General features: G+C 48.7%; 57 protein-coding genes (2 of these 57 only partly in view). 46 read left to right on the top strand and 11 right to left on the bottom strand.

The features are described 5' to 3' along the window. Positions 1–538: the 3' end of an N-acetylglucosamine-specific PTS transporter subunit IIBC gene (nagE, locus tag A3848_RS03400; protein WP_074083540.1), read on the top strand. Its footprint begins 917 nt before the window's first position; only the last 538 of its 1,455 coding nucleotides appear in the window; its start codon lies off the left edge, out of view; its stop codon occupies positions 536–538. A gap of 241 nt (positions 539–779) precedes the next feature. Here nagE and A3848_RS03390 read toward each other — a convergent pair whose 3' ends face one another. Further along, a complete protein-coding gene (locus tag A3848_RS03390) occupies positions 780–1,331 on the bottom strand; it encodes a TetR/AcrR family transcriptional regulator (RefSeq protein ID WP_074083538.1) in 552 nt (183 codons plus the stop codon). A 149-nt stretch (positions 1,332–1,480) separates the two neighbouring features. On the opposite strand from A3848_RS03390, the gene A3848_RS03385 reads away from it, so the two are divergent. The 3 genes from A3848_RS03385 to A3848_RS03375 all read left to right on the top strand — a co-directional run bounded on the left by A3848_RS03385 (position 1,481) and on the right by A3848_RS03375 (position 4,422). Continuing rightward, a complete protein-coding gene (locus A3848_RS03385; protein ID WP_074083537.1) occupies positions 1,481–2,371 on the top strand; it encodes an NAD(P)H-binding protein in 891 nt (296 codons plus the stop codon). Continuing rightward, positions 2,368–3,222, top strand: coding sequence for an SDR family NAD(P)-dependent oxidoreductase (locus tag A3848_RS03380; RefSeq protein ID WP_074083536.1), 855 nt, complete (start codon positions 2,368–2,370; stop codon positions 3,220–3,222). The genes A3848_RS03385 and A3848_RS03380 overlap by 4 nt, the downstream gene beginning before the upstream one ends. A gap of 402 nt (positions 3,223–3,624) precedes the next feature. After that, on the top strand, positions 3,625–4,422 hold the full coding sequence (locus tag A3848_RS03375; RefSeq protein ID WP_074083535.1) for a class I SAM-dependent methyltransferase: 798 nt from the start codon (positions 3,625–3,627) through the stop codon (positions 4,420–4,422). Between the two features lie 80 nt (positions 4,423–4,502). Here A3848_RS03375 and pdxR read toward each other — a convergent pair whose 3' ends face one another. After that, positions 4,503–5,933, bottom strand: a complete 1,431-nt coding sequence (pdxR, locus tag A3848_RS03370; protein ID WP_074083534.1) for a MocR-like pyridoxine biosynthesis transcription factor PdxR — start codon at positions 5,931–5,933, stop codon at positions 4,503–4,505. Positions 5,934–6,110: 177 nt separating this feature from the next. Here pdxR and A3848_RS03365 point away from each other — a divergent pair, with 177 nt between their 5' ends. The 5 genes from A3848_RS03365 to A3848_RS03345 all read left to right on the top strand — a co-directional run bounded on the left by A3848_RS03365 (position 6,111) and on the right by A3848_RS03345 (position 10,473). Continuing rightward, positions 6,111–6,662: a pyridoxamine 5'-phosphate oxidase family protein gene (locus A3848_RS03365; RefSeq protein WP_074083533.1), complete on the top strand. Its 552-nt coding sequence runs from the start codon at positions 6,111–6,113 to the stop codon at positions 6,660–6,662. A gap of 239 nt (positions 6,663–6,901) precedes the next feature. Beyond that, entirely contained in the window at positions 6,902–7,420 is a 519-nt protein-coding gene (locus A3848_RS03360) for a sigma-70 family RNA polymerase sigma factor (RefSeq protein ID WP_074083532.1), read from the top strand. A gap of 61 nt (positions 7,421–7,481) precedes the next feature. Next, positions 7,482–8,603, top strand: coding sequence for a hypothetical protein (locus tag A3848_RS03355; protein ID WP_074083531.1), 1,122 nt, complete (start codon positions 7,482–7,484; stop codon positions 8,601–8,603). Beyond that, the gene (locus A3848_RS03350) at positions 8,600–9,592 is read left to right on the top strand and encodes an ABC transporter ATP-binding protein (RefSeq protein ID WP_074083530.1); all 993 of its coding nucleotides are present in this window, start codon (positions 8,600–8,602) and stop codon (positions 9,590–9,592) included. The genes A3848_RS03355 and A3848_RS03350 overlap by 4 nt, the downstream gene beginning before the upstream one ends. Continuing rightward, a complete protein-coding gene (locus tag A3848_RS03345; RefSeq protein WP_074083529.1) occupies positions 9,589–10,473 on the top strand; it encodes an ABC transporter permease in 885 nt (294 codons plus the stop codon). Before A3848_RS03350 ends, A3848_RS03345 begins: the two co-directional genes overlap by 4 nt. Before the next feature lie 92 nt (positions 10,474–10,565). Here A3848_RS03345 and catR read toward each other — a convergent pair whose 3' ends face one another. After that, positions 10,566–10,892: a catDE operon transcriptional regulator CatR gene (catR, locus tag A3848_RS03340; protein ID WP_074083528.1), complete on the bottom strand. Its 327-nt coding sequence runs from the start codon at positions 10,890–10,892 to the stop codon at positions 10,566–10,568. Between the two features lie 188 nt (positions 10,893–11,080). On the opposite strand from catR, the gene A3848_RS03335 reads away from it, so the two are divergent. The 13 genes from A3848_RS03335 to A3848_RS03275 all read left to right on the top strand — a co-directional run bounded on the left by A3848_RS03335 (position 11,081) and on the right by A3848_RS03275 (position 23,418). Next, positions 11,081–11,863, top strand: a complete 783-nt coding sequence (locus A3848_RS03335; RefSeq protein WP_074083527.1) for a GTP cyclohydrolase II — start codon at positions 11,081–11,083, stop codon at positions 11,861–11,863. A 56-nt stretch (positions 11,864–11,919) separates the two neighbouring features. Further along, on the top strand, positions 11,920–12,975 hold the full coding sequence (locus A3848_RS03330) for an ABC transporter ATP-binding protein (protein ID WP_074083526.1): 1,056 nt from the start codon (positions 11,920–11,922) through the stop codon (positions 12,973–12,975). Between the two features lie 79 nt (positions 12,976–13,054). Beyond that, positions 13,055–13,849: an ABC transporter permease gene (locus A3848_RS03325; RefSeq protein WP_074083672.1), complete on the top strand. Its 795-nt coding sequence runs from the start codon at positions 13,055–13,057 to the stop codon at positions 13,847–13,849. Between the two features lie 48 nt (positions 13,850–13,897). Continuing rightward, positions 13,898–14,641, top strand: coding sequence for an ABC transporter permease (locus A3848_RS03320; RefSeq protein WP_178381901.1), 744 nt, complete (start codon positions 13,898–13,900; stop codon positions 14,639–14,641). A 186-nt stretch (positions 14,642–14,827) separates the two neighbouring features. Then, positions 14,828–15,811, top strand: coding sequence for an ROK family protein (locus A3848_RS03315; protein WP_074083525.1), 984 nt, complete (start codon positions 14,828–14,830; stop codon positions 15,809–15,811). 73 nt (positions 15,812–15,884) lie between these two features. Next, positions 15,885–16,421 carry a hypothetical protein gene (locus tag A3848_RS03310; protein WP_074083524.1) on the top strand — a complete coding sequence of 179 codons (537 nt, stop codon included), beginning with the start codon at positions 15,885–15,887 and terminating at the stop codon, positions 16,419–16,421. A gap of 44 nt (positions 16,422–16,465) precedes the next feature. Continuing rightward, entirely contained in the window at positions 16,466–16,804 is a 339-nt protein-coding gene (locus A3848_RS03305) for a DUF6054 family protein (protein WP_083606623.1), read from the top strand. A gap of 288 nt (positions 16,805–17,092) precedes the next feature. Continuing rightward, the gene (locus tag A3848_RS03300) at positions 17,093–17,662 is read left to right on the top strand and encodes a TetR/AcrR family transcriptional regulator (protein WP_074083523.1); all 570 of its coding nucleotides are present in this window, start codon (positions 17,093–17,095) and stop codon (positions 17,660–17,662) included. Between the two features lie 69 nt (positions 17,663–17,731). Continuing rightward, positions 17,732–19,186 (top strand): DHA2 family efflux MFS transporter permease subunit, encoded by a 1,455-nt coding sequence (locus A3848_RS03295; protein WP_074083669.1) that lies wholly within the window; start codon positions 17,732–17,734, stop codon positions 19,184–19,186. 191 nt (positions 19,187–19,377) lie between these two features. Continuing rightward, complete coding sequence (locus tag A3848_RS03290) at positions 19,378–20,175, top strand: M15 family metallopeptidase (protein WP_218618990.1); 798 nt, start codon at positions 19,378–19,380, stop codon at positions 20,173–20,175. Positions 20,176–20,322: 147 nt separating this feature from the next. Continuing rightward, on the top strand, positions 20,323–21,096 hold the full coding sequence (locus A3848_RS03285; RefSeq protein WP_074083522.1) for a stalk domain-containing protein: 774 nt from the start codon (positions 20,323–20,325) through the stop codon (positions 21,094–21,096). Between the two features lie 173 nt (positions 21,097–21,269). Further along, positions 21,270–21,884 (top strand): TetR/AcrR family transcriptional regulator, encoded by a 615-nt coding sequence (locus A3848_RS03280; RefSeq protein WP_074083521.1) that lies wholly within the window; start codon positions 21,270–21,272, stop codon positions 21,882–21,884. 34 nt (positions 21,885–21,918) lie between these two features. Then, a complete protein-coding gene (locus A3848_RS03275; RefSeq protein ID WP_074083520.1) occupies positions 21,919–23,418 on the top strand; it encodes a DHA2 family efflux MFS transporter permease subunit in 1,500 nt (499 codons plus the stop codon). An 89-nt stretch (positions 23,419–23,507) separates the two neighbouring features. Here the strand turns inward: A3848_RS03275 and A3848_RS03270 are convergent, their stop codons facing one another. Then, positions 23,508–24,410, bottom strand: coding sequence for a DMT family transporter (locus A3848_RS03270; RefSeq protein ID WP_074083667.1), 903 nt, complete (start codon positions 24,408–24,410; stop codon positions 23,508–23,510). Between the two features lie 129 nt (positions 24,411–24,539). Between A3848_RS03270 and A3848_RS03265 the strand changes: the two genes are divergently transcribed. The 5 genes from A3848_RS03265 to A3848_RS03245 all read left to right on the top strand — a co-directional run bounded on the left by A3848_RS03265 (position 24,540) and on the right by A3848_RS03245 (position 29,628). Next, positions 24,540–25,406 carry a LysR family transcriptional regulator gene (locus tag A3848_RS03265; RefSeq protein ID WP_074083519.1) on the top strand — a complete coding sequence of 289 codons (867 nt, stop codon included), beginning with the start codon at positions 24,540–24,542 and terminating at the stop codon, positions 25,404–25,406. A gap of 122 nt (positions 25,407–25,528) precedes the next feature. Then, positions 25,529–26,581 (top strand): LacI family DNA-binding transcriptional regulator, encoded by a 1,053-nt coding sequence (locus tag A3848_RS03260; RefSeq protein WP_074083518.1) that lies wholly within the window; start codon positions 25,529–25,531, stop codon positions 26,579–26,581. After that, a complete protein-coding gene (locus A3848_RS03255) occupies positions 26,578–27,738 on the top strand; it encodes a Gfo/Idh/MocA family protein (protein WP_074083517.1) in 1,161 nt (386 codons plus the stop codon). The genes A3848_RS03260 and A3848_RS03255 overlap by 4 nt, the downstream gene beginning before the upstream one ends. A gap of 39 nt (positions 27,739–27,777) precedes the next feature. Next, positions 27,778–28,506, top strand: coding sequence for a ThuA domain-containing protein (locus A3848_RS03250; protein ID WP_074083666.1), 729 nt, complete (start codon positions 27,778–27,780; stop codon positions 28,504–28,506). A gap of 18 nt (positions 28,507–28,524) precedes the next feature. Continuing rightward, a complete protein-coding gene (locus A3848_RS03245; protein WP_074083516.1) occupies positions 28,525–29,628 on the top strand; it encodes a Gfo/Idh/MocA family protein in 1,104 nt (367 codons plus the stop codon). A 99-nt stretch (positions 29,629–29,727) separates the two neighbouring features. On the opposite strand, the gene A3848_RS03240 is transcribed toward A3848_RS03245, so the two are convergent. Continuing rightward, positions 29,728–30,615 (bottom strand): helix-turn-helix domain-containing protein, encoded by an 888-nt coding sequence (locus A3848_RS03240; RefSeq protein WP_074083515.1) that lies wholly within the window; start codon positions 30,613–30,615, stop codon positions 29,728–29,730. Between the two features lie 124 nt (positions 30,616–30,739). Between A3848_RS03240 and A3848_RS03235 the strand changes: the two genes are divergently transcribed. Further along, the gene (locus A3848_RS03235; protein ID WP_074083514.1) at positions 30,740–31,627 is read left to right on the top strand and encodes a sugar phosphate isomerase/epimerase family protein; all 888 of its coding nucleotides are present in this window, start codon (positions 30,740–30,742) and stop codon (positions 31,625–31,627) included. A gap of 22 nt (positions 31,628–31,649) precedes the next feature. After that, positions 31,650–32,714: a Gfo/Idh/MocA family protein gene (locus tag A3848_RS03230; RefSeq protein WP_074083513.1), complete on the top strand. Its 1,065-nt coding sequence runs from the start codon at positions 31,650–31,652 to the stop codon at positions 32,712–32,714. 278 nt (positions 32,715–32,992) lie between these two features. On the opposite strand, the gene A3848_RS03225 is transcribed toward A3848_RS03230, so the two are convergent. Continuing rightward, positions 32,993–33,199, bottom strand: coding sequence for a DUF1657 domain-containing protein (locus tag A3848_RS03225; protein WP_074083512.1), 207 nt, complete (start codon positions 33,197–33,199; stop codon positions 32,993–32,995). 173 nt (positions 33,200–33,372) lie between these two features. Here A3848_RS03225 and A3848_RS03220 point away from each other — a divergent pair, with 173 nt between their 5' ends. The 12 genes from A3848_RS03220 to A3848_RS03165 all read left to right on the top strand — a co-directional run bounded on the left by A3848_RS03220 (position 33,373) and on the right by A3848_RS03165 (position 46,957). Continuing rightward, entirely contained in the window at positions 33,373–34,233 is an 861-nt protein-coding gene (locus tag A3848_RS03220) for a DUF421 domain-containing protein (RefSeq protein ID WP_074083511.1), read from the top strand. Between the two features lie 975 nt (positions 34,234–35,208). Next, on the top strand, positions 35,209–36,552 hold the full coding sequence (locus A3848_RS31570; RefSeq protein WP_371916080.1) for a right-handed parallel beta-helix repeat-containing protein: 1,344 nt from the start codon (positions 35,209–35,211) through the stop codon (positions 36,550–36,552). 65 nt (positions 36,553–36,617) lie between these two features. Next, positions 36,618–37,598 carry an aldo/keto reductase gene (locus tag A3848_RS03210; RefSeq protein ID WP_074083510.1) on the top strand — a complete coding sequence of 327 codons (981 nt, stop codon included), beginning with the start codon at positions 36,618–36,620 and terminating at the stop codon, positions 37,596–37,598. Positions 37,599–37,760: 162 nt separating this feature from the next. Beyond that, a complete protein-coding gene (locus A3848_RS03205; RefSeq protein WP_371916079.1) occupies positions 37,761–39,221 on the top strand; it encodes a spore germination protein in 1,461 nt (486 codons plus the stop codon). Further along, a complete protein-coding gene (locus tag A3848_RS03200; RefSeq protein WP_074083508.1) occupies positions 39,218–40,375 on the top strand; it encodes a Ger(x)C family spore germination protein in 1,158 nt (385 codons plus the stop codon). Before A3848_RS03205 ends, A3848_RS03200 begins: the two co-directional genes overlap by 4 nt. A gap of 22 nt (positions 40,376–40,397) precedes the next feature. After that, positions 40,398–41,489 carry a GerAB/ArcD/ProY family transporter gene (locus A3848_RS03195; protein ID WP_074083507.1) on the top strand — a complete coding sequence of 364 codons (1,092 nt, stop codon included), beginning with the start codon at positions 40,398–40,400 and terminating at the stop codon, positions 41,487–41,489. A 94-nt stretch (positions 41,490–41,583) separates the two neighbouring features. Beyond that, positions 41,584–42,561, top strand: coding sequence for an AAA family ATPase (locus A3848_RS03190; protein WP_074083506.1), 978 nt, complete (start codon positions 41,584–41,586; stop codon positions 42,559–42,561). A gap of 3 nt (positions 42,562–42,564) precedes the next feature. Then, positions 42,565–43,653 carry a DUF58 domain-containing protein gene (locus tag A3848_RS03185; RefSeq protein WP_074083505.1) on the top strand — a complete coding sequence of 363 codons (1,089 nt, stop codon included), beginning with the start codon at positions 42,565–42,567 and terminating at the stop codon, positions 43,651–43,653. After that, a complete protein-coding gene (locus A3848_RS03180) occupies positions 43,650–44,981 on the top strand; it encodes a DUF4129 domain-containing protein (RefSeq protein WP_074083504.1) in 1,332 nt (443 codons plus the stop codon). The genes A3848_RS03185 and A3848_RS03180 overlap by 4 nt, the downstream gene beginning before the upstream one ends. A 33-nt stretch (positions 44,982–45,014) precedes the next feature. After that, positions 45,015–45,422, top strand: a complete 408-nt coding sequence (locus A3848_RS03175) for a MerR family transcriptional regulator (RefSeq protein ID WP_074083503.1) — start codon at positions 45,015–45,017, stop codon at positions 45,420–45,422. A gap of 107 nt (positions 45,423–45,529) precedes the next feature. Then, positions 45,530–46,447 (top strand): alpha/beta hydrolase, encoded by a 918-nt coding sequence (locus tag A3848_RS03170; RefSeq protein WP_074083502.1) that lies wholly within the window; start codon positions 45,530–45,532, stop codon positions 46,445–46,447. 162 nt (positions 46,448–46,609) lie between these two features. Further along, on the top strand, positions 46,610–46,957 hold the full coding sequence (locus A3848_RS03165; RefSeq protein WP_143186410.1) for a hypothetical protein: 348 nt from the start codon (positions 46,610–46,612) through the stop codon (positions 46,955–46,957). A gap of 60 nt (positions 46,958–47,017) precedes the next feature. On the opposite strand, the gene A3848_RS33285 is transcribed toward A3848_RS03165, so the two are convergent. From A3848_RS33285 to A3848_RS03150, 4 genes are all read right to left on the bottom strand, one after another. Continuing rightward, positions 47,018–47,197 carry an AzlD domain-containing protein gene (locus tag A3848_RS33285; RefSeq protein WP_305953417.1) on the bottom strand — a complete coding sequence of 60 codons (180 nt, stop codon included), beginning with the start codon at positions 47,195–47,197 and terminating at the stop codon, positions 47,018–47,020. Positions 47,198–47,281: 84 nt separating this feature from the next. Continuing rightward, entirely contained in the window at positions 47,282–47,728 is a 447-nt protein-coding gene (locus tag A3848_RS03155) for an AzlC family ABC transporter permease (RefSeq protein ID WP_256702127.1), read from the bottom strand. 22 nt (positions 47,729–47,750) lie between these two features. After that, positions 47,751–47,897, bottom strand: a complete 147-nt coding sequence (locus tag A3848_RS32095) for a hypothetical protein (RefSeq protein ID WP_178381894.1) — start codon at positions 47,895–47,897, stop codon at positions 47,751–47,753. A 126-nt stretch (positions 47,898–48,023) separates the two neighbouring features. Then, positions 48,024–50,078, bottom strand: coding sequence for a beta-galactosidase (locus tag A3848_RS03150; RefSeq protein WP_074083499.1), 2,055 nt, complete (start codon positions 50,076–50,078; stop codon positions 48,024–48,026). A gap of 139 nt (positions 50,079–50,217) precedes the next feature. Between A3848_RS03150 and A3848_RS03145 the strand changes: the two genes are divergently transcribed. The 5 genes from A3848_RS03145 (at position 50,218) to A3848_RS03125 (ending at position 57,067) form a co-directional block, all read left to right on the top strand. After that, positions 50,218–51,051, top strand: coding sequence for a helix-turn-helix transcriptional regulator (locus tag A3848_RS03145; protein ID WP_074083498.1), 834 nt, complete (start codon positions 50,218–50,220; stop codon positions 51,049–51,051). A gap of 115 nt (positions 51,052–51,166) precedes the next feature. Continuing rightward, complete coding sequence (locus A3848_RS03140; protein ID WP_074083497.1) at positions 51,167–53,764, top strand: hypothetical protein; 2,598 nt, start codon at positions 51,167–51,169, stop codon at positions 53,762–53,764. A 37-nt stretch (positions 53,765–53,801) separates the two neighbouring features. Continuing rightward, positions 53,802–54,515 carry an ABC transporter ATP-binding protein gene (locus tag A3848_RS03135; protein WP_074083496.1) on the top strand — a complete coding sequence of 238 codons (714 nt, stop codon included), beginning with the start codon at positions 53,802–53,804 and terminating at the stop codon, positions 54,513–54,515. Then, entirely contained in the window at positions 54,512–55,912 is a 1,401-nt protein-coding gene (locus A3848_RS03130) for an ABC transporter permease (RefSeq protein WP_178381893.1), read from the top strand. Before A3848_RS03135 ends, A3848_RS03130 begins: the two co-directional genes overlap by 4 nt. Positions 55,913–55,963: 51 nt before the next feature. Then, complete coding sequence (locus A3848_RS03125; protein WP_074083495.1) at positions 55,964–57,067, top strand: efflux RND transporter periplasmic adaptor subunit; 1,104 nt, start codon at positions 55,964–55,966, stop codon at positions 57,065–57,067. 104 nt (positions 57,068–57,171) lie between these two features. Here the strand turns inward: A3848_RS03125 and nagZ are convergent, their stop codons facing one another. Continuing rightward, positions 57,172–57,671: the final stretch of a beta-N-acetylhexosaminidase gene (gene nagZ / locus A3848_RS03120; RefSeq protein ID WP_074083663.1), read on the bottom strand. 769 nt of this gene lie beyond the right edge of the window; only the last 500 of its 1,269 coding nucleotides appear in the window; the start codon falls outside the window, past its right edge; the stop codon is at positions 57,172–57,174.

Here is a 57,671-nt window from a genome sequence, read left to right as displayed (position 1 = left end):
GTTCGTCGCACCGCTTTTGTACTTGGTGCATGCGCTTTTAACTGGTCTTTCCATGGCCTTAATGTATTTGCTGGATGTAAGACTTGGATTTAGTTTCTCTGCGGGTTTGATTGATTACCTGACGAATCTAAAGCTTTCCACCAATGCCTGGGTCCTGCTTCCGGTCGGACTTGCGTTCTTCGTACTATATTATGTTTTGTTCCGCTTTGTTATTGTGAAGTTCAATTTGAAAACACCAGGGCGTGAGGATGATGCTGATGACGAAATCCTGGAGGCTGATGTGAGTGGAGCAAAAATCTCCGCATCCTCCAGAGCAGTCAAAATCCTGGAGAATATCGGCGGACCGTCCAACATCCGCAACATTGATGCCTGTATTACACGGCTGCGGCTGATTGTGAATGATGAGAAAGCAGTCAAGGACGCCGCGCTGAAGCAACTGGGTGCATCGGGTGTAATGAGATTGGGTCAAGGTGCGGTGCAAATCGTATTTGGTCCGCAATCGGAGCAAATCAAGGATGACATCAAGAAACTCCTGTGAAAAAACGATAGATCAAGACCAGATTGACCAAGCCGTTAATGTAGTCCCAAAATAACATTTGCATTCCTTCAAGCATCATCGTCATCATGGTGTCTTCCATGATCGCATATAAATTCTGAACCCGCATAACACCAATGGTTATGCGGGTTCTTAATGTTCCGTCACATGAGCAGGTGTATCGGGCGGTTAAGATAAATCGTGGAGAACCGTATCATCAATAACGTCAAGTTTTTTTAAACTTTCAATCCACGCAGCAAAACGAGTTCTCATACAACTCATAAACGGTGAGTAAATGCTCCGCAAGGCCTTTCTCAGTGCTATTAATCCATTTAATAAATGCCATGTGAAAAATTTCAACCGCAAATCGCGCGGCAAGCTCCGACACATCGCTATCATATTTGGCAGATAATGAGTTTGTGACAGACGCAATGAGCACCTGCCCCTTCAACAGCTCCCGTTCTTGCAGATCAGAATTGCTTTGAATAATTTGATTCCGCGCAAGCACCCTCTCCCGCGAGCCCTCGAAAAACTCGGAAATCGACACAAAGCCTTCAACCGCAAGCTTCAGCGGTTTTTGCTCGACTTCAAATTTATCCGTGATAAAAGCCGAAACTCCCTGCCCCAGCTCATTGTTCGTGTCAAAAAGTACGTCCGACTTGTCCTTGAACTGCCGGAAAAAGGTTCGCTCCGTCACACCCGCAAGACTTGCAATCTCCTGCACAGTCGTGTGTTCATAGCCTTTTTCCATAAATAATTTGGTGGCCGCCGCCTGTAATTTTTCTTTGCTTTTCATTTTTATCATTCCTATTCATGTGATTAATGGAAGAAAACAGAATGGTCAGTTTCTGACATTTTTTCTTGACAATAAAAAACCCGCAGGTATACAATGATTGAAAATGTCAGTTTGTGACACTATTTTATCAAAAAGAAGGAGAATGCACAATGAAAATCACAGTACTCGGCTCACTTGGCAATATTAATCGTTACTACCTTCCACGCCTCATCGCTGATGGACACGACGTCACAGTCATCACAAGCTCTAGTGATCGTATCGCCGACATCGAAGCGCTCGGTGCCAAACCAGCAGTAGGCTCAAACCGGGACGTAGACTTCCTTACCCGGGCTTTTACAGGTAGCGACGTTGTTTATCTCATGATCTCAGGCATCAATCCAACCTCCGGCATCGACATGTGGCAGAGCGCAATCGAGCTCTCTGAGAATTATAAGACCGCCGTGCAAAATTCGGGTGTGAAAAACGTCGTCAACCTCAGCTCAGTAGGCGCCGACAACCCTAACGCTGGCATCCTTTACAGCTATCATTTTGCAGAAGACGCACTTAACTCGCTTGAAGGCGTGAACGTTGCTCATATACGTCCTGTCGGCTTTTATAGCAATCTTTTTGCCGACATGCAAAGCCTTAAAACGATGCAAACCCTTTTTAGTCCAGTTTCGGCTATTATCGCGCACGGTTGGGTCAGCCCCATTGATATTGCGGACGTCGCTTACGCCCTGATTGATCACACCCCAGCAGGCAAAAGTGCGAAATTCGTCGTTAGCGATTGGGCTACAGGCAACGACTGGCTCAAGGCTCTTGCCGAGAATGGTATCGAAGCCAAATACCAACAAATCCCTGCCTTGGCCCTCATTGAGAATATGATAAAACTAGGCTTCCACGAAGACACCGCTAACCGCTTCGCCCAAATGAGCCGCGCTGGTGAGAGCCCCGATGAATTTTACGCCAGTCTCCGCGCCACCGACTACCATCTAGGCAAAGTCAAGCTCGTAGACTTCGCGAAAGTTTTTGCTGCTGCATACAAGGGGGAGAGACGATGAACGAAACACGTACGGATATTGATAACAGAGTGTTTTTAATTTCAGGGGGAACATCCGGAGTAGGAAAAGCAATCGCAACGGGATTAGCCAGACTTGGCGCCAAGGTCGTGATCATCAGCAGAAGTGCGGAGCGTGGACAAGCTGCATTAAAGGATATTTTGGAAGCCACAGGCAACAGCCGGGGAGATTGGTTGGCGGCGGACCTTTCCCTACAGTCATCGATCCGGGAAGTCAGCGACGTCTTCAAGCGGAAGTACGATCAATTGCATGTGCTTATTAATGCTTGTGGTGCAGTCTATTTTAAGAAGGAATTGACGACTGATGGGATTGATCGTATGTTCGCGGTCAATGTGCATAGTCATTATCTGCTGACTAACCGGCTGCTCGACATCCTCCAAGAAAGCGGACCTGCACGCGTAATCACAGTGTCGGGTAACCCTAGATTTTTGAAGAATCCCGTCATTAACTTCGATGATATTCAAATGGAGCGCCAGTATAGCACGATGCGTGCAAGCAGCCAGTCGCTGTTCGCCAGGACGTTATTTGCTTTCGAATTGGCAAAGCGTTTGGAAGGAACGGGAGTGACCTCCAACGCTTTTTATCCGGGGTTTGTGAAATCCAATCTCGCGAGGAACGCGCCTTGGTATTTGAGGGCGGCTGCACCTCTCTTAAACGCACGTGTCAAAGCAGAATGCGGGATCGGGGTTTATCTGGCGTCTGCGAAAGAAATAGAGCGCGCAAATGGCGTATTCTTCGATGATAAGAAGCAAATTGTACCGATTCACACTAAGTTTGATGCTAGAGCGGGCAAGAAACTGTGGACCTTGTGCGAAGGTCTGAAAAGGTACTAATCGAGCCGCTTGTCTAGCGATTGAGAATGCTTTGTCAAGAACGGAGTGATATCATGCGGAGGCCATCCCGCATAAGGATGGTCTTAAAACTTGCGTTACAAACAGCGCGGAGAACCGTATCATAAATGAGGGGAAAGCAAGTTGAAAAAATGTTTTTGTGACGGTCTTTCATGAACTCGTTCAGTCTCTCCACTGATGGGAATAGTTATAAAGAATCTTTACATTGTTTGTTAAATATTTCCTGGTTATAATCAAAGAGAAATACATTCTTTATTTATCCGCTTTCCATTAAACGATGAAAGGATGATATTAGATGATTAAATATGACAGATTTGTTCACCTGCTTTGTTTCTTGGAGGGTGACTATAATTTAACCCTCCTATAAAAAATGGAGGTAAACCTGTGAATAGAGAGTTTATTGCAAAACATTGGTATGCTAGTGTGTATGAACAGTTTGAAAACCAAACTCACGACGTGGATTTTCTGTTGAAAGTACTTACAGAGCAAACAGATAATCAACCACTGAATATACTTGAAATTGCCTGTGGTGATGGTAGGATCTGTGTTCCTCTAGCAAAGGCGAATCATTTCGTTACAGGCCTTGATTCCGATGAACATATGCTCCTGCGATGTTATCGCCAGATGTTGGGTTTAACGAATATTCGCTGTTATCAAGCTGATGCAGTAATTTCCGGATGGGGTGTCGGTTATGATGTCGTAGTCATGGCAGGTAATATACTGATTAACATTGAATGCGAGATCGATTACAAAGATGCACAAAAGACCCTTATTAAAAATGCTGCGGCCGCGCTTCGCACAGGTGGACATCTTTATATTGATTTTGACCTGCAATATGATCCAGCAGCCCGGTTCAATAGGCTGAAAGAGAGTAGCTCTTTCATAGGGACAGATGAATTGGGCACGACTGGCCAATGTGTTAGCTATGGGAGCGTGTATGACCCTATAACCCAGATTTGTACCGGAACTGGTCACTGGGAGCTCACCACAAATAGCGGTGAGCAGATCATCTTACCCAAGCGTTGGTATAAGCACATTCCCACGCAAACGCAAGTTTATGATTGGCTATCAGATGCCGGGTTTACCATTGAGTGTACCTATCACAATTATACTGCTGAACCGATTCCGGAGCCGATTGTTGAAGCTACAAATCGCGCTATTCTATGGGCAAGAAAGTTATAAATTTTACATGCAGGTACGACAATCCTTTTCACTGTTGAATAAAACAAGATCAAAGAAAGGGTCATCCCTAACGGATGGCCCTATAAGATCAACCTCGCAAGACAATGAATCCCCTTCTCAATTGATGCTTCATCTACTTGTGCAAACCCTAATACCCATCCCCTTCGTTTGCTCTCCATACAATAGGGTCCTAGCGGGTATATACGTATCCCCTGTTGAAGGGCTACCGTTGTGACGGTTTCTTCGTCGTATGATTCTTCAGCTTCTAGTAACATATGCAATCCTGTTTCTACTCCACTTAGTGTGAAACGCTCTCCTAAACCACTAGCCATAATAACCTTGGTCATCGCTTCGTGTCTTCGCCGGTACACATTTCGGACTCTTCTCATATGGCGCATAAAATGCCCATTCTTGATGAAGTGGGTTAGCGTTAGCTGATCCATAATCGGCAGATGACGGTAAGTCAGCTCTTGTACCTTAGCTAGCTGGGCAATTGCCTTGGCAGATCCAACAATAGCCGAAATACGAATGCCTGGAGCAATCATTTTAGAAAAGCTCATCAGGTACAAGGTATTCTGAGATGCTTGGCTAAACAGTGTTGGAAGCGGCTCTCCACGATATCGAAATTCACTATCATAATCGTCTTCAATGATCCACAATTGATCTCTAGTGGCCTTTTGTAGCAATTGTTGCCTGCGTGGCTCCGACATAACGACTCCGACGGCGCATTGGTGTGAAGGTGTCACAAAGATTAGTTTGGATTGTGGATGAATACGCTCCACCACAAGACCATATTCATCGACGGGTACAGGGACTACATTCATACGCCGATATTTCATCGCCATCCAGGCAGCCGGAAAACCAGGATCTTCTACTGAGACAGTATCCCCGTTGGCTAAAAGCGATTGTGCGATTAAGTCAATACTATGCTGAGCTCCAGAGGTTAACAGAATCTGATTGGTTTGGATATGAATGCCTCGTTCAAGTGATAAATACCGCTGGATTTGCTCACGTAATGGTGTGAAACCATAGGGATCACCGTAAGCCCAGTTTGATAAATCCATTTCAGCAGATACATGAATGAGCGATTGTCGCCAATTTTTTTGAAATTGCCCATCCAAATAGGGTTCGTGTGGACTAAAGTCAATATCCACCTTGAACTGTTCTTTGCCTCTGAACCAGCCATGTAGCTGATCAACCGCTGTGTTCAACAAGGGAAGCGAGGGGGGAATGGGGCCATCTGTTATTATTTCCTTCCTTGACTCGGTGAAAAGATTCCATTTACTAACTCGCGTTCCTCCTCTGCGAGATGTAACCGTATAGCCTCGACTTAGCAACTCTTCATAGACGATCTGTATCGTTGAGCGAGAGACACCTATCATGTGAGCGAGTTCGCGGGAGGGAATTAGCAATTCTCCCGGGGCCCAGATTCCGTTTGTGATATTATGAATAGCTTGATCAAGCAATTGTTGCCAAATGGGTCTTTTATCATTACGTATTACTTTCATCATCGAACATCCCCCCCAAAAAAGAAGATTCTCTCCTAAAACATTAATTATGGATTGTTTATAACCGTAAAGTTTGGATGTTTTAAAGCAATCCATTCATTGATATACTACCGTAATAACACAGGTATTCACAATTTTGTCGTTGCGCACTCTTTAAGAATGGAAGGGAGAATTATAAAAATGGATATGGTTCGGTACAAAATCAGAGAATGTGTGGATCTAGAGAAAATTGACAGTTTCCTACAGCAAGCGAAAACGGGGTATCTGGGATTGGTTGATGGGAGCCTTCCCTATGTCGTACCGCTAAATTATGTATGGACGAAGGGGAATCTCTATTTTCATGGGGCCGGGGATGGAAGACGCAATCAGGTCATGAAGGAAAATCCAGAGGTTTGTTTTACCGTATGTGAGTCATACGGAACCATCACGGATCCGGTACCTGCCAAAACAGATACGGCTTATATGAGTGTAATGATCTTTGGACAAGCAGAACCGATTACGGATTTGGACGAAGCCACTCATGTGCTTCAGGAAATGATAAATAAATATGTGCCCGGCTATTATAACCGCCCGTTGCCCAAGCAGCATGTGGATAAATATAGGTCGGCTGTATTCGGCGGACCGGTTCAAGTTTGCAGGGTAATTCCACACCATGTAACAGCAAAAGAAAGTCCCATAGAAGCAGAAAAAATGTATAGAACAGACATGAAGGCAGGACGGGGGGATAAATAATATAAGGGTGCTGTTAGATCAAGATAGATAACGTCATAAATGTGATTACATAAACATTACCTCGCTGGAACTATTCTGGCGGGGTTTATTCGTCTTGTATCTACTTATTGAGATACTGCTTTTCTGCGTTTTCAACTGCAAATAATTAGAAATGTTATGATAATTGTATTTACTTTGATACAAAATCGTTTTGGCGTTCGTCTTACTTATAGCTGCAGCTGATAAGGAGGATTTACACAATGGAATTTCCGGAAACTGAAATGTTTCGAACTATATTTTATGAACACTATCCGGTGGTGCGGCGGAAGTTGGCGGCGCTTGTACGGGATGAGTCGGCAGCAGACGATTTAGCCCAGGATGTGTTTCTCAGACTATACCGCAACCCGCCGGATGATCCGAATGCGCTGGGTGCTTGGCTCCATAGAGTGCTCACCCGGATCGGATATGACTATTTGAACAAAAAGGCCAGGGATCGTCGGCTCCAGGATAAGCATGAGCTGTTGTTCAGCGCCGAGGCAGCTCCGCCTTCCGGTGAAGAGGCTGTACTCAGCAAGCTGGACCAGGAGGATGTCCGGACTTGGCTGGATGGTCTACCCGAGAGAGACAGACAGGCGCTGCTATTGCGCTACTCGGGCTACAGCTATTCGGAGATTGCCGGGCAGCTTGGCGTTAATCCTCCGGTTGTCGGAACACTGCTTAACCGGGCAACCCATAAGCTGAAACAGCAGGCGGTTAATTCATACCCTCAGACCGATTGATTCGTGCACGAAGCGAATCCAGGCAGTTAATGAACATCAAACTTTTAGGAGGAACCATCCAATGACCAATCCTTTGAAATATGATTCCGATAAACAACTTACGAATGAAGCCTGGGCGAAGCTGCAAAATAAGCTTGCTGCTGAGCCGGTGAATCCGGTATGGGCATCATGGGGGCAGGATGTCAAAAAGATTGGCATAGAAGAAGACCATGCGGCATCCATAGCGGAATCAAGTGATAGGAAGAATGAGGTGCAGCCTTTAGTGAGTCCAGCGGACACCGCCGGAGCACAGGCGAAAACCAATAGCCGGAAGCCACGGCGGTTTGCCATGAACCGCCGCCGGAAATGGGCAACTGCTGCAGCGGGCGTAGCCATATTTGCAGCCGTACTAGCCACACCTGTAGGCAATACGGCCATGGCCGCCATATTGGGTCAATTCAGAATGCAGGAAGTAACGGCTGTCAATGAAGATGATCTGCGGAATTTGTTCTATCAGGTCAGCGGGGAAGACAATATTAATGAAGCTGTTAACAAATTTGGCTCATTCAGCTATTCATCCGGTACGTTAAGCGGAATGGTGCCAGTGAATGCATTGCAGGATAAATTGGGCTACCCTGCGCTGACCGGTGGAGCTTTTGATAAGGTTAAAAGCGTATATATAAACTCCTCACAGCAAATTACACTGACTCTCAAGGTGGATGAGGTAAATAAGGCGCTGACACGTCTGGGGGCGAAAGAGCTGTTGCCTGAATCCATTGACGGCAAGCCGCTCACGCTATCGGTTCCAGAATCCGTAAGCTATGATTTTTCTATGGATGATCACTGGGCGAATCTGATGCAGATGAATACGCCTGTGGTGAATGTAGATCCTTCAATTAACGTGGAAGAGGCTGTGCGGGCTGTCATTGATTTCCCGCTTCTCCCGGATGAACTGAAGTCCAGTCTGCAGCAGAGCAGTATTCTGGCCGGAGACCTGCCTATGCCTGTGATCAAAGGGAATCATACCGAGCAGATTGAAGTGAACGGTATAAAGATTATCATGGAAACTATGGAGTATGGCGATGGGCCTACTTATAGTGCAACATGGGTGAATAATGGGCAGCTGTTCGACTTTTCCGGCGGTTCACTCTATCAAGACAAAGAGAAATTCATGAAGCAGCTCCAGGAGTTGATCACGCAATGAATGTACCCGCAATCCAAGCGCAATTACTGACTAAAGAATACAGTAACGGACGCGGCTGCAGAGATGTAACTATTACTGTTGAGAAAGGGGAAGCCTTCGGCTTCCTCGGTCCCAACGGTGCCGGTAAAAGCACCTTTGTTAAAATGCTGGCAGGCTTAATTCGTCCGACCAGTGGAAGTGCCGCTCTTTTTGGACATCCGATTGGAACTCTTGCAGCCAAGTCGAAGATAGGTTATCTGCCGGAACTTTACCGGTACCAGGAATGGCTGAGTGGAGAGGAGGTCGTTAGACTCCATGCCCGATTATGCAATATCGAGAAGTCTGTAGCAGACCGCAGAATACCAGAGCTGCTGAAAGAGGTAGGATTAGGACTGCGGGGCCGTGACCGTGTGAAGCATTACTCCAAGGGAATGCAACAGAGGTTGGGTCTAGCCTGCGCACTTGTGAATGATCCGGAGCTTGTTTTTTTGGATGAGCCGTCATCGGCACTTGATCCAATCGGCCGTATGGAAGTGAGGACTATACTGGAAAGGCTAAAGCAGCGGGGCATCACCATTTTTCTCAACTCTCACCTGCTTGAGGATGTTGAGGTGCTGTGCGACCGGATGGCGCTGCTGAATAACGGCGAGATCCTGCGGCACGGCAGAGTCTCAGAAATATTAAATAAGCGAACAAGCTGGCAATTTAAAGTGGGCGGCTTTTCGCCTTTTTTGCTGTCTTGGTTGAAGAATCATACGGGATTGCAGATCAGTCAGGCAGCGGTAGACAGGAATCAGGATGAAGAGGGCATCCTTGTGTCTTATGCCATCGAAGGAAGCACGGTGTGGCTGGAGGCGGAAGTCGAGAGTGATGAACAAGTGGGCTGGTTAAATTCACTGATGATTGAACAGGGTCTGACCTTATATGAGGTTTCGCGTAAAAAAGAACGACTGGAAGAATGGTTCCTGGATGCGGTATCCGGGCTCAGCCATAGGGGGGAGCAGGAATGAGAACCATACTGGGAATGACCTGGAAAGAACTGCTGCGGAAGAAAGTGATGCTCATGACTCTGGTTATGACTGCTGTCTTTCTGATCGCGTTCTGGTTCGTTGCAGCTATTGTCGGGAGCAGCGAATCTGGAAGGGCAACCAGCATTATGAATGGGAGTAACCTGATTGAAAGCTTTACGACAGGCACTTTTATTTTGACCATGGGGTTTTTCTTCGGGGCTTTTGTTATTGCCTTTTTGGCTATTTTTAGTTCTTTCTCCTCCATTGCGGGAGAAGCGGAACAGGGGATCATGCAAGCATTACTGCCTCGCCCATTGCCGCGGTGGAAATGGTATCTGGGGCGCTGGCTTGGGTATGTCACCTTAGGAATTCTCTATGCTTTTCTTTTGTTTGCAGCGATTCTGCTGATAGCAGATGCACATGCTTCTATCCCAAGAGACAGCGCTGCGCTTATAAAAGCTTTTCTGCTCTTTGCTTCTCTAGTTCCGCTGCTCATCAGCTTATCCATGCTTGGGTCGGGTTTATTCTCGGCACTTGGGAACGGGGTTTTCATGACCATGCTCTATGGAGCGGGCTGGCTTGGAGGGATGATCGATAAAATGAGCAGTTCGCTAGGCTTGAAGGATGAAGCAATCCATACACTGCATAATCTCACGGGGATCATGTCTCTTTTCATACCGGCAGACGGACTGCAGCAAAAAATGACAGCGGAGCTTTTCAGTCTGAAAGATTTGGGAGGGATGGTTAATATGAGTACAAGCTCCTTTCCACTCTTAGACTTTAATTCCGTTCCTTCGGATTCATTTGTGGTGTATGCCGTTCTGTATACGGTTGTGGTGTTTGCGATAGGACTGCTGCGGTTTCAGCGCAAGGATTTGTAACATGTATTTTCACTAATTGATACAACAAATAGCGCCCTGCTGGATTCCGTAGATGGAACCGGCAAGGCGCTATTTTGGATGCAGACCGGACGTCATTTGTTTGCACCGATCTCGATCCAATCGGTGGACCAGTTGCCAATTTCACCAAGGATGGGTGCCAGTGCAATTCCTTTGCTGGTCAGAGAGTATTCAATCCGTACAGGCATTTCAGGATATACTGTGCGCTGGATGATGCCCTCGTTCTCCATTTCCTTTAAACGGTCGGATAATACCTTGCCGCTAAGATTGGACAGACAGCTCTCAATTTCACCAAAACGGCGGGGACCTTTCATAAGTACGAATACTATAAGCGCAACCCAGCGTTTGCTAAGCATATCTACCGCTTTTTCAAAGCGCGGACACATTTCGAAATCGTTCATATCGATCACCTCCGCATTCATTATATCATAAACTTACAATAAGTAATCATTAATATTTATATATATATTATAACTTGACGAAGTTATATTACAATGATAAACTAACTTACAAATAGTTACTCGACTTAAATGGTTGGAATAAAGTTGGAATATTAAAATTCACACTATATGTTTAGGATGGTGCAATGATGATCAAACCAGATATCGTATCTATATTACAAAATAAAATAAAGCGGATTACCATGGATGATTCCACTAATATACTCGTTGGTCCTATTACTCTGCCAGTGAATCTGGACGGGGAAACTGTCACATTCAAATGGTACAGCTGGTTGAAAGCCACGGACGAGGAATTGCAGGGTGGTGACAGCAAAGAAGCAACGGAACTGCTGATCTCCCGGCTGTCCTCCATGAATCTGGCTGAAGGGCAGCAGTCGAGCGTGCTGGTGTACGGAGATTTTGAGGATTCAGATGAAGCGCTGATCCGGATGCACAGCATTTGCCATACGGGTGACATCTTTGGCAGCAAACGCTGCGATTGCGGTTTCCAGCTCCGCCAGTCGATGAAGATGATTGCACAGCACGGATCAGGGGCCTTGTTCTACCTGGCTAATCATGAAGGAAGAGGGATCGGGCTGTTCAGCAAGGCTATGGCATATATTCTCCAGGAAGAAGGATATGATACTGTAGAAGCCAATCTGGAGCTGGGCTTTGCCGATGATTCCAGAGACTACAGAGATGCGATCAGCGTCTTGCAGCATTTGCGCAGCAAACCGGTTACTCTGATTACGAACAATCCCAAGAAGATGGAAGCCCTCAAGGCAGCCGGGATGAACACCGGGAAGCGAATCCCATTATGGGGCGACGTATCCGTATTCAATGAGAAATACTTGCGCACGAAAGTGGCCCGTTCCGGCCATCTGGAGGCGGTACCGAACGCTGATTTTTTTGATGGACGAGTAGCCAAATAATTCAGAGATGTTATAATGGGGTACTGAACCTAATACTTAGATTAGTGAGGTACAATATGAATGCCATTCAAGTGCAGGACTTGCGCAAAACCTTCAAAGTCCAAAAAAACCGCGAGGGCCTCAAAGGGGCCTTCGCTGATTTGTTTAAACGGGAATATTCCGAGGTTACAGCTGTAAAGGATATCTCCTTCTCCATTCCCCAAGGCGAGATTTGCGGCTATATTGGCGAGAATGGTGCGGGTAAATCCACGACGATCAAGATGCTCACCGGCATTCTGGTTCCAACCTCGGGCAGTCTTTCTGTGGGAGGCTATATACCCTATGAGGAACGTGAGAAATTTGTGCGGAATATCGGTGTTGTGTTCGGACAGCGCAGCCAATTGTGGTGGGATATCGGTGTGATTGAATCCTTCCAGCTGCTCCGCAAGGTATATCGTGTACCCGAACTGGATTTTAAGAAACGGCTGGATGAGCTGGTTGAACGGCTGGAGCTGCAGGATTTGCTGAACCGTCCGGTCCGCAAACTCAGTTTGGGGCAGCGGATGCGTTGTGAGCTGGTTGCGGCACTCCTGCATAATCCGTCCATATTGTTCCTGGATGAACCTACAATTGGACTGGATATTGTGGTCAAGTCGGAAATCCGCCAGTTCTTGAAGGATATGAACCGCGAGCATGGAACAACTATCCTGCTGACCACTCATGATCTTCAGGATATTGAAGCGCTCTGTTCTCGGGTGATTATGCTGGACGATGGACGCATCATTTATGATGGGGGCCTGGAGGATCTGAAGCAACGCTGGGGTACAGGGCGTGAGGTGCAGTTCCAATTCGGGGCTCCAACTAAACTTGAGCAGCTTATGCAGTGGACAGAAGAAATGCCGGTTACCTGGACATCTGAGAATGATCTGGGTGCCAAGGTTTGGATTCCGCTGGAGCTGAACGTTTCGGATGTGCTAGGACGAGTTGTGGGTCAAGCAGACATTACCGACATCAAAATCATTGAGACCAATACGGATGATATCGTCCGCAGCATTTATCAATCAGGTTCGGCCGAGAAACCGGAAGAGAAGATTCTTGCGCTTAAGGATGAGAAAGAGGTCATCCATGTCTGATCAGCTTAAAGCCGCTGCAGCCAATTCATCATCTGGAGGTTCTTCCGCAGACGGACCTAAGGAAACAGGATGGAGGCTGCTGCTGGGTGCTTATTTCGATTTCATCCGCATCCGGTTTCTGACTATGCTCGCTTACCGTATTAATTATTATTCCGGTATTCTGATCTATACGCTGAATATAGGTGTGAACTATTTTACCTGGAAGGCAATTTATGGGGACGGGGAATCCTTGGGCGGGTTTACAGGTGCCCAGATGACGACGTATGTTGCGGTTTCCTGGATGGCTAGGGCGTTTTATTTTAACAACCTGGACCGGGAGATTTCCACAGATATCAGGGACGGAAGCATCGCAATCCAGTTCATCAGGCCGTATAACTACGTGCTGGTCAAGATGATGCAGGGGCTTGGCGAAGGCATGTTCCGCTTTATGATGTTGATGATCCCGGGTATGGTGATTGCTATTCTGCTGTTTCCGGTGCATTTACCGACAGAACCTTCAGCTTGGGCCGGATTTCTGGTCATGCTCTTTTTCAGCTTCCTGATCAGTTCACAGATCAATATTATAACGGGCTTATCGGCGTTCTTCGTCGAGAATAATGAGGGTATGATGCGGATGAAGCGTGTCGTGGTCGACCTTTTTTCCGGCTTGATCGTTCCGATCACCCTGTTTCCGGACTGGTTATCTTCCATCCTTAAAGTTCTGCCCTTTCAAGCCATCACTTACCTGCCGGGTTCCGTATTTACCGGACGGGTGCACGGGGTGGGCATTTGGAATGTGCTGGGTATCCAGGTCATCTGGTTCGTAGTACTGCTGATTCCAATTGTCTGGCTATATCACGCGTCGCGTCAGCGGCTGTTCGTGCAGGGGGGGTGAGTGAAGTTGTATTACTTGGACTTATTAGTGGAATATATCAAAAACTATATGAAGACACGTCTGACTTACCGCGCCGATTTCTGGGTGGAAGTGGTGTCTGATCTGCTGTTTCAAGCGACCAACTTTATTTTCATTCTGGTCATCTTCATGCATACCAATAGTCTGGGTGGTTGGAGCCAGAATGAAGTGGTGTTCGTATACGGTTTCTTTATGGTGCCTTTTGGCGTCTTCAGCTGCTTTGTGAATATGTGGGGGTTTAGCGAGCGCTATATCGTCAAAGGTGAAATGGACCGTATCCTGACCCGTCCGGCGCATAACTTGTTCCAGATTTTCCTGGAGAATGTGGACCCTCCGGCATTGGTGGGGTCTTTTATCGGATTGATCATTATGGGGATCAGCGGCAGTAATCTCGGTCTGCCCTTTGAATGGTGGACCCTACCCATGATTATTGTGCTTACGCTTAGTGCGGTTGCCATCTATACCGGGATATATACGACCTTAACCTCATTGTCGTTTTATTCCGATGCTCCAACCGGCATTCTGCCGCTGATGTACAATATCCAGACCTATGGCCGTTATCCGGTTACGATCTACAATCGCGCAATTCAGGTACTGCTTACTTGGATTATTCCGTTTGCTTTTGTCGGAGTGTACCCGGCGGCACTGTTTCTGCACCGTGAGGAGATGCAGGGTATGGCACTGCTTACTCCGGTGGTGGGTGCGGTATTCCTGGGGATTGGGCTTTTGTCCTGGAATTATGGTGTCAAAAAGTATAAGGGAGCCGGGTCATAGGTCAAGCTTCCTTCCAATAGAGTTTAGGACAGACTGGTGTTCATTGCCGGTCTGTTTTTTCTTTGTCCTCTAAAGCTTCCGCCAGAAGTTCAAAAATTAATATAAGATGTTATATAAATCTCTTTTCACTTGTACTGCGTATCCTCATAATGAACACAGAGATATGGATTCTTGAGGAGTGGAAAAATGAAAACGTATGCTATTGGTGTAGATTTAGGCGGAACCAATATGAAAGCAGCGCTATATGATGCCGGATTCGCGGCAATTAGAGAAATATCCATCCCCACAGAAGCTGCTGAAGGACCAGCACATGTGCTCAAACGTATCCGGCTGGCTGTACAGCAGTTGAACGAAGACACCGGGATTGGTCTTCAGAGTATTGCCTGCATGGGAATGGGGATTCCCGGACTGCTAGATCCTGAAGTGGGTTTGTCCCTATTTTCTCCCAACTTTCCGGGCTGGGAACACGTACATATTGTGAATGAAATGAAGCCGTTTTACGATTTCCCAGTGTTTATTGATAATGATGTCAGGATGAATCTGTATGGGGAATGGCAGTATGGAGCAGCAAGGGGATACAGGAACATCATCCTGCTGACTCTGGGAACGGGACTCGGTTCAGGAATTGTTAGCGACGGTAAGGTTGTGTACGGCACGACATTCAGTGCAGGGGAAATCGGCCATATGAACATGTTCAGGCAAGGCCGTCCCTGCCGTTGCGGGAGCTCTGGTTGCCTCGGCAGATACGTATCGGCAGTCGGTATGGTGAATACGTTCAAAGAGAAGCTGGCGGAAGGAAGAACAAGTTTCATCCAAACCTGGACAGGTGGAGACAATGAACGGATAACCGCGCTTATGATTTCAGATGCCTATGATCTGGAGGATGCTTTGGCGGTGGAGGTCATGCATGAGACCGGGGTTTTACTTGGTTTTGGACTATCTAACGTAATAAATCTGCTGAATCCGGAAGCGGTCATTATTGGAGGCGGGATGTCTGCGGCCGGGGAACGCCTGCTGCGCAGTGTCCGTGAGACGGTAAAGGAGCACGCCCTGAAGCTGTCCGGCAGCAAGTGCAGCATTGTTCAGGCTGAGCTGGGAAGCCGTGCGGGCACGCTTGGCGCTGCGGCATATGCTTACCGCAGGCTGAAGGGAATAGAAGCTGTTATATGAAGCCCTTGAATGATGTATCTGCTGCTGTAGCATGCTATGCTATAGATAGAATACGATAAGCAGGAGGCCAAAGATGAAAAGAGAGATACAGAACGTGCCTTTTGGCTATGAGCCACCGGCTGCGGAACGCAAGGGAACCCTGGTGTTTTATGATTCGTTTGAGCATATTTCGGATCAGGAGCTGGAGCAGGCTGCCCATACCGCAACCGAACGCAAGTTTACCAAGCTGGTGCTGTACCCGCTACACGAAGAAACGGTAAGACGGATGAGCAAGGAGCCCGTGAAGGCTTTTTACAAACGGGAAGACCGTCTGCATGAATGGAAAAGAGAGCAAGGCCGCTCACTTGTTACCGTTGAGAGTCTTGAAGGCAAGCGGAAGAAGTATACGCCGCTCGACTCAGCGCTGCGGCACATCAGCGAAGTGTATCCTTCGCCTTATTTTCTCTATATGACTCCTGAAACGGCTAATCAATTTGCTTCGTATTCCTCTTTTGAGGAGTGGATTGTGAAGCTGAGGCTGATTCTGTCAGCGGCTCCCGATTATGTTCATCCGCGTCTGGAAAAGTTCCGGCATCGCTGGGACATTGCCGGAGAAGAAAAGAAGGAGTAGGAGCGTGGAACTAATTCATCGGATCACTAAAGGAGGCGGTTTTCTTGTCGGACGTTTACAGCTTTAATGTAAGTCTGCAGCCTGTGGAAGCACTGATTATGGTGAAGGAGGGCATGCCCGCAGGTTCAGAGCTGCTACATGAAGAGTATAACGAGGTGGGGAATGGTTATTCGATTGGAACGCTGGTATATGAGCGTTATTTCTTCCGTTCAGGCAATCAGGCCGCGCTGATCGTTATATCCGATAATCTCCATGGAGTGACGAATATACGGCTCATCGCGGCAGGAGCTTCGAAAGGCATAATCATGAAGATGGATTGGGGGGCAGGCAAAAGCTTTGCCTCCTCCGTAGAGAAGGTATTATCTGCTTATATTCTGGAATGAATCTGGGTTAATCCCGTTTATTGAACGTTTCCTTGTTCACGTCTGTAGGTGTACATTCTCTATTGATAGTGGATGAAGCAATGCGTAGAATGCCCTCCAATACAGTACTCTCACTCACTCAAATCACACCTATCGCATTGGAATAATTATATTATAACTGAACTACTTTTGTGCACAGCAATGAAAAGAAGGAAAAATAAAATTTTAATAATTAATGTTGACACATCACTTGAATTTATGGTTTTATTATGTAGACCGATTGTTATAAAAACAAAGGAAGTGTCCCGCTTGTCAAACAAGCCTAATGCGCGTGAAGCGATTGTGGATACCGCTTCAAGACTATTTTTCACACAAGGCTATCATGCTACGGGGTTAAGTCAGATTATCAAGGACAGCGACTCGCCCAAGGGATCTCTTTACTATTATTTCCCCCACGGTAAAGAGGAACTGGCCTTAACCTGTATCAACAAAACGAGTGAGATCGTTGTAAGACAGCTGAGACAGTATGTGGAGAAGGAAATAACTGTTATTGAGGCGGTTCAGGAATTCCTTCATCAGATGGTCAGTGACGCTGAAGAGTCTGATTTTAAAGGAATGGTACCCTTCAGTTTCTGGGTAGCTGTAGAAACCTCCTGTATTAGCGAGGAGCTTAGAACAGCATGTCAGACTGTATTCATGGATTGGCAGGATGTCATTCTGCAGCGTTTACTTGAAGAGGGAACTGATACTCAGCTTGCAGCCGATAAGGCTTCAGTGGTGGTCTCGTTGTTTGAGGGAGCGCTGCTGCAGACTTTGACCTGCCGGAGTACAGGGCCGCTTCTCGCCGCCTCCAGGTTGGTTCCCGTATTGCTGGGTTAGGCAAGTAGAAATAGAACAAATAGAGAGAAAATTATGTATGATCAGGAGGATCACAGAGTGGAAGCTACCATGACTGGAAAGAAACAAACCGAAGAAACAAAATTCAGGGTTTTACCGATTCTGATCTCCTTGCTGCTTGCCGGATTTATCGGCATGTTCAGCGAGACTGCGCTCAATGTGGCGTTAAGTGATCTCATGAAAGTACTTGAGATTACACCGACGACGGCACAGTGGCTGACTACAGCGTATCTGCTGACATTGGGTATTCTTGTACCGATATCCGGGTTGCTGCTGCAATGGTTCTCAACAAGACAATTATTCGTTGCTGCATTATGCTTTTCGATTCTGGGGACCTTTCTGGCTGCGATGTCACCGAATTTCGAGTTTCTGCTTACGGCCCGTGTAGTTCAGGCGATGGGGACCGCATTGCTCCTGCCATTGATGTTCAACACCATCCTGGTCATTATCCCCGCTGAAAAAAGAGGGGCTGCAATGGGACTCATAGGGCTTGTTATCATGGTCGCTCCAGCGATCGGGCCTACGATTGCCGGGCTGTTGATTGAGAGCCTGAGCTGGCACTGGATCTTCTGGCTGTCACTGCCGTTCCTTGTGATTGCACTGATCTGCGGAATACTGTTTATGCAGAACGTTACCAAGGTTACCAAGCCAAAGATTGATGTGCTGTCCATTGTGCTTTCTTCTCTGGGGTTTGGCGGAATCGTATTTGGATTCAGCAGCGCCGGTGAAGCCGAAGGCTGGGGAAGTCCAAAAGTAATTATTGCTATAGCAGTTGGTGTCGCGGCACTTGTTCTGTTTGTGATCCGCCAAATCACGATGAAGCAGCCTATGATCAATCTTCGGGCGTTCAAGTTCCCGATGTTTGTGGTTGGCGTACTGATGGTCTTCATCTGCATGATGGTCATCCTGTCCTCCATGCTGATTCTTCCGATGTACCTCCAGCAGGGACAAGGATACTCGGCCTTCAAAGCTGGCTTACTGCTTCTTCCCGGTGGAATTATCAACGGTCTGATGTCCCCGATTATGGGAAGGTTGTTCGACAAATATGGACCGAAATGGCTGGTTATTCCTGGCCTGGTTATTGTAGCGGTATCGCTGTGGTTCTTCTCCAGTATCACAGCTACTTCGACCGTGGTGTTCGTCATCGTACTGCATAGCGCACTAATGGTAGGCGTATCAATGATCTTCATGCCTGCACAGACCAATGGCATCAATCAGTTGCCTATGGAACTGTACCCAGATGGTACTGCCATCATGAATACTTTGCAGCAGGTAGCCGGAGCCATTGGTACTGCACTGGCGGTCAGTATCATGACAGCAGGGACGAAGAGCTATATGGAATCTGCAAGCAATCCTGCCGATCCGGCCAATGTGCTGCCGGCCTTTACCCAAGGCGTACAGAATGCCTTTGTGTTTGGAATGGCTATGGCCATTATCGGTCTGGTGATTGCATTCTTCCTCAAACGTGTCATTGTACAGCATAAAGCACAGGTTTCAATGCATTAATACTCTAAGTGTATAGGAATCATTGTTAAAAGACACATCCGTCAAACGGGTGTGTCTTTTTTGCATTCATAGAAAATACTGGACACAGTAAAGCGGGATAAATATAATTTTTAGTAATAAGATGGATATTTAGTCGGCTATTGAAACCGGAACTGATTTAGGCAAAGCAATCGAAGAAAGGGGTGTGGGATATGAGAGCCACCCAGGAAATGCTCAAACGCAGTACGAAGGCCCTTATTCTTCCCCTTATACTCACAGCCATCTTGAGTGCTGTGCTCATACTTCAAAAAAATCCTGTTGCCGCTACGGTTACGGAGGAACCGGAACAGAAGGTAGGCGCTTCTGCATCCCAACAGATTAAAGTTCTGAAAAAAAACAGTCTGCCTGAAGGATTTGTATACCTGGATGAGATGATCCCTGCTGCGCAATATGAAATACGCTATTTCAGTGAGAACAATTTTACGGGATCACGTGTTGACGGATACAAGGCGCCGCTGGCGATCTTTTCACAAGTGGGGTCCAAAGCATTAAAGGCTGTCAGTGACGACCTGGCCCGCAAGGGGTATATCTTAAGAATATATGATGCCTACCGTCCACAAAAAGCAGTGGATGATTTTGTCTCATGGTCAAAGGATGCAGCTGACATCAAGATGAAGGAGCAGTATTATCCTAAATTGGACAAGCGCAACCTGTTTAAGCTGGGCTTTATCGCCAAAAAGTCAGGCCATACCAGAGGCGGAACGATTGATTTGACACTGGCATATGCCAAAACGGGCATTCTGGTGGATATGGGCAGCCCGTATGATTTTTTTGGCGAGATTTCTTATTACAATACTTCGCTCATCAGCAAGACACAGCATACCAACCGTAAAATCCTGAAGGATGCTATGACTAAACACGGGTTCAAGCCTTACAGCAAAGAGTGGTGGCATTTCACTCTGGTCAAGGAGCCTTTTCCATCCAAGTACTTCAACTTTGATGTAGAGTAACCCGGTGAGGTCACAATAAAAAAGTTTTATACTGCCACTGAATTCGGAAGGGTTATAAAATCAAACCTTTTGGGTAATGTTTAATGTAAGGTCTATTCCTGCAGCTTGCAAACGTAATCAATCTAATACAGGAGAGGTGGAATCGATGTGAAGACCAAAATCGCAGCCGTAACCCTCAGTATTCTGTTATTTGCAGGCGGGTTAGGGTTATTCGTGCCCCAGCGCGCACAAGCCGCAGAACCGATTAAGGTCATTCTGAACGGACAGTTACTACAACTGGAGGAGTCAAATGCATACAAGAGCGGATCAGCCATTATGATTCCACTCCGGGAAACAGCTGAAGTTCTCAAATATCAAACGACGTATAAAGGCAGCACCGGACAAGTCCAGTTAACGCGTGTCAAAGAAACCGTTGACTTCAAGCTAAGCGGCGATGAGGTCATACTTAACGGCAAAGACAAGGTCTCATTTCAAGAACGTATTGAGGTCAGACAGAAACGGATCTATGTCCCGTTGTCTTTTTTTAATGCTATCGGGCTTATTGCGGCTTATGACGACAGCTCTGGACAAGCCGAAATATATGCACCAGAGGTTGCTGCAGGAGCGGTAACCGGACTATTGGCTGCAGGCAAATATCAGGAGCTTCAGGAACGTTACCTGAGCAGTACGGCTGCACAACAGGCATTCTTACCTGCGATCCAGCAAAGCTGGGAAGCGGTTGCGGTTTCATCCGGCAATTATTTTGGAATAAAAACAACGGATAGCCGCCGGGCTGATGGGGTGATGACCATCCAGAGCGTACTCCTCTTCTCGAAGTCTGAAGCCATATTAACTTTAACAGTGGACACAAAAGGAAAGATTACCGGGCTGACTTTGGCACCACTGGCTGCGAATGAGGCTGCAACTCTTCCAGTTAAGTAACTCGAATATGAATAAGAAGGCGATCTGATCCTATGTCAAAGGATGATCGCCTTTTTTTTATTTCAAAAAGCTATTGACAGGAGAGCCTTTAGGGAGTAAATTTAGTTCTTGTTAAACAGTGTTTAAAACAATGATCGGATAAGGGGATAGGGAAGGAGCATACAGCCAAAGCTATGACTAGAAACAACAACATTGCAGAACCTTCAGATAAGGATACGAAACAGACGATTCTTCAGGCAACTGTGGATTTGATCCGTGGTGAAGGATTCAGTTGTGCCACCATGCGCAATATAGCCGCCAAAGCAGAGACGAATCTGGCCCTTGTCAACTATCATTACGGCTCCAAGGAGAAACTTCTGGCAGATGCGGTTCGAATGCTGCTCTCTACCTTTGATGACGCCTTTAAAGTGCTGGAGGACGACACGTTGCCCCCAAGAGAGCGCCTCAAGTTATTTTTTGCCCGATATATTGATGAACTTAAACGCTATCCTGGAATGGCCAGACAAATGCTTGATCAGAGGCACCACATTATGGGTTCACTGGATGAATACTCTCGTTATTGCAAAATGATGCGCCTGGAAAAGATCTTGCAGGCTATTCAGGAAATCACCGGTGAAGAGGACAAAAATAAGCTGATGTTGATGCAGCTTCAGATATACGGAGCAGTAGTTTTTCCAATAATTATGGTTTCCAGCCTGCCCGAGAACAAAGCGGATTTCATGCCGGTCTTTAATCCTCCGCCCATAGAGGAGCAGATCGACGCGTTATTCGACCGTTATTTTCATTAAACCTATCCAACTAGAGAAATGAGTGGAGAAAAGAATGTCAAATACAATGAATGCGAAAGGTGCTCCTGCGGAACAGCCCTTCTCACTGAAAGCCATACTGCCGCCGCTGCTGGCCATAATCGTAGGGATGATAATGGTTATCCTCGATGGTACAGTAGTCAATGTAGCGGTGCCTAAGCTGGTAGAATATTTCAATACAGACCTCAAAACCGTACAATGGGCAATTACGGGATATACACTTGCCTTGGCGGCTGTAATCCCGCTTGCCGGGTATATGACGGACCGTTTCGGGTCGAAGCAGGTATTTGTGTCAACGGTCGCCATGTTCGTACTGGGCTCCATGTTGTGCTCCATCGCACAGACTTCAGAGCAGTTGGTGCTCTTCCGGGTCATTCAAGGCTTGGGTGGCGGGATGGTTGCTCCAATTGGAATGGCGATGGTCTTCAGACTGGCTCCGCCTGAACGGAGGGGCTCGATCATGGGGCTCCTGGGCATTCCGATGCTGCTGGCTCCTGCGCTTGGTCCAATATTGTCCGGTTGGCTGGTGGAATATGTGAGCTGGCACTGGATCTTCCTGATCAACTTGCCAATCGGAATTGTAGGGATTATTCTTGGCATTAAATATTTGCCCAAAACAGAAAAGAAGGGTAGAGCCCATCTCGACATTCTGGGAATTATTCTGGCTCCAATAGCCTTCTCTATGCTGGCTTATGGTGTGAACCAAGGCGGCGGCGAAAGCTGGTCCTCAACCGGTGCCATTCTAGGTTTGAGCGTGGGTGGAGTAGCGCTCGTACTGTTTATCATCGTAGAATTGCTTCATAAGCATCCATTGCTTGAGCTGCGTGTATTCCGGTCATCTGACTTCACGCGGGGGATTATTCTCAGCTGGGTGACACAGGCTGCATTATTCGGCTCCATGCTGTTCGTGCCATTGTATCTGCAGCAGATCCGGAATTATACTCCACTGGAAACCGGTTTGATCCTGCTGCCGCAGGCACTTGCTTCCGGAATCGGAATGCCGCTGGGCGGACGCCTGTTTGACAAAATTGGTGCACGTCCACTGGTATTTGTCGGTCTGAGTATTATTTCAACCGCACTCTTCATGCTGTCGGGTGTGACAGTGGATACCGGGCTGCCGTTTATTATGTCTACCCTGGCGATGATGGGGCTTGGCATGGGTCTCTCGATGATGCCAGTCAACACACATGTGCTGAACTCGGCACCGCGTGAATGGGTGAACCGGGTAACGCCGCTTACCGCCGCTGCCCAGCAGGTTGTGGTATCCTTTGCCGTTGCCGGTATGACCGGTTACCTGACCAGTCAAATTGCAGTTCATATGGGGAAAATGGCCGCAGGCACTAACCCGCTGGCCACCATGGTTCTCGGATTCAATGATGTGTTCTTCTTCTCCGCCTGCATCGCTGTGGCAGGTGTGGTGATCAGCCTGATTCTCCGCAAACCAAAGGTAGCTGCGACTCCGGCCTCACCGGATGCTGAAGCTGCTGCTGATCCAGCAATGATGATGGGACACTAAACGTATATGATCGAAATTCGTTAGTGGGTAGTATCAAAAGCCGCTGCAGCTTTTCGCTGAGCGGCTTTTTGCTGTTACTTTAGATTGTTCTATAAATTGACCCGCCGTTTCTTATGCAGCTTGTAGGTGACAGGAGCAAAGTGTGCTTTGCTGAGGAGCTCGGAGGTTACGATTCCCAGAAGCACCAGAGCCGCACCGGTGTAACCCTGCATCGACAGCTGCTCGCCGGCAAACCAATAACCGAACAGGGCAGCGAAAACTGGCTCCATAGAGAAGATCAATCCGGTACGGGTAGGTGTTGTGTATTTTTGGGCCACGGGTTGCAGGATAAAGCCGCAGGCGCTGCAGAAAATGCCAAGTGCCAGGATTGCGATCCACCCGGGCAGTGAAGAGGGCAAAGCCGGTGTCTCGAACAAGAACGACAAAACCAGCGCAAAGCCTCCGGCGAAACCGAGTTGAAGAATGCCGATAGATAGACTGTCACAGGCTTTAACCGCTTTGGATGTTACCAGAATCTGTACGGCGTAGAATACAGCGGACAGAATGCATAACAGATCACCCGGCTGCATGTGCAGGGAAGAATTCAAGGTGAGAAGCCCGATACCGGTTATGGCCAGAACCGCTCCGATAACTTGAGGGGGGGCGACTTTTTTTCGAAATATGAGCACATCGATCATCGGCACAAAAATAACAGTCAACGCCACTAGAAATCCGGCATTCGAGGTGGTCGTAGTCTTCAAGCCAAAGGTGATGCAGGTGAATACACCCAGCAGTAAAAATCCGAGCAATGCTCCATACTTCAGGGTCCGTACATCTACAGTTCTAAGGCGTTTGTGAAACAGGGTGGCTGCCAGGATAAAGGCAAGTCCGAAGCGCAATGCAATCAGATTGAATTCCCCGAGCGAACCTAGCCCCATCTTCATGAACATATAGGACGAGCCCCAGAACATGGTTACTATAAAGAGCATTAACTCAGCCTTCAGCGGCTTCATTCTGTCATCATCCTTCATCATTTCAAGTGGCGAACTCCTATAGTATAATATGGTGAAATACATAAGTTAACTGAATGTTTATCATAGAATACATGAGTATTACTAATGTAAATCCGGAGGTGGCGAGCATTGAGCATTAGTAAGTATGAAGTATTCCTCAAAGTCGTGGAGCTGGGCAGTCTGACCCGGGCCGCAGAGGTGATGGGCTTCACCCAATCAGGCATCAGTCATACGATCTCCAGCCTGGAGACGGAATTTGGCTTCACTCTGCTGGTCCGGAACCGTTCAGGAGTCAAACTAACGATCAACGGCGAACAGGTGATTCAGCCGATCCGTGAAATGATGAAATGGAACGAGCAACTGAAGCAGCAGGTTGCCGACATCCACGGGCTGGAGACTGGAACCATCACCATTGGTACCTTCACCAGCGTTTCTGTACACTGGCTGCCGGGAATGATCAAGCAATTCCGCAAGGAGTATCCCTATATTGAGTTTAAGCTCATGGAAGGCGGTTATCTGGAAATTGAGCAGTGGATTGAAGCCGGAGTGGTCGATTGCGGTTTTTTGTCGCTGCCTACCCGGGAGAAATTCGAGGTCATTCCGCTCAAGCAGGAGCGTATGCTGGCTGTCCTCTCCAAGGAGCATCCCCTAAGCCGGGCGCCGTATATGCCGCTTGCGCAGATCGCACATGAGGATTTCATCATCCCGAAGGCGGGTTCGGATTACGATGTCAGACGGGTGCTCGATAAGGCGGCTATTAAGCCGAATATCAAATTCTCGGCCGGAGATGATTATGCCATAATTGCCATGGTGGAAAACGGACTAGGAATCAGCATTCTGCCAGAACTGGTCATTCAGCGCCAAAACCATAACGTGGCCATGCTGGAGCTTGAAGAGCGAAGCTTCCGTTCGCTAGGGATCGCCGTTCATTCGCTGAAATATGCTTCTCCGGCGACCAAGCGGTTTTTGAAGCATGTTCAGTCCTGGTTAGAATAAGATATTGGATGGTGTTATCTGAGTTTATGGAATCTTATCGAATTACGGTTTTGGTGATTGACGCCAGCCGTTCTTCATGAGAAAATGTACGCGTGTACATTCGACAAAAGGCTATAGAAAGGATGATTGCTATCGCAAGCCGCAAAGAGGTTGCCGAGCTTGCCGGGGTTTCAGAAGCAACGGTCTCCCGTGTACTGAACAATGTCGGTCCGCTCAAAGAAAAGACCAAGGAGCGTGTGATTGCCGCCGCACGGGAGCTTGGTTACACCCCAAGCTCGCTTGCCCGCAGCTTTGCCCGCAAGCGCAGCGGAAATCTGGGTGTCGTCATGCCTTACCTGCCCAAAGCCCGGTTGTTCTCCGCGTACTATTTCTCTGAAATTCTAAGCGGAATTGGAAGCCGGGCAAGAGAAGAGGGCTATGATCTGCTGATGATCTTCCGGGAAGCCGATGAGCCGCTGGATTATTGCGGGCTCTTCCGGATGCGCAAGGTAGATGCGTGTATAGTGCTGGGGGCCAAAGAGGAGGCTGGAGAGCTTGAAGCACTGCGGCAGCTGAAGAAGGACGGGCATCCTTACTGCATGATTAACCAGCATTTTGCGGGGGAATCGTTCCATGAGGTGGATGCCGACCACGTCGAAGGCTGCCAGCTGGCGGTGAAGCATCTGCTTAGTCAAGGCTTCACCCGTATAGCCTTCCTGAATGGTCCGCAGGCTTATTCCAACAGCCGTGACCGGCTGGAAGGGTATATGCAGGCGCTTCAGGAAGAGGGGATTCCTGCAGATGCTTCGCTCATGTTCGAAGGGAATTTCAGCCGCAGAAGCGGAATGGCAGCCGCGCAGGCCATATTGCCTCAACTGAAGCATATCGAGGCGGTGGTGGTAGCCAATGACCGGATGGCCATTGGACTTCAGCAAGGCCTTCATGAGCTGGGGGTCAACATGGACCGGATGCCTGCGATTGTCGGTTATGACGATTCGGATGCCGCAGAGCTTACAACTCCGGCACTCAGCAGCGTTCGGGTACCCTTTTATCAGCTGGGGGAAATCGCTGCGGCTAAGGTCCTGGAGCTTCTGGAGAACGGGGGAGTGAATTCCGGGAATGAGATGATCCGCGTGAAGCTTCCTGCCAAGCTTGTGGTTCGTGCTTCATCATTAAGAACAGGGGGGATTCAATGAAACAGCTTCGCATTGGAATGATTGGATACAAGTTCATGGGCAAGGCCCATAGCAATGCTTACCGCAGTCTGCCGATGTTCTTCCCGAAGGCACTGAAGCCGGAGATGTCTGTGTTATGCGGACGGAATGCCGATGCACTGAAGGAAGCCGCTGACCAGCTGGGCTGGAAGGAGACTGTAACGGATTGGAGAGAACTGGTAGGCCGTGACGATATCGATTGGATCGATATTAACGCCCCCAGTGATGCTCATAAAGAGATTGCACTGGCTGCCGTGAAAGCAGGCAAGCATGTCTTTTGCGAGAAGCCTCTGGCCTTGACTCTTGCGGATTCCCGCGAAATGCTGAAGGCGGCAGAGGATGCCGGGGTTATGCATATGGTGGGTTTCAACTACCGGTTCTCGCCGGCGGTGCGGCTGGCCAAACGGCTGGTAGAGAGCGGACGGCTGGGCCAAATCTATCATTTCCGTGCCTGGTTTCTGCAGGACTGGATTCTGGACCCCGAGTTTCCGCTGGTATGGAGGCTGCAGAAGGAGATTGCCGGTTCCGGTTCACATGGCGATCTCGGAGCGCATCTGATTGATCTTGCTCATTATTTGGTAGGTGACCTGAAAGAGGTTATCGGGATGAGTGAGACCTTCATCAAGGAACGCCCTTTGGCTGCAGAAATGACGGGTCTTAGTGCAAAAGCAAGTGCCGGCGGCCCTAGAGGTCCTGTAACTGTAGATGATGCCACACTGTTTCTGGCGCGTTTTGCAAACGGTGCCATGGGCAGTTTTGAAGCCACACGTTTTGCTGCAGGTCACCGTTCGACCAATTCTTTTGAAATTAACGGCAGTCTCGGGAGTGTGAAGTTTGATTTCGAACGGATGAACGAGCTGGAAGTATATCTGACCTCTGACGATGAGGATGTGCAAGGTTTCCGGCGGGTTCTCGCCACCGATCCGGCTCATGATTATGCTGAGGCCTGGTGGCCGCCGGGTCATACAATAGGTTTTGAGCATACCTTCATTCATGAAATCCTGGAGTTGTCATCCGCAGCAGCTGAAGGCCGTCAGCCCGTGCCGAATTTTCACGACGGGGTGAAATGCCAGGCGGTGCTGGAAGCTGTGGAACGTTCGGTGCAGGAGCGGCGCTGGGTAGAGTTATCCGAGATGTAATGATTCTGTGACTTTGATGTAGGAGAAGGAGTGACAATGATGAAGAAAGCATTAATCGTATGGGGCGGCTGGGATGGACATGAGCCGGAGCAGGTCGCCGGAATATTTGCGGAGATTTTGCGTGAAGCACAGTTCGAGATCGAGGTATCCGATACGCTGGAAGCATTCGCTGATAAGGAGAAGCTGCTGGGGCTGGATTTGATCGTACCGGTCTGGACCATGGGAGAAATTGCGCAGGAGCTGGTCAATAATGTATCGGCTGCTGTACAGAATGGGACTGGACTTGCGGGCTGCCATGGCGGCATGTGCGACTCTTTCCGGACCAATGTAGACTGGCAGTTCATGACGGGAGGGCAATGGGTTGCCCATCCGGGCAATGACGGCGTCCAGTATACCGTTGAGATCTGCCAAGGCTCCAGCCCGCTGACAGCAGGTATTAAGGATTTCGAAGTCACCTCCGAGCAGTATTATCTGCATATTGATCCGGCGGTGGAGGTGCTGGCGACAACAAGATTTCCGGTTGTGCAAGGGCCACACGCAACGAACAAAGCCGTAGATATGCCTGTAGTCTGGACCAAGCGCTGGGGACATGGACGGGTCTATTACAATTCGCTTGGGCACCATGCTGATATTGTAGAGCTTCTCCCGGTAAAAGAATTGATGCGCCGGGGACTCCTGTGGGCAGCAGAGGGCAAGACCGAAGCAGCAGCGAATCTGGAGCAAACGGCAGGTGCCGGATACAGTGGCATGGCGGACAGCCAATTCTAGTGTAGGAGCGATTAAGACATGGATAAAGTAAAGGTTGGCATTATCGGCTGCGGCAAAATCAGCGGCATCTATATGGAGAATTGTCAGAAGTTCGAGATTCTGGATCTTGCTGCTTGTGCGGATATGGACCCGGACAGAGCAGCAGAGCAGGCAGCTAAATATGGAATTCCCCTCGTCTATACTGTTGAGCAGCTGTTGGAAGACCCTGAGATTGAAATCGTAATTAATTTAACTATCCCTGCTGCTCATGCTGCAATTACCTTGCGTGCGCTGGAGGCCGGTAAGCATGTCTATGCCGAGAAGCCGCTCACGGTTACCAGAGAGGAAGGACTTAAGGTGCTGGAAGTGGCAAAAACTAAAGAGCTGCTGGTTGGCAGCGCTCCGGAAACCTTCCTCGGTGCCGGAATTCAGACGGCGCTTAAGCTGATTGAGGATGGAGTGATTGGCCGCCCGGTTGCGGCGACAGCGTTCATGTTAGGCAGGGGGCATGAGCATTGGCATCCCGACCCGGAATTCTATTATGCTGCGGGTGGTGGCCCTATGTTCGATATGGGACCGTATTATTTAACTGCACTCGTGCAGCTCCTGGGGCCTATCCGCACAGTAGCCGGAATGACTGGGAAAGCACTGGAGGAACGTACCATCACAAGCGAGAAGAAGGCGGGACAAAAGATTCCGGTCGATATCCCGACGCATGTCGCCGGAACGCTGCAATTCAGCAGCGGCGCGATCGCTACGATGATCACCAGCTTTGATGTGTTTGGCGGCAGCGATTTGCCGCCGATTGAGATCTACGGCACGGAAGGAACCCTTCAGGTGCCGGATCCGAACACATTCGGGGGCATCGTCAGATACCGTAAGACAGGTGAAAATGAATGGCGTGAGCAGGCGCTCCTGCCGGGCTACGACCAGAATACCCGGGGGATCGGTCCGGCGGATATGGCTTATGCTATCCGCAGTGGACGCCCGCACCGGGCCAGTGGAGAGTTGGCTTACCATGTGCTGGAAGCGATGTGGGCTTTTCACGACTCCTCCGATTCGCAGCGGTTCTATGAAATGGAGAGCACCTGTGTTCGTCCGGCACCCCTGCCTCAGGGCCTTGAACCCTATACCCTTGATTAATTTCGATAGCCTTCTTACGGCACCGTTCACAGATTATGAACGGTGCTTTTTTCTACAGACTGATCCGTAAAAACATGACAGCTGTGGACTCAGCAATCCCTATTTTCTCGCGGCTGAGGGGGTAAGCCCCTTGTACTGCTTGTAAAGTTTTGTGAAGTAATTGGGATTATCACAGCCGACTTTTCCGGAAATTTCCGTTACCGTGTAGTCTGTTTCCAGCAGGAGCCGTTCGGCCTCATTCACCCGGCAGAGGTTTACATATTCGACAAAGGTGCGTCCGGTCAGTTTTTTGAAGGTTTTGCAGAAATGATACGGATTGAGATTTACGAATCTGGCAGCATACTCAATCGATATTTTCTCGTCATAATGCAGTTCCAGATATTCCAGCAGCGGTTTGAAGCGTTCCTGGTTAATGGATTGGCGTTCACTGTGATACCTGCCTAACATCTGCCGGGGCGGGAAAGTCCGTGAGAGCAGGGTGAAGAACAGATGCAGCTGGTTTTTGACAACCAATTGAAAAGCAGGCCCCTTCTCCTGAACCTCTTGAATAACGGAGGCCAGCAGGGGGTAATAGGTGCCGCACACCGGGTTCTGTTCTACAGGTTTGACCGGGAAATGATACAAATTATTCAAATAGGGGGCCACAAATAACTCATGCTGCGAATCCTGATTCCGGTCTTTGAATAATGAACTATGGAACACTATGGACACGTATTCGATATCCCCTCTGCTCAAACTGTAGCCGACATGAAGACCGCCGGAAGGCACGAGGATCACATCACCCGGTCCGGCTTCATAAGGCTTACTGTCAATATGGAAGATTGCTCTGCCTTGCTGCATCACAATAATCTCGAAATGCTCATGCCAATGTAGAAAAAGAATGTTCTGCTCTGCCTTGGCATCCCGGTATTGATTGAAAAACACGCGGAACGGGTAGATCTTTTCTTCAAGCTGAGGATGTTCCTTCAATTCCTTCGGATAAGTCACAGCCACGTCAACTCCCACAATATTCAGCTATTTTCGCACAAGATAAGAAGAGATTTCGCTACAGATGCGCTATATACTTGGGTTGCTGAACTTACTATAAACCAATATTGGAGTGGTATACAAGATGCAGGAAGACATTAGAATCGGAACACTTGTCGGGGCAACGGATGCAGTCCGTGTGATTCCCCAAATCGTTAAGCATGGTTTTGAATCCTTCAGCCTGACATTCTGGCAGACTACAGGAGAAACGGATTTGGTGGAGACGGCGGCACGGGTGCGTGAACTGGCTGCTGAACATCATTTTATGATTTCCTCGGTGGGTATCTTCGGGAATCCGCTGACGGGAACCGGCGACAATGCCGACACCCTGGCGAGCTGGGAACGTCTGATTGACCATGCCCATTTATTCGGTACGGATATGGTCTCCGGATTCACAGGCAGACTGACCGGGCTGCCGATTGATGAATCGATTCCGAAATTCACAGAAGTATTCGGAGAACTCTCGAAGCGGGCTGCTGACAAAGGGCTCCGAATTGCTTTTGAGAATTGCTCCATGGACGGAAACTGGCAGACGGGAGACTGGAATATCGCCCACAACCCAACAGCCTGGGAAAAAATGTTCAACGCCGTTCCTGCAGATAATCTCGGTTTGGAATGGGAACCGTGCCATCAGATGGTCGCACTAATTGATCCGATTCCGCAGTTGCGCAAATGGACTGATAAAATCTTTCACGTGCATGGCAAGGATGCAACGATTGCCTGGGATATCATCAAAGAATACGGGATTCATGGCCCCAAACCATATGTATGGCACCGGACTCCTGGTTTCGGAGATACGAATTGGACGGATGTAATCACCATTCTGCGGCAGGCCGGTTACAAGGGCACCATTGACATCGAGGGGTGGCATGATCCCGTGTATCGCGATGAGCTGGAAATGACCGGTCAGGTCCATGCACTCCAATATTTGAAGCATTGCCGCGGGGGTAGCTTCATCCCAAATCCGGTCTAATGCAGAAAGCGGGGAAGCTTCTATGACAGCGACATATCGCGTAGCCGTTGCCGGCTGTGGAGGAATGGCCAATGAGTGGATCAGTTATGCTGTGAGGCGCACAGATGTCCGAATTGTTGCACTAGTAGATATCCGGCTGGAAGCTGCGGCGGCGATGGCGGACAAATATGGATTGGACTGTCCTGTATTTACGGATATTGGACAGGCGATTGAAGATACTGGGGCAAACCTGGTGTTTGATATAACCATACCGTCCAGCCATTATGGGGTTGCCAGCACAGCACTCACACGTCAATGCGATGTATTCAGCGAAAAACCGCTGGCTGAGACCATGCAACAATGCAACGCCATTGTTTCTTTAGCGGAACGCACCGGCCGGAGCCATACCGTCATGCAGAACCGGCGGTATGATCTGCGTATACGTTCCCTGCGCCAACTGATAGTGGATGGGAAAATTGGACGGATAGGCTATATCGGAGCGAGCTTTTTCCTGGCACCGCATTTTGGCGGATTCCGGGATGTGATGGAGAGTCCGCTGCTGCTTGATATGGCGATTCACACCTTCGACCAGGCGCGGTTTATCAGTGGTGCTGATCCAGTAAGCGTATATTGTCAGGAGTTCAACCCGGTAGGGTCCTGGTATGCGGGAAATGCCTCAGCAGTATGTATTTTTGAAATGTCGGATGGTTCTGTCTTCTGTTATCAAGGTTCTTGGTGTGCAGAAGGCGCTCCAACTTCCTGGGAAGCCTCATGGCGGATACAGGGAGACCTGGGAACTGCCGTCTGGGATGGCGAAGGGATGCCCTATGCCGAAAAGGTAGCAGACGGTGTTGCGGACGGTAAATTCATACGTGATTATGAACGGGTGGAGGGAGTAGCTGTTGAGATGAAGGATACCTTCCATCACGGATGTCTCGAGGAGATGTTCCAGGCTCTAGCAGAACAGCGTCCAGCAGAAACCGATTGCCATGACAACCGCAAAAGTATGGCGATGGTGTTCGGTGCACTGGAGAGTGCGCGGACGGGGAGCAAGGTGGAGCTCGCCGGTTTTTTATCCAGTGACGAAAAACACCTCCAGCATAAATAGGGTGACAATACTTAGCGGGTACGGATGTATCAAATGCGCTTTGGACAGGAAGCTATTCCTCGCCAAAGCGTTTTTTACTTTTGAAGTAAAGTCATATAAATCCATGTTTTGTTGACATCATTCTATTCAGTCATATTTGTTAAATACATACAATAAATAGGAGGCCATGAAAATACCAGTATCTGGATTTACTTCCATTTAACCGAAACTAAGGGGGAATCCCTAGCAGCCATTTGGCTTTTGGGACTCCCCCTTCTGCAAAGTTCTGTAGAATTAACTTAAAAACCTTTATACTGCGGTTCCTCGTTCTCCAGCTCAGTCACCCGGGATTCTACCTGATTTACGATCTGCTGGGTTTGCTGAGCTGCATTGGTGAACAGGGTCTTCGCTTCCTTATTCTGCGTTTCCATGGCAAACTGCTCCAGGCTGGCCTGGGCACTCTTCAAGGAAGATACACAGGTTTTAACTTGTGAGGCTACTGTCATTTCTTTTCCCTCCTTCGAATGGTGGTGCGTATTACCGCGACATAGTATCTGCTGGGTTCTGATATTGTATTCCTGTTCGTAGGACCAGAAAATATTTCATGGTTATTCCCGCACCTTATGACAAATAATGAAGAGCAATGACAAGAATACAGGTTAACAGGGAGGCAACAAAAATGCCGGAATGGCTTGAGGTTATATGGCGTACTGCTTTTGCTGTGGTTGTGCTTTTCTTTTTAACGAAGCTGCTTGGTAAAAGACAGGTTTCACAGCTCTCGTTCTTCGAATATATTACGGGCATTACCGTTGGGAGTATTGCTGCCTATATTTCCTTGGACACCGACAAGACCTGGCATTTGGGGATTATTGCTCTAATTGTTTGGGTCGCCTTCTCACTGGGGATTGAGTTCGTGCAAATGAAGAGCAAGAAAGCCAGAGACTTTATTGATTTCAAGTCGACCGTGCTGATTAAGGACGGGAAAATTCTTGAGGACAATATGAAAAAAGAACGTCTGACGACCGACGAATTATTGGAGGAGCTAAGGAAAAAGGATGTATTCAAGGTTGCCGATGTGGAGTTCGCCATTATGGAGTCGGATGGGGCGATTAATGTTCTGCTTACACGGGAGAACCAACCGTTAACACCTAAGCATTTAGGTGTAAAGGTTGCACCGGAGCAAGAGACCCAAGCCGTTATTATGGATGGTAAGATCATGGATGAGCCGCTGGATGCCTTGGGATTGACGCGCGGGTGGCTGCAAGGAGCGCTGGAAAAGCTGAACCTGACAGCGGAAAATGTGTTTCTGGGACAGGTCGATTCGTATGGTGAACTTACCGTGGACTTGTACACAGATAATGTTGAGGTTCCACAGACGCAGGAAAAACCTCAGCTCTACGCACTGCTAAAGAAATGTGAAGCGGATCTTGAGCTGTTCAGCCTGTCTACCCAAAATGAACAGGCAAAGAAGATGTATGGACAGTGCTCCGAGCAACTGCAGACTCTTTTACAGAAGCTGAAGCCATTTGTCCAAAGCTGAGCTTAAAAGGATAGGCAGTATGTGAAAAGACCCGCAAAAACGTTTTTTTGTTTTTGCGGGTCTTTTCTCCATTTGCTATGCAAAATCCAAATGGAATACAGGAAATCTAATGAAAATCCTGGAAATTCACATATTTGTAATAATAAACCTAAAAAACAGCTATACAATTACAAATATTTACTTATAGTGAAGATTAGGTTGATTGCTGCAAAAAAACTAATTTTGCAGCAATCTGCATATCATCACTCAAGGGGGAGTGCGATGGTCACTATAAGCTATAGTTTGTAAGGGACAGCTAAGAATACGATAATGCAATAGCTGCAACTGGTTCTAAAAAAATAAAACACTCTGGAGGTTAATGTTAACGTGAAAATAAAAAAGAGATTTGCTTTCACCGCATGGATTGGTCTTTCTGCTGTACTTGCTTTTGGCGGTTTGCAGTGGGGTATTCCTTCAGTACAGGCAGCAAGCATCTTCAGTGATGATTTTGAGTCCGGCAGCACCGGTAATTGGAACCCTACGACAGGTACATGGTCTGTGGTCCAGGATGGCAGCTCTCATGTTTATTTTCAATCCGGCAGTTCCGAAGGACGTACCTCCGCAGGCAGCAGCTCGTGGAGCGATTATAGCGTTCAGGCTGACATAAAGGTCGATAATTTCAACGGCAGTAACCGGACTTATGTATGCGGTCGCTATGCGGACGGGAATAACTATTATGCCGCTTCGATCTCCAACTCGAATGGCGGTACACTCGAAATTCGCAAAAAGTCCGGTGGTGCAAGTACTACGCTCGCAATGAAAACCGGTTATGCCATTACCGCAGGAACTGTATATACGGTTAAACTTGAACTAAGCGGAGATTCGATTAACATGTATGTGAATGATGCTCTGCAGTTAAATGCACACGATAACATTTTATCATCAGGAGGTATCGGATTAGTAACATATAAGACCTCTGCCAAGTTCGATAATGTCATTGTAAGCGATGCCACATCAACGCCTACCGCTACACCCGCCGCAACAAATACTGCTGCACCAACCACTAATCCGACAGTAGCACCTACGCCAACGGCAACGGCAACGCCAACGCCAACAACTACAGTAGCACCTACCGCTACACCGACGGTAACACCAACTTCGCCTCCGCTTTCAGGTACGCTTTATGTTGCACCTAACGGTTCGGCAAGTAATCCGGGAACCATTGGAAGCCCGACCACTCTGGGATCAGCGCTGACCAAAGTCGCTGCAGGCGGCACAATCTACTTGCGGGGCGGTACGTATTCCTTTGCATCACCAGTTACGATTGAACGGGACAACAGCGGTACTTCCAGCTCTCGCAAAATTATTGCGGCTTACGGAAGTGAAAAGCCGGTACTCGATTTCTCCGGTGAAAGCTTTGCTTCCACGGAGCGCGGACTGCAAATCTTTGGCCACTATTGGTCTGTAAAAGGACTTGAAGTCAAAGGAGCCGGAGATAACGGGATCTTCATCGGGGGGAACTATAACATCATTGAGAATGTCGAGACTCACCATAACCGGGATTCCGGACTGCAGATCAGCCGCTATGCATCTACAGCTTCCAGTATGAGCGACTGGCCAAGTTACAACCAAATTATCGGCGTCTATTCTCATGACAATTTCGACCCTGACAACGGGGAGGATGCGGACGGTTTTGCCGCCAAGCTGACCATCGGACCCGGCAATGTATTCGATAAATGTATTTCGGCATGGAATACAGATGATGGATGGGATTTGTATGCCAAATCAGAGACAGGTCCTATTGGTGTTGTAACAATCAAGAACAGTGTCGCCTACAAGAATGGCCAAACATCAGATGGCAATACGACCACCAACAGTGATGGTAACGGCTTCAAGCTGGGTGGAGATAAAATTGCGGTGAATCATATTGTAATGAACAGTGTAGCCTTCCAGAACAAAAAACACGGCTTTACTTATAACAGCAATCCAGGTTCGATTCAATTAACGAATAACACCTCATGGAATAATGGGGAGAGCAACTTTGCATTTGATTCGGGCACCCATGTATTTACGAATAACTTAAGCTTTGCCGGAACCTCTAGTGACAAAACAAGCGGCACCGATGTTTCCGGCACCAATGTATGGTGGAAGAGCAACGCGAGCACCAATGCCAAGGGCCTCGTCGCCAGCAGCGCTGACTTTATGAGTCTCACTCCTTCGGTAATCCGGAACTCCGACGGCTCCTTCAGCCTTGGTAATTTCCTGAAGCTTGCCACCGGCAGCGATCTGATGGGTTCCGGCACTCCAAGCGGCACCAATATTGGTGCCACCAATCAATAGTAAAAGCGGTATACTTGAATAGATTGGTAATTATTATCTTTTCTATTTGGGAGGCGGCTGCATCTATGGAATATGTAAAGCTTGGTTCTACCGGACTTGAGGTATCAAGGATTTGCTTGGGCTGTATGAGCTACGGGATTCCGGAACGGGGAAATCACTCATGGACGCTGAATGAGGAAGAGAGCCGGCCTTTTATCCAAAAGGCGCTGGATCTGGGCATTAACTTCTTTGACACGGCCAATGTGTATTCCGATGGAACGAGTGAGGAGATTGTCGGCAGAGCGCTGAAAGATTTCACTGCACGTGATGAGATTGTGCTAGCAACCAAAGTACACGGAACCATGCGTCCGGGTCCAAACGGTGGCGGACTGTCTCGTAAAGCGATTTTGAGTGAAATTGATAATAGCCTAAGACGGCTGGGGACGGATTATGTGGATCTGTATCAGATTCACCGCTGGGACCCGGCTACGCCGATCGAGGAAACCATGGAAGCACTGCATGATGTGGTTAAGGCCGGTAAAGCCCGATACATTGGGGCATCCTCTATGTATTCCTGGCAATTTCTACAGGCGCTGCATGTCGCTGAACGCCATGGATGGACCCGGTTCGTATCCATGCAGAATTATGTGAATCTGCTGTACCGGGAAGAGGAACGTGAAATGCTGCCGCTCTGTGAAGCTGAAGGGATCGGTGTGATTCCCTGGAGCCCGCTTGCCAGGGGACGTCTGACCCGGGATTGGGAAGATACCAGTACCCGGTCGGCATCCGATGAATTCGGCAAGCACCTGTACGCCAAGACCGAAGAGGCGGACCGTGCTGTCGCGCTAAGAGTCAAAGAAATCGCCGAAGAACGCGGGATTCCGCGGGCCCGGGTTGCACTGGCCTGGGTGTTGCAGAAGAAGCCGGTGACGGCGCCAATTGTAGGAGCGACTAAGATGACACATCTGGAGGATGCGGCCGCGGCGGTCTCGATCCGGCTGACAGAATCTGAGCTGAAGCGGCTGGAAGAACCGTACATTCCGCATCCGGTCATGGGATTCAGCTGAATTCCATGAACCTAAATAGAATAACAGAGCAGCGATTCCCCGTTCCATTGGAGAATCGCTGTTTGACGTTTTTGCCATCTTCGCACTCAACCGAGGGGTGCCGCGCATAACTAACCGAATCATTGGCAAACTAACTTGGATTCCCCAGGATAACTATTGGAGGTGTGTGCGGTGACGGAGCAAAGGGTATTGGAGGCTATAACGGAGCAGCTTACAGATTGCAGCGATGCGGTATATCAGTCTATTAATGTGTACGGACATGCCTGTATGCTGATCTACATTCCTTCCATTGTCGATACTCTAAGCCTGCAGGAATTTGTCTCCACACCGCTCAAAGCAGAGGCGAATTCAGAACCGGATTGGCCGCGGTTTCTGGAACGGCTGGATCACGGATCGGCTTTTGCCATTCCCTATATTAAGGCATATCAGGTGAACCGGGCGGTTGAGCTAATTGTCAGCGGTAATGCCGTGCTTTCGATTGAAGGTCTTCCTTATGTATATTATTTTGAGATCACTCATTATCAGAAAAGAACGGTCTCCGAATCGCAGAATGAGCTGGTGGTTATAGGGCCACAGGAGGCTTTTATTGAAGATGTGCAGACGAACCTGTCCATGCTGCGGCATAAGATCAAGCATTCAGATTTGAAGACTATTCATTTCTCTATCGGCAGGTATACGAAAACCGATGTGTATCTGGTCTATATTGAAGGGTTGTGTAAGCCGGAAATTGTGGAAGAGTTCAAGAAAAAGCTGGGAGACATCACAGTGGACGGTGTATTGGGGATCAACGGAATCGCGGAGCAAATGAAGAAGGGCCAATACTCGCCCTTTCCAATATTTCAGTATACGGAGCGTCCGGATTCAGTTGCAGCATCCCTCATGGAAGGACGGGTAGGGTTGATGCAGGACGGGACGCCCTCGGCTTTGCTGACACCGGTAACCTTTTTTTCCATGCTGCAATCCTCGGAAGACTACTATCAGAGCTTTTATGCAGGAAGCTGGATTCGATTAGTCCGTTTCTTTTTCTCCATCGTATCCATGCTGCTCCCGGCTTTATATGTGGCCATCACTACCTTTCACAGCCAGATCATTCCCTCTGACCTTTTAATTACCATTGCTGCTGCGAGAGAAAATATTCCGTTTTCAGCCTTGACGGAGGCCTTGATTATGGAGCTCACATTCGAGGCACTTCGAGAGGCCGGGACCCGGATCCCCAAGCCCGTTGGGCAGACCGTATCCATCATTGGCGGGATCGTAATCGGACAGGCTGCTGTACAAGCGGGAATTGTTTCAGCTCCCATGGTTATCGTAGTTTCTATTACAGGCATCGCTTCTTATATTATCCCTCACCTTGATCTGGGTCTGACGTTTCGGATGCTCCGCTTTGTGATGCTGATTCTCGGCGGAACGTTGGGGCTGCTTGGCGTAATTGTTGCGGCATTTGCCATTTATGGACATCTGGCGAATCTCAGATCCTTCGGGACTCCTTATCTGCAGCCGGTCGCTCCTCTGGTATTCCAGGATTGGAAGGACACCCTGCTTCGTGTACCTTCTCCTTTTATGATGAAAAGAAGCACTTCGTTCACGAACACTAAAAATGAAAAGAGGCAAAAAAAGAAATGAAGCTCTTGAAGCTGCTTCTGAGCGTTCTGCTGCTTCTGAATCTGGCCGGCTGCGGGTCCAAAATAGAGCTGGATGAGCTTACCTTCATCTTTGGTATTTATATCGATGCCGGGAAAGAACCGGGAACGGTTGAAGTGTCGATCAGCTCACCACTGCCCAACCGTCTTCTCTCCAGCACACAGGCGGGGGGCGGAAACGTCAAATCCCATTTCATGGTTTCCAAAACGGCCTCAAACATTACGGATGCGGTTATTTTAATTCAAAAAGACTTGTCACGGAGGCTGGAAATCTCCCATATCAAGGTGATTGTCTTCGGAGAGGAATATGCCCGTCAGGGAATAGATGAGGCGCTGGAGTGGTTCAAACGGCAGCCGGAGTTCCCTCTGGGGACTTATGTGATGACGGCTCCGGGCAAAGCGAAGGAGGTCACCCAACTCTCTGCAATATTTGAACAGCTGCCGGATCAGGTGCTGATGAATTTTTCGGAGGAAAATCTTCTATTTGCAACAACGGTGAAAGATTGCTTGCTGGCGGAGTCTTCCAAAATGGGCTATGCCATGAATTATTTGTCAATAGGTCAGAACAGCCACCTCTCAGATGAAGGCAAGCCTGTTCATTGGGCCGGTATCCAGGGAGCTGCAATGTTTCAGCAAGCCAGGCTTCGCCGTACATTGCATTTTCGTGAGAGCAGGGCGCTCGCTTGGGCTGCCGGACATCTCTCGGGTCATTTGAATTTGCCCGAATACACGATTACTTGGGATGAAGAAGGCTCGGGTAAAGCCACAGCGCTGTTTTTAAGCAATACATCTTCAATTCGATCGGTATTAACGGACGATGGACCGGTTTTCTATGTCAAGCTGAAGGGAAAGGTAAGCATCACCAATTTCCAAGATTCCTTGGGAAGGAAGGCGGTCGAACTCAGCTCTGTTGTTATAGAAAAACTTCAAGCAGCGGTGGTCAAGGATGTCACCGATGCACTTCTAGCTACACAGGAAGCGGGAGCGGATATTCTGCAGCTGGGTATGCGTGTGGAATGGAATTATCCTGAAGAATGGAAGAAACTTAAGGGCCGCTGGGAGGATTATTATACGCATGACGTAAAGATTAAGGTAACGTCTGCTTTTAGCATCCAGGACTTGGGTTCAGTAAAATGAGGATAGGAGGTACGGGAGTCAAATGCACACCACAAAATGGCAGTTGTTCAGATTCAGTCTGATCTATTTCAGTTCCCAGACCACTATTTTCCTGATTCCTATTCTCGTGGAAACTTCGGGCTACCAAGGATGGATCGCGCTGGTTGGAGGCGGATTTTTAAGTTTGTGCATTTTATTCTTTACCATACAAGTTGGCAGGCTAAAGCCAGACCAGGGTTGGATTGACTTTGGCAAAGAGATTATGGGAACATGGCTTCACCGGCTGATGGTACTCTTACTGCTCTGCTGGTGTATTTATTATGCTTCGTTTGATATTGAGAACTTTGTTCTTTTTTTTGGATCCAACTATACACGGGGAACTCCCCCCATCTTCATACAAATCATCATTGGACTGGTAATCATGTATACTGCGACGTTAGGAATAACTACTATCATTTATATGGCGGATGGAATTTTCCTGATTTTTTTCATGGCATCACTGCTTTCCGTATATATGTTTATACCGTATGCAGATCTTTCGATGCTTCCTGCATTTTTGCATTACCATGATCCCGGCATTGCACTCAAGGACTCTATTTCGGTAACATCATGGTTTGCGGATTGGCTTGTTTTTCTCTTCCTGGCACCGGAGCTTCGGATGGGAAGCAAAATGTTGAAAATACTGGCAGTATCCAGTATCTCTATCCTTCTGATTGTATTAACAGGCTGGATAATGACTATGCTTAACTTCGGTCCACATCTGGGCAAAGAACTGCAATACCCGTTTCTGGAGATGATCCGCAGTTCTTCACACCACAATATACTTGGCAATCTGGACCCTCTTCTTATCGGCATCTGGTCAGCCTCGATGTTTATTCATGCAGCCTTTCTAATCTATATCGCCTGTAAATGTGCTTTGCACTTGAGCAAGCAGAAGGGGAAAAGGCTGATGATCCCGTTATTGACGATTTGCTCCACGATAATTGCTTATCTGTATTCACGCAATATTGTAATGTACTATAGTAATTTCAACTCGGATTTAATTATCGGCTTCTGGTTATTTATTGAGTGCATTCCCGTATATTACTTCATTGCGGCATTCACCCGCTCCAAAATCGGACGGGCTGTCAAATGACGGCTGCGACTTATCTATTATAAATTGGATGCGCTTTCTGGTATGATTAAGCTTTAGCACATACCTAAATATGGAACGGATGGTGTTATTCTTCATGATGCTTCAGGAAGCAAACGCACTAATACAAGCAATAAGAGTCAATCTTGGTAAAGTTATTGTCGGCAAAGAGGAAGGGGTGGATCTGCTGTTGACCGCTTTGCTGGCGAATGGGCATGTCCTTCTGGAGGATGTACCCGGCACCGGCAAAACAATGCTCGCCAAAACACTGGCACGCTCACTGGACTGTTCCTTCAAGCGCATTCAGTTTACACCGGACCTGTTGCCTTCGGATCTTAGCGGAATCAACTACTATAATCAGAAAACAGGCGAGTTCCAGTTCCGGCCCGGTCCGGTATTTGCCAGTATTCTCCTGGCGGATGAGATCAATCGCGCGACTCCACGTACCCAGTCCAGCCTGCTGGAATGCATGGAGGAACGCCAGATTACCATCGACGGCCTGACACATGAACTGGAAGCGCCTTTTCTTGTTATTGCTACACAGAATCCTGTGGACAGTCAGGGGACGTTTCCCCTGCCGGAAGCACAGCTGGACCGGTTCCTGATGAGGATCACCACAGGTTATCCAACCTTCGAAGAGGGGGTCCATATTCTTCAAAGATTCCGCGGGAATAATCCATTGCAAGATACAGTTGCAGTAGCTACAGGACGAGATATTCAAGAACTGCAGCGGCTTACCGCAGCCGTCACTGTTAGTGATGACCTTCTGGGCTATATGATTCGTATTGTTGAAGCGACGCGCAAAGCTCCTGCAGTCAAACTAGGCGCAAGCCCCCGTGCAGGCTTTGGGCTGCTTCGTGCTGCCCAGGGCTACGCACTTCTGCGGGAACGGGATTATGTATTGCCAGATGATATCAAGGCCGTAGCGGTTCCTGTACTTGCCCACCGCCTGCTTATGCAGCGCGGACCCGGTTCTCGTGAAGGGCAGGCAGCAGAGCTTGTGCTGCAGGTACTGCGCGAGGTTGAGGTTCCGGCTGAGCCGGTAACGGCCGCCAGAGGTGGAAGGGTGGACTAAATCATGACACTGCCCTGGTTTATCATCAGCACGTTTCTGCTGATGCTGTTCATCTCGACGCTGTATCAGCGGAACGCTCTGAAGAAGGTGAACTATACCCGTTATTTCTCTTCGCAAGCGGTGTTTGAGGGGGAATCAGTGGAGATGGTGGAAGAGATCAGCAATGGCAAGCTGCTGCCGCTGCCCTGGCTTCGTCTGGAGTCCAGCATCGCCCAAGGGCTTGAATTTGGAAGTCAGGAGAATCTGGGCATCAGCAGTGGCGAAATCTATCAGAATCATTTGAGCCTGTTCTACCTTCGGGCTTACCGCCATATCAAACGGACACACAAGGTCCGCTGTATGAAGCGGGGGCTGTTCCGTCTGGATACAGCAACCATGACCACCGGTGATTTATTCGGACTCAGCCGCAGCACCCAAACCTTTCCCCTGCAGCTGGAACTGATGGTATATCCGATGATCGTGGACTTATACGAGCTGCCTCTTCCAATACATAGCTGGCTGGGCGAGCTGCCCGTCAAGCGTTGGATCGTTCACGACCCGTTCCTAACGGCTGGCACACGTGAATACAGTCCTGGCGATTCGCTTGGGTCATTGAACTGGAAGGCCACGGCCCGTACCGGCCGTATGCAGGTTCACAAGAAGGACTTTACGGCTGATTCCAGGCTTGTCATCTGCCTGAACATGGAGATCAGTGATTCCATGTGGAGAACAGTGACGGATGTGGAACGGATTGAGCTTGGTATTCGCTATGCTGCTACAATATCGGATTATGCGGTTGGTCATGGCATTGAAACGGGTTTTCTCAGTAACGGCAGGCTGGACGGAGAGGGTGCGAATGATCCGGTAGATGCTAATCCCATGGGGCGGCTGGATGACATTCTAGGATTGCTGGCAAGGCTCCAGCTGGACCGGACCATGCCTATGAGCAGATTGCTGGAGCAGGAAGCGGAGAAAGGTAACACCGATACGGATTACCTGATTATTTCCTGTCACCTCGGCCCGGAACTTCAGCAGGCAGCCGAACAACTGCGGCTGTCCGGGAACGGTGTAGAGTGGCTGGAAATTCCGGCCTCAGGGAGGAATAGCGCATGAAGCTGCAAGAACCGGAGTACTTGAAATCGATGCATCGTCTCTTGTTGAATAGTATTGTGGAATGGCTATTATTCCTCCCTGTATGGATCGTGCTACAGAAGTACTTGCAGTCCGGGGTTACCGCGCTGCCCTGGATGTATACCCTGCCGCTAATATCCATGGCGGGGGTAATGCTAAGGCAGAGCTGCAACCGGAAGTGGAAGCAGCTCCTGGCGGCACTTCTACTGGGGGTGCTGGCAGGAATTCTGGCTGGTGCATTTTCATTAAGAGAAATCCCATTGTATGCAGGTGCTATCATATCTGCATATCTGGGTATAACTGCCGGGGGCCGTAGCAGCAGGCTCAGAATTTATACTGCCGGCATTGCAGTATATTTTGTAGCCACTATCGCATTCGCCAGAATTCCGCTGCTTCAGCCTAGTGTTGCTGTATTAACCTGGAGCGGCAGTCTCTGTCTAATTCTTGCCCTTCTGGACTCCAACACCAGCCACTTGCATTACAGCTCATTCACGGGAGACGGTTCTCCGCTTCCGAGGGGAATTCGGCGGCATAACCGTCTGTTTGTACTGTTGTTCATTGCGGTGGCCGCTTTGCTTGCGGCTGGGGCAGGCCGGGCATTGGGACTGTTCCTCTGGCATGCCGCACAGGCCTTCTTCAGCTGGGCGAGCCGTCTGTTCTCTGATTCAAGTAAGCCAGAGCCGCAGCAGGAAGCTCCACCGCAGGTGATGCCTGAGATGCCGCCGGCTGAAACCCATGAGCCGGGGCTGCTGGCGATGATCCTGAACGCTGCATTTTATGCCATCGGAGCTGCGGCGCTGATGGTAATCCTGTATTTTGGCCTTCGTTGGTTATATCGCAATTCAGGTGGAGTCTGGCGGAAATGCATCGACTCTCTGTTATCCTTGCTCCGCAGAGAATCACCGCAGAACAATACCGCTTATCAGGACGAGGAGAAAAGTATTTTCACCTGGGAGAAGACGGTTCAAGGCGTTAGAGAGTACTGGCGGAGCCGTACAACCTCTGCCTCCAGACGGGACCGCTGGGAAGGAATGAACGGGGGACGTGAGCAGACCCGCTGGTTGTACCGCCATTGGTTGAAGAACAAACGTGCCCAAGGATACTTACAGAGGAGCTATCTTACCCCTCAAGAGACTACGGTGGATATTGCAGAATGGAATGAGAGCAGGAAACCCCAGCGTAAGGCTCAAGAGACTGCTCCAGACGCCTCGTCCGCTCAGCTTCTCCGGTTCTATAATCAGGCAAGGTATGGCGGGACTGAGCCTTTGGAAGCTGAAGTCAGGCAGTTGAAGGAAAGGCTGAAATTATAGCCGTTATAGGTTCAGCGGGAGGAGGAAAAGTACATGGTTACCTATTTACGGGGAGAACTGGCAAAGGAAGCGAAAGTCAATATTGAAACGCTGCGGTACTATGAGAAGCATGGCTTACTTCCCCGGCCGCAGCGGACGACCTCGGGTTACCGGATGTATACGGAGGAGGCACTCACCCGGATCGCTTTTATACAGAATGCCAAGAAATGTGGATTCACGCTGCGTGAAATCAAAAAAGCGTTAGTAAAGTCCGAGGACGGAAGTATAGGAGTTTCTGATTTCATCCTGGCAATAGAGCGTAAGATGATCGCTGTTGATCTGGAAATAGCGAAACGCGAGACTACCAGACAGCTTCTGAAGGATCTGAAAATAAACCTTGAATCCGCAGATCGGCATCCTGGGGTGAAGGAGACTTTGCAAGTTCTCAGGATGGAAAAATAAACTTTGGCGAGGTTCCTAATGCGTTGCGGTGTTGATCCTGCTTGACTCTGTACCGTAGTACAGGGTTTAGAATACAGGTGTCAAGCCAATACCGGGAGGAATGAAAGATGCCGAGTTCAAAGGAAATGCTTCAAGCGATCAGACAACATTTGCAGCAAAATAATCAGACCGCAGGGAAAACAGCAGTACAAATCCGTCTGGAGATGGCGGAATCCGCCAAACAATTACCATTGCTTCATGAAGTATCTGCCGAAAGGGTTGATGTGGACGGGGTATCAGGAGAATGGCTGAATGTTACAGGGGACCATTCGGAAAAAGGTAATGGGAAGGTCATACTCTATGTTCATGGTGGAGGTTTTATCTCCGGCAATTGTGAGATCTACCGTGACCTGGCAGCAAGAATCGCTGCTGCCAGCGGTGTAAGGGTGTTTACCTTAGAATATCGTCTTGCACCCGAGTATGTGTATCCTGCTGCCAATGAAGATTGTCTTGCTGCTTACAGCTGGCTGCTGCGAACAGGCTTTCTGCCGGAAGACATCATCCTGGGCGGCGATTCTGTAGGCGCCTCTCTCGTACTAATGACGCTGATCACACTGAGGGACGCAGGGGATAAACTGCCCGCAGCCGCATTTCTTCTATCCCCGCACAGTGATCTCGTCCATCTGGACGGCGAGTCGTATGACAGCAGGGCTGAAATGGACCCTACGGGAAGCCGGGAGGGGAATCAGAGAATCCTGCGGGATTACCTGGGCGGCTATAACGGTATTATGCCTGCGCTGCTATCGCCGCTAAGGCTACGGCTGGATGGACTGCCCCCCTTATTAATACAGGCTGGAGATCAGGAAGTGCTGCTGAGTGATGCCGAACGGCTCGCAGAGCGTGTACGTGCTTACGGAGGAGAAGCCACACTTGAAATTTGGGAGAATCTGTGGAGCGTGTTCCAGTTGATGTCTGCGTTGCTCCCGGAAGGGCAGGAAGCGATCGGGAAGATTGGGAGCTTTGTCAAAAGGATCTGGAGCATGTAGGTGAAATTTAAGTGAAATATGCAGAATATCCAAGGGATAAATTCCCTTATTCCCTAAAATAATGATTTTAAAAAACCGATAATTCATATACTTACTCTTCTGAATCGAGATAATGATCAATAGGGTAGAATTTATACTGGGGGAATCATTATGCCTTACACTATGGAAGTAAATGTAGCCAAAAATCAAGTGGTTGTAAAAGCATTTGGTCTGACTGAAACGGATGTGCCTGCTTATATATCTGATTTTGAAGCAGCAATGAAGAAATTGAAACCTGGCTTTACTGGAGTCACCGATGTAACCGAGTCTAAATCAATCCTTACCCCCGAGGTGGCAGCCATGCTCGCACCTACAGGTGAATTGGCAGTTGCACATGGAGTGGGCGGATGGGTGTATGTTGCGAACTCTCCTGTGTGGAAGATGCAGATGAACAGACTTTTCGGGAAGTTTGCTGTGTACTATCCGACTTATGAAGAAGCAGATGCATATTTGAATAGCTTATCCGAATAGTAGTCGCAGAAGCATCAGCGATAGGATTCCCGCAACAACGGTTCCCAGCAGACTGCGGGTTTAGATGGCAATCCATAGGGTTGGCAAAGCTGCTATCCATTCTACATTGCTGGATAAATTGGTGAAATGGCCATCCGTGGTGAACAGTTCCTGGGCGACCAGTGCGGACATGACCGCTACGGGTACATGATTCAGCCAGCGCATGCCCCATTCTGGAAGCGTATTCAGGCTAAGAAGCATAGAGGCAGCACCCTTGGGATGGAAGTAACCAGTGCCACTCCAATGATATTGAAGGAAATATCCAGTCTTATCTCCATTTCTCGATTAACACTCTATCGTAGAGGCTGCTGCGGTTGCGAAAGTCACACCTATACTGGGTGACCAGAGAACCGATACACCGACGGCAATTAACATCGCAGCAGCTCCAACGAGAATATCCGTCAGCAGCGTGTTTCTGCTCTGGATGGTGAGTACGAGCAGACCTGGGAACATCGCCGGGAGGGCGAAATCAAGCCCCCATTGCTCGGGGTCAGCGATCCATTGGCCCAGAAAAGCACCGGCGATATTGTCCAGGCTCCAATTGAGATAAGCCGTAAGGTTCAGACCGTGCATCCATTTTTCACTGTTAGCAGCGGAACCTGTGCTTCTCTGAATAGCTACTCCAAAGGTTTCATCTGTTAGCAGCACCCCGATAAGCATGTTGTACAGCGGGCTTAAATGACGGAAGTAAGGTGAAACCGCCGCGCTTAGCAGCAAATGCCGTAAATTCACAAGCAGGATGGTAACCACAATATCAAATAATCCAGCAAACCCTGAGCGGTAATGAGTGTAATGCCCGCAGAAAATATACCCTGCCGATCATCTCCCGGTGAAATTCAATATGCAGGATCTCCAACGGATAGGATCGGTTGATCTCTTGAATCAGAGCATCGTTGTCCATAAATTGTTCTCCTTTTGGAATAAGCAAGCAAATTATACATTTATATTATTCTACTATATCAAAAAAGAGGGTTCTCCCACACAGAATTAATCTGAAGGAAGAACCCTTTGTAATTAAAATACATCCTCAGTAGAGTACCAGTACCCCAAAGCCTTCGAGTGTGTACGAGCCGGAGAGAGTCGCACCGGTCAGCAGATCGGTTCTTTGCTCTTTGAGCTGGACGGTCGCAGGTTCTTCACTGAAGTTCAGCAGGAACGTATAGCTGTTATTTTCATCTTTGCGGATTTGCAGCTCTACTTCCGAAGGAAGCTCCAGCCACTCAGCTACAGGGGAGTGAAGGTGAAGCCTGTCGATGATTTTAAGTGCTGCATCCGCATTAAATACAGCTCCGAAGTACCATACCTCGCCTTTGCCGCGTTTGTTTCGGGTGACAGCCGGTTTGCCGGCATAATAATCGGTTGCATAAGTCCCCATAACCTCGACAGTGTCCTCTTCGACATGAAGAATATCATTGAACGCATCAGCACCGGTAAGCGCCTCAGGATCACTGCCCCAGCGGATGGAAGTGGGAAGACGGGTGCCTTTGACCATAGTGAATTCCTCAACACTGATGCCACACAGGTCCCTCGCAGCACCGGGAAAAGGCCGCATATAGCATTGTCCTCGGGTATCCTTGTAACCGGTCCGGCAGCCGAAAATCAGCTTTCCGCCTTGCTGCACATATTGATCCAGAAGCTCTGCTGTCTCATCGCTCATAATGGCCGGATGCGGATAGACTAGAACCTGATAAGGAATCAGGTCTTCTAGAGTGGTTTTGCTACGAATGTATAGGATGTCGTTCGGGATTTGACGCTTCTGCAGTGCCTTGAACCATTCCTTGTTGCTCTGCCACATAAAGGGTCCGTGCCAGACATCGTATTCACCATCCCATTCATTGTCGTAATCACGCAGAATGGCAATGTCCGCCTTAGATCGGGTACCTACAATATGTTTGCCTGCAACAGCCATTTCCCGGCCAATCTGTTCTGCTTCCCTGACCCTGCGGTTCGGCTGGTTATGATAGTCATTGAGGCCATGCCAATAAATTTCATTGCCCATAGTTGCCGTCCGCCAGCGGAAGTAGAGCAGCTTGTCCGCACCATGAGCAATGGACTGATATGTCCAGAGCCTCATCTGACCAGGCTTGGGTGAAGGCATATCCATGCGGTTCACCCAGCCGCCCGGGCCGGATTGCTGCTCCATGATACAGAAATTAGGGCTAATCGAACGAACTGCTGTTAACGAGAGACTCCAGCTCCGATCCAGCAGCGGATCTGCTTCTTGCGGATCGGTACTTATGCTTGAGAACTGGGGATAGGAGTCATAGCTGAAGAAATCAAGGAGCTGGTCGTTCAGCTCATGGCTGTCGAGATGTCCGAACAATCCATTGGTGGTTACCCATTGGGACGGGGCCAGTTCCCGGATAATATCAGCCTGGATTCTGGCAAAAGATATGGTGTTGTCGGAAATGAACCTCTTCTCATCCAGCGCCTGATGCGGATTAGGCTGCATGGGTGACGGAGTGGGACGTGGCAGAAAGATCTGTGACCAGCTATTATAGGTCTGATTCCAGAAGACAGTTCCCCAAGCTTCATTCAGCTTCTCCAGCGTTTCATATTTGGCTTGCACCCACTCCCGGAAGGCCTGGTGATCGCTCTCCGAATAGAACACATTGATTTCACAATTCAGTTCATTGTCAATTTGCCAGCCAACCACACCCGGGTGATTGCCATAATGCTGCGCAAGCTGCCTGGTGATTATGGCGCAGAGCTCCCGGTACTTCGGACTGCTGTAATTATAGTGACGGCGCATGCCGTGCTGTAGCGTCACTCCGTCATAGGTAACATTCAATACTTCAGGGTAACGCTCGGTGAGCCAAGCGGGGGGTGTGGCCGTGGGTGTTCCCAGAATCACTTTGAGACCGTGGCTATGAGCCAGATTGATGGCTCTGTCAAACAGATCGAACTGGAAGACACCTTCCTCAGGCTCAAAGAGGGTCCAGGCAAATTCAGCCATCCGGACAATCGTGAATCCGGTTTCAACCATTCGCCGGTAATCGTCGGCCCAGAGTTCCTCCGGCCAGTGCTCAGGATAGTAACACACGCCAAGCTCAAAGGATTCAGTAGTGGATATAGTATTCATTTTCAACCTCCAAGTGTAAAAATATGCTGTAGGATTGTTATGAATCTATTGTATTATCAGGTATACTGATTCATATATAACACAATATTGCTATTGTATTACTATATTGCGTGTATGGCTTATGTAGAAAGGATCCCCTATGAACAAACAATGGGTTTTACCCGCACCGGCCTATATGCATTACGTCTGCTATCCGGAATTTATTGGGCATTATTCGGATTTTCCACAGCATGCGGAACGCAGAAGTGAGGGCTTGCTGAATAGTTATAATCTGCATCTTGTTTTTGCCGGGGAAGGTTATGTCTTCCAGGAGGGTGAACGCATTCCTATGGGACGGGGCAGAGGTTTCCTCTTCCCGAAGGGGGCTTACCAGCAGTATGGAGCTGATCCTAATCACCCATGGGAGGTTCGCTGGATCCATTTCGGCACGAGCATCCCTTTGCCTCTGCTGGAGGAGGTGGACCAGTCGCGCGGCTACTTTTTTACGTTTGATCCTGATGCCGGGCTCATCCCGGTTTTTGAAGAGATGTACCGGCTTAGTGAATCCTTCGAGACCTCCTGCGAACCCCGTTTCTCTGCTTTGCTCTATGAAATACTGATTACGCTGTTGCAGAACTCCGAGCCGCTACATGGATCGGTTCCGCTGGAGATCAGGCACTCGATCCGCCGCACCGCAGATATGATCCGCCGGGAATGCGAGCGCCCGTGGACGCTGGAGACGATGGCCAAACTTGCGGGCTACAGCAGCTATCATTTCCTCCGCCTGTTTCGTAGTATTATGGGTAAGACTCCGAACCGCTATTTAACCGAATGCCGTCTTGCCAGAGCCAAGCTGCTGCTGGCCTCCACCTCCCTTTCCATTTCTCATGTTGCCCTGGAGTCCGGTTTTCGGCAATCTAGCTACTTCATAAAGGTCTTTAAACAGGTGGAGGGGACTCCGCCCAATCAATACCGGAGAGCTTTTAGCTCATAGAGTTCCTTAGATAACAAATAAGTTACATTTTCCAAGCAAGAGTAACAGTTTGGATACATTTCCCTCTTCAGCTGCCACTATAATGGATTCTAGTAAAACACCTGGGGGGAAAATAATGAGATTGTATAAAAATACATATGCGGCAGTGCTGGCAGGCACATTTGTCATCGGTCAGCTGGCGGCCGGCCTGGCACCTGGAACGGTACAGGCTTCAGCAAGCTCCATACCTTCAGCCAACATGGCTCCTGCGGTGACACCCAAGATTAGTCCCATAGTTATTGGATCGGGAGTAACAGCGTCGCTCGAAAATGTAAACATATGGACACAAACGGGCGGCAATATTCTGACGTACACAGTGAAATATTCAAATGCCGGGGGAACAGGCGCCAATCTGGTGCGTTACTTCTCTCGGGTCGTAACCCCTGAAGGTTCGGTGATTCCGGGTACTCCTGTTACAGCAGATGCACTGAAGAAGAAAGTGGACGCCAATGAAACACTGCAGGTGACGTACTATGTCAATGTAGGTCAGAGCGAGTCTCTTCAAGGAATGAAGATTGCAATGTATGTCTGGGACCCCAAGACCAAGGGCTATCTGCGGCAGGCAGGCACCTTTGCGGTTCCGGCCAATTATTCCACCACTGTGGCAAGCGGTAAAAGTTTGAACACGCTAATGAACGATATCCCCGTAACAGCAGCAGCAGAATCCCTGCAAATCTTCAAATTCAGCGGCAAGGTATATGCCAAGGTAGGGCTAAGCCTGACCAATAAAGGCAGCAAGGTCCTTGGCGATCCCGGTTACACAGCCTATCTGGTTTCAGCCAGCGGAACCTCATTTGAACTGTCACTCAGCAGCACCCAAGACGGTTATAAGATTCAGCCTCAAGAAAAGAAGAGCATCTACTACTTAGCGGAAATCCCAGCCTATCTCAAAACCGACAACATGAAGCTTCTGTTCACGCAAAAGGATGTAACCCTGAAGCTGGAGCTGCCCGGTGCTTCATTTAAGCTCCCGGCAGCGACAAGTCCAAATCTGGTTGTAGGCAATGGAGCCATCAAGACCATCGTAGTGAACAGCAATACCATCGAAACCAAGCTCAGCAATGCCTCGGTTTATGCCGATAAGGCGTCGGCTGCATGGTCTTTTCAGCTTGAACTGAAGAATACAGGGAACAAAGCCGTTACCCTGCCCACCTACGAGCTTGCTGTCAAATCGGCAAAAGGAAGAACGTTTCCGGTCAATGCCAAAGCCTTAAACGGAATAACACTTAGACCGCTGGAGGTTAAAGTAATTCCGCTTACAGCGTCAGTACCGCTGGAGGTTGAACAGGGTACGCTTCAGCTGCAGATGATCGAAGCCGTGGGGCAGGAGCTTCCTGCTCCAACTGCCGGAACGGAAACTGGAGGAACGTCCGGAACACCGGCTGTAAGCGGTAATGCAGTTGGCAAGCTGACTTTTCCTATTGCTTACTTCACGATCCCTTATACGCTACGTACCAATGTCCAGCAAGGACAGGAATACAGAACCACGAATCCGTACGGAACATTCTCGTACAGTATCCAATCCATTCAGCGTTATCCGTGGAAGGATGATGATATCGTTATCGCCAGGCTGAAGCTGACCAACACGCAATCTGTAACCCTGTCCCTGCCTGAACTCAAGGGGGCGCTCAAATTGAATAATCTCGATTTGACTTCGTCGACAGAGATTATCATGGACAAAGAATCTGCAGAGCTTGCTCCGGGCAGCTCCGCCGAAATCGATGTGCTGACCAAAATTCCGTACGCTGAAGAGTTCTCAGCGCTAAATATTAGCTTGTACACCACAGAGAACGAGGAGAAGAAACCCTTCCTTGCACTGAGCACGAGCAGTGATATGAACAGTGTTACGACTATTGAGCGCGGCGGGAACTATATAGTTGCTGAAAAGGGTAAAAACTCAAAGGTTCAGGAGAACAGAACCACAGTCTATTCAAGCTCAAGTACCTCCAAAATCATCTACACAGAGCTGCTCATGAGCAATGAGGAGAAAAGACAAAGCTCGCTTACGCGGCTGAAAGCCTATTACCGGACTGCGGATGGACAGTTCTATGAAGCACAGTCTTCTCAATCTGCCGGCCTTGCCGCTCCAGGCGGGAAGCAGATGGTTACCTTCTGGGCGAAAATTCCGGGGGCCTTGCAGACCAATGACATGTCACTCTACCTCGGAACCGGCATTACAGGCGGTAAGCTGAGTGAAGCTGGGCAGGAAGCGACAGGCTATGTCAATGTTGCATCGCTCAAGCTTAATCCGGTAACGCCTGTACCTGTGCAGAACCTTGGCCAAATCTCTATATTCCCTTACAACTTCTCGGTGATCCGTTCAGAAGGTCAAATTTCGGAGGGCAGCGACAGCATGAGCATCGAGGTCGATTACAAGCTCACGCAGGACCACTCTTATGATACAGATGCGCTGGATCACAAGCTGGTTGCCAAGATTACAGATCCATTCGGCCTGACGCAGGAAAAAACATTGACGCTTGGCACGGATCTGACGGAAGGTGACAATAACACGTACACCCTTTCCATCACCAGAGGTCTGTATAAACAGCTTAAAGGCGGCTCCTACAAAATCACCCTGTACGATGAGTTCCAGGGCGGACGGATTGAGCTCGGACAGCAGATTTACTACTTGATCTACAAGCCGCTGCCCGTCATTGTTAAAGACGAAAAATAACGAACGATCTATCACAGGACAAGAAGGAGCGGCTTCCATGTTGCGAGTCGAAAAAATTACACATTCCTTTAAAACCGGCAACGAGTGGACCAAGGTCCTTCATGAAATCAGCTTTGCTGTGAAGCAGGGAGAAATGGTTGCGCTACTGGGCAGCTCCGGGTCCGGTAAATCTACGCTGCTGAATTTGATGGCTGGCCTGATGAAGCCTACCGACGGCCATATTTTCATTGCTGATCATGACATCGTGTTGATGGGTGAAAATAAGCTCGCCGAATTCCGGCGCAAGAATATCGGATTTATATTTCAAGCCTATGAATTGATTACAAGCCTAACTGTACGTGAGAATGTGGAGCTGCCGCTGGTTTTCCAGTCGGTGTCACCCTCTATCCGCAAGCAAAAGGCACTGGCTCTGCTGGAGCAGGTCGGATTACCTGACAAGGCAGACCTGTTTCCTTCACAGCTGTCAGGCGGTCAGCAGCAGCGCGTAAGTATCGCCCGGTCTCTGATAACAGAGCCTTCTGTTATTTTTGCCGACGAGCCTACCGGAAATCTGGATTCCAAAACAGAGGAGGAAATCATCAGCATTCTGCTGAAGCTGAATCAGACCATGAAAACGACATTTATTGTGGTAACGCATGAACAAGAAGTGGCGGAGCAGATGCAGCGGACCTTCTCACTCCGGGATGGATATTTGATTAACGGCCAGCACACGGATGTTCAGCCGGCACCTACAGAGGAGGAGAGTCCGTGAGGATCAGGGATATCTCCCGTATGGCCTGGGATCAGGTCAAACGGCGAAAAGTGGTAACGGGCTTGTGTATGACCGGGATTTCCATTGGTTGTGCGGCCATTATCGTTGCGCTGAGTGTGGGTCAGTCCGCACAGGTATATGTGACGAATGAAGTGAACCGCAATTTCAAAATGGATGAAATCACCGTAACTCCGGGCGGCGGACTGCCATCTCCAGGCGGAAAGGGAGGTGGAGGCGGTTCAGGGTCCGGGGTCAATAGCAACCTGGATCCGGGTAAGCTTACATTTCAAAAGCTTAAGATCATTCAAGGACTGAAACATGTCGTTGCTGCAGCCCCTTTTGAAGATAACGGGTACAGACAGATGATTACGGTGGACAATAAAATCGCCGATATTCAGGTTATTGCAACGGATCTGCGCATGCTGAACAAATTCGACAAGTCCTTCAAACAGGGCGGCGCTTCAGATATTCCCGGAATGGTGGTTCTGAACTATGGTGCCACACTCGGGTTGATTGATATAGAGACCCGGCAGAACATTTTTGACCGTATGAATTCGGATCCTTTCAATCAAGAGGTATCAAGCCAGTATAATAATCTGATGCTGATTCCCTCGGAAATGTACCGCCAGCAGGTTCAATTGCAAGCACAGGATTACAGCGCCAGCGCCCCAAACGGTACAGGACCCACCAAACTCAGTTCACCGCTCCAGGTAGGCGGTATTCTGGCCAATCCTCCCGGTACCAGCGATGATCGTGCTACTTATGAGAAGGTGATGTATGTGTCATTGGAAACTGCTGCACAGCTGCAGCATGAACTTAGCTTCACTGATGCAAACGGGACCGTTCCAAGTCTGGAAGAGGGCAAATACAATTCCGTCACAGTGAAGGTCGACAGTGTCGATAACATCAAACCGCTGGAAGCATTAATCCAGAAGCTTTCTTTGTCAGCTAACGACAACTTGTACCAGCAGGAACAGTTGAAAGAACAATTCGATACGATTAAAATGGCTGCTCTGGGTATTGGTGTTTTCATTCTGGTTATTGCATCGATTTCCATCATTGTAGCCATGACCATGTCCACACATCAGCGCAGGCGTCAGATCGGGATTATGAAAGTGCTCGGTGCGAACATGGGCCAAATCCGCAATATGTTTATAACAGAAGCTGCCCTGCTCGGACTGCTCGGCGGTCTGCTCGGTGTACTATTCTCTTATCTTATTGTAATGGCGTTGAACAAACTTGTGGGTACTGCCGGAGAAGGCCTGTCTTTCTTTATTCCGCTTACGACCCTTCCGATTGGGCTTTCGTTTGCGATTATGACCGGTGTACTATCAGGTATCTACCCGGCCATCAGCGCTTCCAGAACCGATGCACTTACAGCTATCAAGCGGGATTAGCCATAAACATATATACAATACTGTATTTCCATTTGAAAGGAAGCCAAATCAATGAAGAGGATATTCAAAAGGACGCTGAAGTGGGTTATCATCCTTGGCATTATTGCCGCCGCAGGCTATATTCTGTACAGCAAAGTATTAAAAAAAGAACCGGAGGTAGTGATGGAACCTCCTCAAGTAATCAGCTTTCCGGTGACACAAGAGCCGATGACAAGTACGGTTCAGGTCAAGGGGAAATCCAAGTATCAGGAGGAAACGCTGGTATATGCTCCGTTTGCCTCCAAAGTCACCGCGTGGAAAGTCGAAAATGGCGGACAGGTGAAAAAAGGGGATGTCCTGTTCACGTTGGACCAGTCCACCTTGAAGAATGAAATTGCCACTACAGAAGCAACTATTCATAAAGCGAAGCTGGAAGGGGAACTGAATACCTTTGTCAGCCAGCAGGATGAGGATGCGGCCGTTCCGGCAGGGACGGAAGCGGAACGTCTGAAGGCACTTGCCGCCCAGGAGACCGCTCGTCTGAATGATGAATTGAACCAAGTGAATGCAGACATTCAGGAGAAGGAGCTAACCGACAAAAGAGCCAAGCTGAATTCTGCGGTGTACCACGCTCCGGCTACCGGTATTTTTCTCTATGACAGCAGCAGCGAGACCGGTGAACGGCCGCAGATGGTGACAGATAATCAGTACATCGGCAAAATTGTGGACCTTAGCAAGCTGGAGTTCATCGCGCTGGTAGGGGAGCAGGATATCTTCCGTATCAAGCCGGGGATGAAGGTTCAGGTGAAGATGACTGCGATGAAGGATTTGATCCTGAAAGGTGTAGTAAAAAAAGTGTCGAAATTCGCCACAACGACTACCGGCCAGAATACGGCAGGGCAGGTGCCGCAGTTCGAAGTTGTGATCTCCCTGCAGCCCGATGAGCACTTGATTGGAGGCCTTAGCCTAAGCGGAGATATTGAGACCTTGCGCAAGGACAAGACCACAGTGGTGTCCAGTATCGCTGTTATTCATGAAGGGAATCAGGCTTTTGTGATGCTGGATAAAGGAAAGGGTCAGTATGAGCGGAAAGAGATCAAGATCGGAATGGAGACCTCTGAGAAGACTGAAGTTCTATCCGGACTGAAACCTGGAGATACTGTAGTCCTGCAATAGAAATGTGAACGTGTAAAATAACGTGAATACAAAACAGTAGCAGCCTGTTGTAGCGGTGATTCCGCTATAACAGGCTGCTGCTCTGTTTTCAGACACTCTGAGGGTTACTTTACAAAGGAGGTACGCCAGGCTTTGATATCCTTATTGAGCTGGGTGAGGTTAGGAACGGCAACAGGTGTATCTTTCAACTGATATTTCTGTTTCAATGACAGAATCCGATAGACACTCTCATTAATCCTGGATTCGGAAATCTTGCCTTGCTTCACAGCAGCCAGCAGTGCATTTCGTGTGGTCTGCTCATTGCTGTATTCGTGGGCGACCAATAGGATATCGCTGCCCGCGAGGACTGCATTAACAGCAGCCGCAGCCAGGCTGTAATTTTTCATGATTGCACCCATGGTCAGGTCATCGGTAATAACCACTCCCTTGAAACCCATTTGTCCCCGTAGAATTTGACTGATGATGACTTTGGACAGGGAAGCAGGCCGGTCAGGGTCCAGGTGCGGATACAGAATGTGGGCAACCATTACTGCGTCTGCCTGCTCCTTAACCGCTTCGCGGAAGGGTCGCCATTCGAGCTTCGCCAGCTGGGCTTCCGTCTTAT

Source organism: Paenibacillus sp. P32E, from assembly GCF_001909085.1.
Lineage (GTDB): Bacteria > Bacillota > Bacilli > Paenibacillales > Paenibacillaceae > Paenibacillus_AQ > Paenibacillus_AQ helianthi.
Note: the sequence above shows the minus strand (reverse complement) of the source record. Positions and strands in the feature narration are given on the sequence as shown.

Bases quoted from the DNA above. Each gene is read 5' to 3' on its own strand.
- A3848_RS03390 (WP_074083538.1), bottom strand. From the start codon at position 1,331: ATGAAAAGCAAAGAAAAATTACAGGCGGCGGCCACCAAATTATTTATG.
- A3848_RS03385 (WP_074083537.1), top strand. From the start codon at position 1,481: ATGAAAATCACAGTACTCGGCTCACTTGGCAATATTAATCGTTACTAC.
- A3848_RS03380 (WP_074083536.1), top strand. From the start codon at position 2,368: ATGAACGAAACACGTACGGATATTGATAACAGAGTGTTTTTAATTTCA.
- pdxR (WP_074083534.1), bottom strand. From the start codon at position 5,933: ATGATGAAAGTAATACGTAATGATAAAAGACCCATTTGGCAACAATTG.
- A3848_RS03365 (WP_074083533.1), top strand. From the start codon at position 6,111: ATGGATATGGTTCGGTACAAAATCAGAGAATGTGTGGATCTAGAGAAA.
- A3848_RS03360 (WP_074083532.1), top strand. From the start codon at position 6,902: ATGGAATTTCCGGAAACTGAAATGTTTCGAACTATATTTTATGAACAC.
- A3848_RS03355 (WP_074083531.1), top strand. From the start codon at position 7,482: ATGACCAATCCTTTGAAATATGATTCCGATAAACAACTTACGAATGAA.
- A3848_RS03350 (WP_074083530.1), top strand. From the start codon at position 8,600: ATGAATGTACCCGCAATCCAAGCGCAATTACTGACTAAAGAATACAGT.
- A3848_RS03345 (WP_074083529.1), top strand. From the start codon at position 9,589: ATGAGAACCATACTGGGAATGACCTGGAAAGAACTGCTGCGGAAGAAA.
- catR (WP_074083528.1), bottom strand. From the start codon at position 10,892: ATGAACGATTTCGAAATGTGTCCGCGCTTTGAAAAAGCGGTAGATATG.
- A3848_RS03335 (WP_074083527.1), top strand. From the start codon at position 11,081: ATGATCAAACCAGATATCGTATCTATATTACAAAATAAAATAAAGCGG.
- A3848_RS03330 (WP_074083526.1), top strand. From the start codon at position 11,920: ATGAATGCCATTCAAGTGCAGGACTTGCGCAAAACCTTCAAAGTCCAA.
- A3848_RS03320 (WP_178381901.1), top strand. From the start codon at position 13,898: ATGAAGACACGTCTGACTTACCGCGCCGATTTCTGGGTGGAAGTGGTG.
- A3848_RS03315 (WP_074083525.1), top strand. From the start codon at position 14,828: ATGAAAACGTATGCTATTGGTGTAGATTTAGGCGGAACCAATATGAAA.
- A3848_RS03310 (WP_074083524.1), top strand. From the start codon at position 15,885: ATGAAAAGAGAGATACAGAACGTGCCTTTTGGCTATGAGCCACCGGCT.
- A3848_RS03295 (WP_074083669.1), top strand. From the start codon at position 17,732: ATGACTGGAAAGAAACAAACCGAAGAAACAAAATTCAGGGTTTTACCG.
- A3848_RS03290 (WP_218618990.1), top strand. From the start codon at position 19,378: ATGAGAGCCACCCAGGAAATGCTCAAACGCAGTACGAAGGCCCTTATT.
- A3848_RS03280 (WP_074083521.1), top strand. From the start codon at position 21,270: ATGACTAGAAACAACAACATTGCAGAACCTTCAGATAAGGATACGAAA.
- A3848_RS03275 (WP_074083520.1), top strand. From the start codon at position 21,919: ATGTCAAATACAATGAATGCGAAAGGTGCTCCTGCGGAACAGCCCTTC.
- A3848_RS03270 (WP_074083667.1), bottom strand. From the start codon at position 24,410: ATGAAGCCGCTGAAGGCTGAGTTAATGCTCTTTATAGTAACCATGTTC.
- A3848_RS03260 (WP_074083518.1), top strand. From the start codon at position 25,529: ATGATTGCTATCGCAAGCCGCAAAGAGGTTGCCGAGCTTGCCGGGGTT.
- A3848_RS03255 (WP_074083517.1), top strand. From the start codon at position 26,578: ATGAAACAGCTTCGCATTGGAATGATTGGATACAAGTTCATGGGCAAG.
- A3848_RS03250 (WP_074083666.1), top strand. From the start codon at position 27,778: ATGAAGAAAGCATTAATCGTATGGGGCGGCTGGGATGGACATGAGCCG.
- A3848_RS03245 (WP_074083516.1), top strand. From the start codon at position 28,525: ATGGATAAAGTAAAGGTTGGCATTATCGGCTGCGGCAAAATCAGCGGC.
- A3848_RS03235 (WP_074083514.1), top strand. From the start codon at position 30,740: ATGCAGGAAGACATTAGAATCGGAACACTTGTCGGGGCAACGGATGCA.
- A3848_RS03230 (WP_074083513.1), top strand. From the start codon at position 31,650: ATGACAGCGACATATCGCGTAGCCGTTGCCGGCTGTGGAGGAATGGCC.
- A3848_RS03225 (WP_074083512.1), bottom strand. From the start codon at position 33,199: ATGACAGTAGCCTCACAAGTTAAAACCTGTGTATCTTCCTTGAAGAGT.
- A3848_RS03220 (WP_074083511.1), top strand. From the start codon at position 33,373: ATGCCGGAATGGCTTGAGGTTATATGGCGTACTGCTTTTGCTGTGGTT.
- A3848_RS03210 (WP_074083510.1), top strand. From the start codon at position 36,618: ATGGAATATGTAAAGCTTGGTTCTACCGGACTTGAGGTATCAAGGATT.
- A3848_RS03200 (WP_074083508.1), top strand. From the start codon at position 39,218: ATGAAGCTCTTGAAGCTGCTTCTGAGCGTTCTGCTGCTTCTGAATCTG.
- A3848_RS03195 (WP_074083507.1), top strand. From the start codon at position 40,398: ATGCACACCACAAAATGGCAGTTGTTCAGATTCAGTCTGATCTATTTC.
- A3848_RS03190 (WP_074083506.1), top strand. From the start codon at position 41,584: ATGATGCTTCAGGAAGCAAACGCACTAATACAAGCAATAAGAGTCAAT.
- A3848_RS03185 (WP_074083505.1), top strand. From the start codon at position 42,565: ATGACACTGCCCTGGTTTATCATCAGCACGTTTCTGCTGATGCTGTTC.
- A3848_RS03180 (WP_074083504.1), top strand. From the start codon at position 43,650: ATGAAGCTGCAAGAACCGGAGTACTTGAAATCGATGCATCGTCTCTTG.
- A3848_RS03175 (WP_074083503.1), top strand. From the start codon at position 45,015: ATGGTTACCTATTTACGGGGAGAACTGGCAAAGGAAGCGAAAGTCAAT.
- A3848_RS03170 (WP_074083502.1), top strand. From the start codon at position 45,530: ATGCCGAGTTCAAAGGAAATGCTTCAAGCGATCAGACAACATTTGCAG.
- A3848_RS03165 (WP_143186410.1), top strand. From the start codon at position 46,610: ATGGAAGTAAATGTAGCCAAAAATCAAGTGGTTGTAAAAGCATTTGGT.
- A3848_RS33285 (WP_305953417.1), bottom strand. From the start codon at position 47,197: ATGCTTCTTAGCCTGAATACGCTTCCAGAATGGGGCATGCGCTGGCTG.
- A3848_RS32095 (WP_178381894.1), bottom strand. From the start codon at position 47,897: ATGGACAACGATGCTCTGATTCAAGAGATCAACCGATCCTATCCGTTG.
- A3848_RS03150 (WP_074083499.1), bottom strand. From the start codon at position 50,078: ATGAATACTATATCCACTACTGAATCCTTTGAGCTTGGCGTGTGTTAC.
- A3848_RS03145 (WP_074083498.1), top strand. From the start codon at position 50,218: ATGAACAAACAATGGGTTTTACCCGCACCGGCCTATATGCATTACGTC.
- A3848_RS03140 (WP_074083497.1), top strand. From the start codon at position 51,167: ATGAGATTGTATAAAAATACATATGCGGCAGTGCTGGCAGGCACATTT.
- A3848_RS03135 (WP_074083496.1), top strand. From the start codon at position 53,802: ATGTTGCGAGTCGAAAAAATTACACATTCCTTTAAAACCGGCAACGAG.
- A3848_RS03125 (WP_074083495.1), top strand. From the start codon at position 55,964: ATGAAGAGGATATTCAAAAGGACGCTGAAGTGGGTTATCATCCTTGGC.